Below are 55,956 nucleotides of genomic sequence, written 5' to 3'. Positions count from 1 at the left end.
ACGGTCGAGGCGCCCAAGGCCGAGGCCGGCGAGAAGGCCGCTGCTCCCTCGCTGGAGAGCGAGAAGAAGTAGCCCGACGAAGGGCAACACCCCGGCGTCCGGTGGTGACGCCGGGGTCAACGCCGCGTTCACAACGCGGCGAGTAGTGTCTGCGTACCGCCGCGTAGGCGGCACGAACCCCGCAGCTGACCGTCGAGGAGAACGACCACCGTGGCACCACCGGCCGGGCGGATCCGCCCGGGACGCTATCTCGGCTTCTTCGTCCTGATCGTGGTCGTGCTCTACGCCCTGGTGTTCTTCACCGGCGGCGGGAAGCCCACGCCGAAGCTGGGCATCGACCTGCAGGGCGGCACCCGGGTGACGCTGAGCGCGCGCACCCCGGACGGCTCCGCGCCCTCGCGCGAGTCCCTCAACCAGGCGCGCCAGATCATCGAGACCCGCGTGAACGGGATCGGGGTCAGCGGCACCGAGGTGGTCCTCGACGGCGACAACATCGTGATCACCGTTCCCGGCGAGCAGGGCGACCAGGCCAAGAAGCTCGGCCAGACCGCCCAGCTCGGCTTCCGCAAGGTGATCGACGCGCAGACGGTGACCACCCCGCCGGTCGCGCCGCCGCCGGGACAGGCCGACGACCCGGCCGCGATCCAGCAGGCCAAGGCCACCCGCCAGGCCGCCGACCTGGTCACCGGCACCGGCGACTCGCTCGCCGCCGGGCCGAACGCGTCCGCCGCGCTGACCGCGTTCACCTGCTCCACCCAGGACCCGCTGCGCGGCAACGACGATCCGAACCTGCCGCTGCTCACCTGCGACCAGACCGGCACCGAGAAGTACCTGCTCGGCCCGGTGTTCCTGAAGGGCACTGAGATCGACAACGCGGTGTCCTCGTCGCCGGCGCAGAACAAGCCGCAGTGGACCGTGGACCTCACCTTCAAGTCCGAGGGCCGCCAGGTCTGGGCCGACTTCACCACGGCCAACATCGGCCAGCGCGCCGCGTTCGTGCTCGACACGCAGGTCGTGTCCGCGCCGACCATCCAGAGCGCGATCCTCGACGGCAACACCCAGATCAGCGGCAACTTCACGCAGGCGCAGACCAAGGACCTCGCCGACGTCCTGAAGTACGGCTCGCTGCCGCTGTCGTTCACCTCCTCCGACGCCACCACCGTGTCGGCGACGCTCGGCCTCGCCTCGCTCGAGGCGGGCCTGATCGCCGGCGGCATCGGCCTCGCGCTGGTGTTCGTCTACTGCCTGGTCTACTACCGCCTGCTCGGGGTGCTCACGGTCGTCTCGCTGGCGTTGTCCGGCCTGATCGTCTACGCGGTGCTGGTCCTGCTCGGGCGGTGGATCAACTTCACGCTCGACCTGGCCGGCGTCGCCGGGTTCATCATCGCGATCGGTGTCACCGCGGACTCGTTCGTGGTGTTCTTCGAACGGCTCAAGGACGAGATCCGCGAGGGCGGCCGCAGCTTCCGCTCCGCGGTGCCGCGCGGCTGGGTGCGCGCCCGCCGCACGATCCTGGCCTCGGACGCGGTCATGTTCCTCGCCTCCGCGGTGCTGTACGCCATCGCGGTCGGCGACGTCCAGGGCTTCGCGTTCACCCTCGGCATGTCGACCGTGCTCGACCTGATCGTGGTGTTCCTCGTGACGCACCCGCTGGTCGCGCTGGCGTCGAAGTCGAAGTTCCTGTCCCAGCCGAAGCTCACCGGCCTCGGCGGCGTGCAGACGCTGGCCGCGGAGCGCCGGTCCGCGCGCAAGGTGCCCGCCGGCGCGGGCGCGAAGGAGTCCTGACGTGGCAGACGAGCTGAACACCGAGAGCACGGACGCCGCGCCGGCCACGAAGAAGGCCGGGCGGGAGAGCGTCTTCCACCGCCTCTACGTCGGCACCGGCGCCTTCGACATCGTCGGCAAGCGCAAGCGCTGGTACATCTTCTTCGCGGTCCTGGTCCTGGTGTGCATCGCCTCCATCGGCATCAAGGGCTTCAACCTCGGCATCGAGTTCGAGGGCGGCACCCAGATCCAGATGCCGGCGCGCGGCGCGAATGGCCCGATCACCGCCGACGAGGCCAAGCAGGCGTTCGCCGACGCCATCGGCGAGCAGGCCGACTCGGCGCAGACGGTCGGCGTCGGCGACGCGGCCACCGTCGAGCTGCGGTCGGACACCCTCGACGCCGACCAGGTCGCCAAGGTCAAGCAGACCCTGTTCGACCAGCTCCAGCCGATCGGCGGCAACGGCCAGCCGAGCGTGCAGGCCATCAGCGACAGCGCGGTCAGCGCGTCCTGGGGCCAGGAGATCTCGCAGCAGGCGCTGATCGCGCTCGCCGTGTTCATGGTCCTGGTGACCGTGTTCCTCGCGGTCTACTTCGAGCGCTGGATGGCGGTCACCGCGCTCATCGCGCTGGTGCACGACATCGTCGTCACCGCGGGCATCTACTCGCTCGTCGGGTTCGAGGTCACCCCGGCGACGGTGATCGGCCTGCTGACCATCCTCGGGTTCTCCCTCTACGACACCGTGGTGGTGTTCGACAAGGTCAAGGAGAACACCCGCGGCATCCTCGGCCTGACCCGCCGCACCTACGCCGAGACCGCCAACCTGGCGCTGAACCAGACGCTGATGCGCTCGATCAACACCTCGGTCATCGCGCTGCTGCCGGTGCTGGGCCTGCTGGTCGTCGGCTACATCCTGCTCGGGTCCGGCACGCTGCAGGACCTCGCGCTGGTGCAGCTGAGCGGCATGCTCGCCGGCGTGCTGTCGTCGCTGTTCCTGGCGACCCCGCTGCTAGTGGACTTCAAGATGCGCGACCCGAGGTACAAGCAGCAGGCCGAGCGGGTCCGGGCGCGCCGCGCCAACCAGGCCCGCAAGGCCGCCGAGCGCGAGGCCGACTTCGACGCGAGCGACGACGAGGCGCTGGACGCCGAGCTGCGCAAGGAGAAGGCGTACGCGGCGGCCGCGAGCGTCCCCGCCCGCACCCCGAAGTCGCAGCCGCGGCGCGGGCGGCCGTCGGGCAAGCGGAAGCGCTGACGTGGACCTGGAGCGTGCGCTCGGCCTGATCGCCGAGGTGCCGGACTTCCCGGAGCCCGGTGTGCTGTTCCGGGACCTGTCGCCGCTGTTCGCCGACGCCGACGGGTTCGCGGCGGTGATCGACGCGCTGGCGGCGACGGTCGACCCGGGCACCGACGTGCTGGCCGCGGTCGAGGCGCGCGGGTTCCTGCTCGCCGCGGCCGTCGGCTACGCCCGCGGCATGGGTGTCGTCCTGGTGCGCAAGCCCGGCAAGCTGCCCAGCGTGGCTGGGCGGGTGGACTACGCCCTGGAGTACGGCTCCGCGACCCTGGAGCTGCCGTCCGGCGTGGTGCGGCCGGGGCAGCGGGCGGTGGTGGTCGACGACGTGCTCGCCACCGGCGGCACCGTCGCCGCGGCCTGTGAGCTGCTGGAGCAGGCCGGCGCGACGGTCACCGGCGTGTCCGTGGTGATGGAGCTGGCCGCCCTCGACGGGCGGTCGGCGCTGAGCGGCCGGAAGGTCAGCTCGCTCCTGGTCACCTGACCGTTCGGCGCGCGAGCGCGGCGGTCGGCGCGGCTGGGAACAACGAGGTGGCCCGCCGGGGTTACGCTTGGTGCTCTGAAGGCCGCGCGATCAGCAGGAGGTGGGCTTGAGCCAGGAGCTCGAAAGCCCGGCGCCCGCCCGGGAGACCGCCGACAACCGCGGCACGCAGCCGCAGGGCGTCACCAGGGCACCGTCCGCCACGCGGCGCGTCCGCGCCCGGCTCGCGCGGCGGATCACCGCCCAGCGCGCCGCGCCGGTCAAGCAGGTGCTGGAGCCGCTCGCCGCGATTCACCGCGACCTGCACCCCAACGCCGACCTGAGCCTCCTGCAGCGCGCCTACGACGTCGCCGAGGAGCTGCACCGCCACCAGCGGCGCAAGTCCGGCGACCCGTACATCACGCACCCGCTCGCGGTGGCGACCATCCTCGCCGAGCTGGGCATGGACACCACCACGCTGGTCGCCGCGCTGCTGCACGACACGGTCGAGGACACCGGCTACTCGGTGGAGCAGCTGACCGCCGACTTCGGCGACAAGGTCGCCCAGCTCGTCGACGGCGTCACCAAGCTGGACAAGGTGAAACTCGGCACGGCGGCCGAGGCCGAGACCATCCGCAAGATGGTCATCGCGATGGCCCGCGACCCGCGCGTGCTGGTCATCAAGCTCGCCGACCGGCTGCACAACATGCGCACCATGCGGTTCCTGCCGCCGGAGAAGCAGGTCCGCAAGGCCAAGGAGACCCTGGAGGTGCTGGCCCCGCTGGCGCACCGGCTGGGCATGGCCACCGTCAAGTGGGAGCTGGAGGACCTCGCGTTCGCGATCCTGCAGCCCAAGAAGTACGACGAGATCGTCCGCCTGGTCGCCGACCGGGCCCCGTCCCGGGACATCTACCTGCGCAAGGTGATCGACGAGCTGACCGGCGCGCTCGGCGGCTCCCGCATCACCGCGAAGGTCGAGGGGCGGCCCAAGCACTACTACTCGATCCACCAGAAGATGATCGTCCGCGGCCGGGACCTCGACGACATCCACGACCTGGTGGGCGTGCGGATCCTCGTCGAGGACGTGCGCGACTGCTACGCCGCCATGGGTGTCGTGCACGCGCTGTGGCAGCCGATGCCGGGCCGGTTCAAGGACTACATCGCCCAGCCGCGGTTCGGCGTGTACCAGTCGCTGCACACCACGGTGATCGGCCCCGACGGCAAGCCCCTCGAGGTGCAGATCCGCACCTACGAGATGCACCACACGGCCGAGTACGGCATCGCGGCGCACTGGCGGTACAAGGAAACCAAGGGCACCCACCACGGCACCGCCGTCGACATCGACGAGATGGCGTGGATGCGGCAGCTGCTCGACTGGCAGCGGGAGGCCGCGGACCCCGGCGAGTTCCTCGACTCGCTGCGCTACGAGCTCGCCGCCCGCGAGATCTTCGTGTTCACCCCCAAGGGCGACGTGGTGACGCTGCCCGTCGGCGGCACGCCGGTGGACTTCGCCTACGCCGTGCACACCGAGGTCGGGCACCGGTGCATCGGCGCGCGCGTCAACGGCCGTCTGGTGGCGCTGGAACGCAAGCTGGAGAACGGCGACGTCGTCGAGATCTTCACCTCGAAGGCGGAGAACTCCGGGCCGAGCCGCGACTGGCTGACGTTCGCCAAGTCGCCCAAGGCGCGCGCCAAGATCCGCCAGTGGTTCGCCAAGGAACGCCGCGACGAGGCGATCGACGCCGGCAAGGACGCGATCACCAAGGAGGTCCGCAAGGTCGGCCTCCCGTTGCAGCGCCTGGTGTCCGCGGAGGCGATGGGCGCGCTGGCGGCCGAGCTGCACCACCCGGACATCAGCTCGCTGTACGCGGCGGTAGGTGAGGGCCACGTCAGCGCGAAGCACGTCGTGCAGCGGCTGGTGGCGCTGATCGGTGGCGTCGAGGAGGCCGAGGACGAGCTCGCGGCCCGGTCCACGCCGTCCACGGTCACCCGGCGCCGCGCGGCCAACGACGTGGGTGTCGTGGTCAAGGACGCCACCGACGTGTGGACCAAGCTGGCGCGCTGCTGCACCCCGGTGCCCGGCGACGAGATCCTCGGTTTCGTCACCCGCGGCGGCGGCGTCAGCGTGCACCGCACGGACTGCACGAACGCCGAGGACCTGCGCGCCCAGCCCGAGCGGCTGGTCGAGGTGGAGTGGGCGCCGTCCGCGAACTCGGTCTTCCTGGTGTCCATCCAGGTCGAGGCCCTCGACCGGCACCGGCTGCTGTCCGACGTGACGAAGGTGCTGGCCGACGAGAAGGTGAACATCCTGTCCGCGTCGGTGCAGACGTCGCGCGACCGGGTCGCGGTCAGCCGGTTCACGTTCGAAATGGGCGACCCCAAGCACCTCGGGCACGTGCTCAAGGTGGTGCGCGGCGTGGAGGGCGTCTACGACGTGTACCGCGTGACGTCGGCGTCCTGACGAAGCCCGGCTTGGCGTGCGGCCTGGGGCGGCTGAGTCAAGTTCGGACCTCGTGGCGGTGCTGGTGGGTGCCCCGCGGTGGTGTGGCTCACGGCGCCCGCCTGGGCGTGCCCTCTAGGGTCGGCTCATGGCAGCTGGGCTGGAGTTCGCGCGCGACGGGGAAGTGGGCACCCTCACCTTCGCGCGGCCGGAGAAGAAGAACGCGATTTCCCACGACATGTGGGCGGCCATTCCGGACGTCGTCGCCGAGGTGGAGGGTGATCCGGGGCTCAAGGTGCTCGTCCTGACCGGTGCCGGGCCGGACTTCTCGGCGGGGGCGGACATTTCCGAGTTCGGCAGCCTGCGCTCCACCGCCGACGGCGCCGCCGCCTACGACCAGGTCGTCGAGGGCGCGGTCACCGCGCTGGCCGGGATGACGAAGCCGACCGTGGCGAAGATCCGCGGCAACTGCATCGGCGGCGGCTGCCAGATCTCCGTCGCCTGCGACTTCCGCTTCGCCGACGCCACCGCCCGCTTCGGGATCACCCCGGCGAAACTCGGCATCGTGTACGACTTCCGCTCCACGCGCCAGCTGGTGTCCCTCATCGGGCCGGCCCACGCGCGGTACTTCCTGCTCTCCGGCCAGCTCATCGACGCCGCCCGCGCCCGCGAGATCGGCCTCCTCAACGACGTGTTCACCGACCTCGACGCCGGCGTGTCCGACTTCGCGGCCACCCTCTGCTCCCGGTCGCAGACCTCGGTCCGCGGCATGAACCGGATCATCGGCAAGATCCTCGACGGACAGTCCGAAAGCGACAGCGAGGTCGAGCGGATCCGCTCGGCCGCCATCCACGGCGAGGACTACGCCGAGGGCGTGGCGGCCTTCCTCGGCCGCCGCCCGCCGAAGTTCACCGCCTCCTGACGACGAAGCGGCCTCCGTCCGAACCGGACGGAGGCCGCTCCGCGAGAAGAACTCAGCCGATCGTCACCGCGGTGAACTTGACCTCCATGTTCGGCTTGCCGCCACCCGGGCTCGGGTCGAAGCTGCCGTCGTGGCCGGCGCGCGCCACCTTGTCGAGCACCTCCAGGCCGGCGTCGCCGATCGAGCCGAACACCGTGTAGTCCGGGCTCAGCTCGGCCGGGCCGTACACCATGAAGAACTGGCTGCCGTTGGTGTTCGGGCCCGCGTTGGCCATCGCCAGCAGGCCGCGGCCGTAGGTCAGCTCGGGGAACGTCTCGTCGGCGAACGAGTAGCCGGGACCGCCGCTGCCGGTGCCGCTCGGGTCACCGCACTGCAGCATCATCAGGCTCGCGTCGGTGCCCAGCCGCGCGCACGAGGTGTCGGTGTAGTACCCCTGCTGCGCCAGGCTCAGGAAGCTGTTCACGGTGCACGGCGCGAGCGCGCGGTCCAGCGTCAGCGGGATGTCGCCGGCGGTGGTCTTCAGCGTGACGTTCACCGTCCCGGTCGACGGGATGTCCTTGGTCTGCGGCGGGTTGTTCGGCTTCGCGGCGGGCTCGCTCGGCGTGGCCGGGTACTCGCACTGCACGGGGTTCGCCAGCGGCGTCGGCCGGTGCGGCACCGCGGCGCGCTGCGTCGGGATGTTCAGCTCGCTCGCCGAGGGCGAGGTCGTCGGGGAGGCCGCCGCGTCGCCGCCGTCGCCGCCGCGGGTAGCGAAGAACACCACCAGCCCGGCGACCACGACCACCGCGCCGACGGTCGCGCCGACGCCGACGATCTTGCGCCGTCGCGCCTGCTCCGCCCGGCGGGCCATCTGCCGCTCGAGCTTGCGCTTCGCGGCCTCACGGCGCTGCTGGTTGGTCGCCACCTGCCCTCCAGAATCCACTCGACGTCACCGATCGGGTGGCGGCAGTCTATGGGCACAGCCTGTGAGGACCCTGTACAGCCCCGGTTAGGGTGGGTGCCGGGCATCCCGGGCACGGGTGGACGGGTCGACGCGGAGGTGGGTTTTCGTGCTCGTCGTCGGGTTTCCGGCAGGCGCGTTGCGGGCCAACTGTTACCTGCTCGCGCCCGGCCCGGACACCGCCTGCGTGGTGGTCGACCCGGGCGAGGACTCCGCGGGCCGCGTCGCCGAGGCCCTCGCCGAGCACCGGCTCACTCCGGTGGCCGTGCTGGCCACCCACGGCCACCCCGACCACGTCGGAGACGCTCCGGTGTTGACCGCGGCCCACGACGTTCCGATGTGGATCCACCCTGCCGACCGCGGCCTGCACGAGGGCGCCGAGCCCGCCGACGTCCGCGACCTGACCGGGGCGCCGCTGGAGCTGGCCGGCCTGGCGATCGACGTCGACCTCGTGCCCGGCCACACCGACGGCTCGGTGGTGTTCCGCGTGACCACGCCGGAGGGCGGCAGGCTCGCCCTGACCGGCGACACGCTCTTCGCCGGCTCGGTCGGCCGCGGCGACCAGCGGCGGCTCGGGGAGTCCCTGCGCGACGCGCTGCTGCCGCTGCCCGACGACACGGTGGTGCTGCCCGGGCACGGCCCGGCCACGACGATCGGCCGCGAGCGGGCCGGCAATCCGTTCCTGAGCGGGGCGCGCAGCGTCGTCCCGGTGCGGTGATGGGGGAGAAGTGACCGAGCCGAAGAAGCCGGTGGAACCGCAGCGGCTGCCGCTGCACCAGGAGGACCGGGGGCTGACGCGCCGCAGGCTGATCTCCGGACTGGCGGGCGTGCTGATCATGGCCGCCGCGTTCGGCGGGATCGCGGGCCTGATCGGCGGGCAGGTCGCGGGCCTGGTCGCCGCGGCGGTGGTCGGCCTGCCGCTGCTGTATGTGGTGCTGTGGAACGTGCGGCGCAAGCTGTGGCTGGAGGGCACCGCCGTGCTGGTGCGCACGTGGCGCACCCGCCGGGTGGACCTGGCGCAGGCGCGGCGCATCGACCTGCTGGTGACCGACGTGCGCGGCGCGCGCACGGTCAGCCTGCTGTTCAACTCCGGGCAGCGCGGGCAGGTCGTCAAGATCGACCTGGCCGTCTATGCCGGCACCGGCGGGCGCGAGCTGCCCATCCTCACGCTGCGGCGGCTCGCCGACGCGGTGGCGAACAACATCGAGGCCAACGGGCTGGTCTTTGCCGAGCTGCTGGTCGCGCAGCTGCGTGCCGAAGCGCGGGGCGCGGGCGTGCCGGACCGGCCGCTCTACCAGCTGGCGTCCGCGGCGCCGTCGGGCAAGATCGCCCAGCGGTTCACGATGGAGGCCGTGAGCCGGTTCGTCGCGCAGCTGGGCTGACCTCGCCGTTGCGGCCGCCGAGCCGGTCCTCGATCCGGACCAGCTGCTCGCGGATGCCTTCCAGCTGGTAGACGATCTCCGGCAGCTCCTCCGCCGCGAAGGTCGCGAGCCGCTCCAGGTGCTTGGCCGCGTCGCGCAGCTCGGTGAGGGCGGTGGCGATCCGCGGCAGGCTCGTGAACGTGCCGGCCACGGCTTTCGTCAGGCGCCGCGGCAGTGCGTGAACGACCATGACCCCTCCCCGCCGGACGGGAACTGTGCCCGGCCTTCGTACCCCATGACGGGGGCCGTGACCAGGGCGGGGTGCCCGGCTGTGGCTAGTGGGCGCTGGTGTGGCCGATGTGACTCATGGGTTCCCGGCTGGCGATCACCGCGGCCAGGACGGTGGTGACCGGCACGGCCGCGACGATGCCGACGCTGCCTGCCAGCGTCCGGACGATCTCCTGCGCGATGTCCTGCGAGCCGAGGATCGCGCCGAGCCCGACGCCGGAGATCGACGAGTACAGCATCACCGGCAGCGCGGCGCCCGCGTACGCCATCACCAGTGTGTTCACCGCGGAGCCGACGTGGTCGCGGCCGATGCGCAGCCCGGCGGAGTACAGCTCGCGCCAGCTCAGCGACGGGTTGGCGCGGCGCAGCTCCCACACCGCGCTGGTCTGGGTGACCGTGACGTCGTCGAGCACGCCGAGCGCGCCGATGACGATGCCGGCCAGCAGCAGGCCGCGCGCGTCGATGCCGTGACCGAGCGCGGCGATGAGCGTGGAGGTGCTGTCGTCCAGGCCGGTGAGGGACGCGGCCGCGGAGAAGATCGCCGACAGCGCGCCGATCAGCGCGAGGCTCACCAGCGTGCCCAGCACCGCGACCGACGTGCGGGCGGACACGCCGTGGGTCAGGTACAGGGCGATGAACATGATCAGCCCGGCGCCCACGATCGCGACCAGCAGTGGGTTCTCCCCGGCGAGGATCGCGGGCAGCACGAACGCCACGAGCACGACGAAGCTGAGGACCAGCGCGCCGAGCGCGGCCACGCCGTGCCAGCGCCCGAGCACGACCACGGCGACCGCGAACAGCGCGGCGAGCACCGCGAGCGGGAAGCCGCGCTGGAAGTCGACCAGCTGGTAGGAGGCGGGATCGGTGGCGTCCCCGCCGTTGTAGGCCAGTACGACGTCGTCCCCGGCGGTGAAGCGTGGCGTGCTCGGCTCGATGGGCACGGTCAGCTCGACGCTGTGCCCGCTGCCCGGGCCGTCGGTGAGGGCGATCGTGGCGGCGAGGCAGGGCTTGGCGTCCGGCTGGTCGCCGACCTGCACCTGACCGTCGGCCAGGCAGGGGCCGGAGGTGGCGGTGGTGATGGTGCCGTGGACCGGGGTGCCCTGGGAGATCGCCGAGGTGGGCTTGTCCTGGCCCCAGGGGTAGAGCAGGAGCAGCCCGGCGACGGTGAGGGCCGCGATGGGCGCGAGCAGCCAGATGAGGAGGAGCTTGACGCGCCGGGAGGCCGGGGGCGCGGGGGAGTGGCCGTGCCCGTGGCCGTGCCCGGTGGGTGGGGTGACGGGCGGCGCGGCGGCCCGGCGCCGGCGGGTGGGGGCGGCGGTGCTGCCGGCGACGCCGGTGCGGCCCGCGCTCCGGGGGCGTTCGGCCTGGTCTGCTGCCGGCTCGGCGCTGGGGTGGTGCCCGTCCGCCCCCGCGGCGCGGCGGGTGCCGGCGGCGCGGTGTGCTGCGGCGGGGAGGTCGGTGGGGTTTGGCTCGGGGCTGGTGCGGGGGGTTGCGGTGCGGTCGGCGCCGGGGATGGTTCCGCGCCGGGTGGTGGTGGCGCGGTGTGCTGCGGCGGGGAGGTCGGTGGGGTCTGGCTCGGGGCTGGTGCGGGGGGTTGCGGTGCCGTCGGCGGCGGGGATGGTTCCGCGCCGAGTGCCGGTGGCGCGGTGTGCTGCGGCGGGGAGGTCGGTGGGGTCCGGGTCGGGGCTGGTGCGGGGGGTTGCGGTGCCGTCGGCGCCGGCGCGCCCGCGCCGGGAAGCGCCGGGGTGGTGGCGGCCGCGGGGGTGGCTCTCCTCGGCGGGGCCGGTGGCGTGGTGGCTTCGGCGAGCAGCATTCCCGGTCCCGAGGTCCAGGCGCCCGGCCCGGCGAGCGTCGGCGGGGCGGGGGCCTGCGGCCGGTGCGTCGTCGTCGGCGTAGCCCCGGGCTCGCCGGGCGCGGCGTTGTCCCGGGTCGGCAGCAGGCGGGCCGGGGACGCGGCGGATCGGACCGGTCTCCGCCGCGGGGTCGTCGTCGTGCTGCACCGGTCCATCGTCCCGCCCGCCCGTGTCACTCCAGCGGGTGGGTCGTGAAATTCCTCCGCGAAACGGCGTAACGACGGCGGCGCAGTTCCGTCCTACTGGCGTAGAGCAGCGGGAGGACAGGAGGCCCATCGTGCACGCCGAAACGGTCGAAGAACACCAGTTCGTCAGCCTGGACGGCTACGACATCCCGGTCTTTTCGCGGTGGAGCTACACCACCGCCGACCCCTACGCCGTCACGCTGTCCTTCCGCGCCGACCGCGGCCGGTGGGTCGAGTGGTGCTTCGCGCGCGACCTGCTCGTGGAGGGTCTGAACGGGCCGGCGGGCGAGGGCGACGTGCGGATCCGGCCCGACGTCATGGCCGGCCCGGACCAGCTGATGATGGAGCTGGAGTCGCCGGACGGGTACGCGATCGTCGAGTTCAGCCGCGAGGGCGCGGCCCGCTTCATCGCCTCCACCCACGCGCTCGTGCCGCTCGGCGCGGAGGGCCCCCTGGTCGACGTGGACGGGTTCATCGCGGAGATCACCAAGGTCTGAGCCCCGTTCCCCGCGGCGGCGAACGGCGTTCACCACGCCGTGATCGACTCCGCGGATGAGCCTGCTCACGCGCGCCACGGCGGCGGTGGCCGCCCTCCTGCTCCTCCTCGTCACCGCTCCCGCGGCGGCCGCCGACACCGCGCTCGCCCGCGGCGTCGCCTACCGGACCCTGACCTTGTCCACCGCGCACGGACCGGTCGTCGCGCACCTCGTCACGGCCGACCTGACCGATCCTCGCGTGGACGTCGACCTGCTGCACCCCGCGTCGGTCGCCGGGCGGGCCACCGTCTCCGCCCTGGTCACCACGCAGCACGCGGTCGCGGGGATCAACGGCGACTTCTTCAACCTCAGCGAGACCCACGCCGGGATCACGCCCACCGGGTCCTCGGTCGGGCCGGAGATCGCCGACGGCGACGACCTCAAGTACGCCGTGCCGGACGGGCAGCGGTTCGGGCCCGCGATGCCGTCCGGCGTCACCACCAGCGACGTGTTCGGCTTCGGCGCCGACCACCGGTTGCGCACCGCGCGGCTGGAGTTCGCGGGCACGCTGCGCTCCCGGGCGGGCGAGTTCGACCTGGAAGGGCTCAACCAGTACGCGCTGCCGGTGAACGGCATCGGCGTCTACACCCCGGAGTGGGGCTCGATGTCGCGGGCCCGCGCGGCCTGCGGCACCGACACCAGCCGCTCGGCGCCGTGCACCTCGCAGGTCGAGGAGGTCGTGGTGCGGCACGGGGTCGTGGTCGCCGAGTCCGCGGGCGCGGGCGCGGGGCCGATCGAGCCCGGCAGTGTCGTGCTGCTCGGCCGCGAGCGCGGGGCGGCCGAGCTGGCCGGGCTCGGGGTGGGTGACCGGGTGCTGGTGACCGACCGGCTCGTCGCCCGCGGCGTGCCGCCGTTCGAGTTCGCGGTCGGCGGGTTCCCCATCCTGGACGACGGGGCCGCGCTGCCCAGGCTGGACGCCTCGCTCGCACCGCGCACGGCGGCCGGGGCGAGCGCGGACGGGCGGACCCTGTACCTGCTCGCGGTCGACGGCCGCAGCGCAGCCAGCACCGGGATGGGGGTCGGCGAGGTCGCCGCGCTGCTGGCGTCGCTGGGCGCGAGCGAGGCCGTGAACCTCGACGGTGGCGGGTCGACGACCCTGGTGACGGCCGGCCGCGGCGCCCCCGCGACGGTGCGCAACACCCCCTCGGACGGCGCGGAACGTGCGGTCGCCAACGGGATCGGCGTGTTCGTGCGTTAGCCGGCGCGCCGGCGCAGCATCACGTGGGCGTGGTGCCCGGCGGCGACGAGGACCTGCGCCCCGCAGATGACGACGAGCACCCACCCGGCGCCGAGGTGGCGGACCAGGAACGCCCCGGCCACCGCACCGGCCACGAGGCCGCCCACCGACACCACGCGCCGGGTAGTGGCGCCGCGGCCGCCGGACGGGCCGGCGAGGTCTCCGGCGAGGGCGGCCAGCGTGCGGGTGAGCACGGTCGTCGTCATGTCCGGCACGGCCAGCCGGTTCACCGTGCCGTTGCGGACGCCCATCGCCAGGGCCAGCGCGGCGGCGAGGTAGCGGCGAACGCCCCGGCCGTCGCGACCGTGGTCAGGGCGGCCTCCGCCGCGAGCGCGCCGAGGAACGCCGGTGCGGCGCGGCGATCGAGGACGCCAGCCACGCGGCGCCCGCGGCGCCGGCCACGAACGCGACGAGCGCGGTCCCCGCCGCCGCGACGTCGAACCCGGGCTCCCCGGCCGCCGCGAACCCGAGGAACACCAGGTTGCCGGTCATGTTGGCGGTGAAGACCCGGCCCAGGGCCAGGAAGCTGACCGCGTCGATCACGCCGCTGAGGACGGTCAGCGCCCCGAGCGCCACCGGCACCGGTTCGTGGTTCGCCAGTCCGCGCACCACGTCTCCCCTCATCGTCCACACGGGACGGACAGCCACTCCTGCGGCGGCACGCCCAGCCGGATGCGGTCCAGCTGCTCCAGCAATGTGTCCAGGCGCCCGGGGTCGTCGAGGTACTCCAGCGCCGCCCGGTAGAAGGCGTTCGCCATGGTCGCCGGCATCAGGTCCGACGCGTCGAAGCAGAGCGTGGCGCCCGAGCGGAGCGCCTCGGCGACCTTGCGGGCCGCCGGGTTGCCGTCGTAGGCCCGCAGGTCCATCGAGCGCGTGGCGGAGAACGCGCTCCCGCCGCTGACCCGCGGCCAGATCTCCTGCGCCGCCGGGGAGGCGAGGTACCGGATCAGCGCCCGCGACGCCGGCGTGTCCGTGAACATGCCCGCCAGGTCGGCCGACACCTCGTAGGTCTCCGGGGCCACATCCGGCCCGGCAGGCGGGACGGCCACGAAGTCCAGGCCGCGCCCGGCGTCCGGGTACCGCGCGAGCATGAACGACCCGTTGTGCTCGTACGCGCAGCTCTGCGGCGACGCCAGCATCCCCTTGCCGGCGTCGGCGAAGTCGGTCAGCAGCACCCGCCCCGGGTTGTCCCCGACGGTGCCCGCCATCATCGCGCCCCACGTCTGCCATGCCCGCCGCACCGCGGGCGCCGTCCACGCCAGCTGCCCGGCCGCCCACTGCCGGTACACGTCCGGGCCCGCCTGGTGCAGCAGCACGTCCTCGACCCAGTCCGTGCCCGGCCACCCGGACACCGGCGGCGCGCTCAGCCCGAGGCACCAGGGGAGCGCGCCGGTCGCCGCGGTGAACTCGTCCCAAGTGGACGGCTGCGCCAGGCCGTGCAGGGCCGGGTTGAACCACACGATGCTCTTCAGGTCCACCTTCACCGCGATCCCGTACAGGTGCGCCTGCCCGGCCACCTGTAGCTGGAGCCACTGTGGACCGTAGATCTCCGCGGGCGGCGCGCCGAGCACGTCGTCCAGCGAGTACAGGTTGTGCGAGCGCACGTAGGTGACCAGCTCGCCCGGGTTCGGCACGACCGCGACGTCCGGCGGGTTGCCGTTCTGCACGTCCGAGGCGAGCACCTGCGACACCGCGCGGGTGCCCTGGTACCGCACCCGGATCCCGGTCTGCGCGGTGAACCCGGCCAGCACCTGCTCGAACGCCACGCCCTCGGCGCCGGTCCACGACGCGAGCACGGTGATCGTGCGCGTGCCCGCGCCGGCGCCGCAGCCGGTCAGGCACGCGGCGACCAGGAGCAGCACCCCCACCACGCCCCTCATGAGCGGAACCGGTATTCGTCGAGCCGGGCGTGCAGGCCCCACCCGGCGAGCACGGCGATCGCCAGCGTCACCGCGGGCACCACCAGCGGCAGCTGGTTGCTCGCCGCGGCCGCGTCCAGCCGGTCGTTGACGTCCCGGGTGCCCGCCGCGGTGGTCGCCTCGTCCGGGATGGCCCCCGCCACGCTCGTCGGCGCCGGGCCGGCGGCGGCCACCGTCAGGCCGCAGTCCCCGGCCCGGCAGTGCGCGGTGACCAGCCGGATCAGCTTGTCCTGGCCGTCGGCGTCGGTCAGCGCCATCCGCCGGTCCCACCCGGCCAGCACGCCGGTCAGCCGGTCCTGCGCGGTGGCCAGCCGGTGCGCCGCGACGAGGGTGAACATCATGCTGGCGCACAACCCGAGCAGCAGCAGCGTCGCCGCCAGCAACTGCGGGTTCAGCAGCCGCTGGAAGCGCTTCCCCAGGTACAGCTGCGTGACGCAGAGCAGCCCGAGCAGCAACGCGACCGGCACCGCCCACAGCGCGGGCGTGGCCGGGTGCAGCCAGCCGGTCGTGAGCTGCCGCGCCAGGGCCTGCTCCTGCACCGACCGCAGGTCGTCGAGCTGTTTCAGCACGCCGTCGGGGGAGCGCAGCAGCTGCGACGAGGCGTCCCACAGGTCGGCCGTGCCGACGACTTCGCCGCCGCCCTGCCGGTAGTGCGCGTCGGCCTGCGCGACCGCCGCCCGGTAGGCGGCGAGCAGCCCCTCGACCAGCCGCAGGATCTGGCTGCCCGCGTCCCCGGCCTCGTTGAGCTCGGCGGCGCGGGCGAGGCTCTGGCTCGCCAGCGCGGTCTGCGTGGCGTACTCGGTGCCCGCCCCGGCGAGGCGCACCTCGCCGGAGGAGAAGCTGCGCACCGCCGCCCGGTCCGCGCGGATCAGCGCCGACTTCGCCGCCGCGACCTCGACGACCGCCTGCGCGGTCCGGTCCCGCACGGTCTCCGCCGCCGACTGCACGCCGCGCACCGTGGCGAACCCGGTGACCAGCACGGCCGCGGTGGTCACCAGCAGCGCCAGCCGCAGCCGGACCAGCCTGCGCCGGGTCGTGCTCACCACAGGGACCTCGCCCGCACGGCGTTGGCCCGGTCGATCAGCACGCCGTGCTCGTCCGCGGTGCGGGCCTGGCGGGACAGCTCCCGGTAGGAGCGTTCGAGCCGGTCCCGCAATCCCTTCTCCGACACCGGATCCCCGAGCACCGGGCCCGGCGGCAGCGACCCGTCGCCGTGGTCGAGCACGAACGAGAAAGCGCTCTCCAGCACCGCGGTGGCCAGCCGCAGCCACGACTCCTCGCTGTCCAGCGTGAGGGTGTGCAGCCGGTCCGCGGCCGCGGCGAGGTCGGCTGCGGCCGGGCACCCGCCGCCGGGCAGGTGACCGGCGAGGATCCGGACCGCGGCGACGGCGGCGCCGTGCCGGTGCAGCGAGATCTCCGGCACCTCGTCGAGGATCGCGACCGCGGCGCCGCGCTCCCCGGCCCGCAACCGGATGCGCGCGAGCCCGAACGCGGCGCCGGCGTGGGACCGGTCGCACGCCCACACCGCCTCGTAGAACCGGGCCGCGGTGTCCGGCCGCGACCGGTGTTCGGCGCAGAACCCGAGCGCCAGCTTCGGCGCCGGCTCCCCGGGCACGGACCGGTAGACGTCGTCGAACAGCTCGGCGGCCGCGCCCACCCGGCCCTCGGCCAGTGCGAGGAGCCCGCGGTGCCAGCTCGCCCGCCAGTCGTGGTGTGCCCGCCAGCCCAGCTGCCGCTCCGCCGACCGCAGGCAGTGCCCGGCCGCGGTCAGGTCGCCCGCCTCCAGGTTCGCGCGGGCCCGGTGGAAGTCCACTTCGACCGATGCCGGGACGCTCGCGAGTTTGGTGAGCAGCCGCCGCGGGTCCGGCGCCCGCACCGTGTGCAGCAGCGGGGTCCGCGGATCGGCCGGGTCGGGGAACGGCACGGGCAGGCCGGCCGCCACGTCCGCGGGGGAGGGCCGCCCGTCGGCCAGTGCGCCGCCGCCGTCGCCGGTCCACGCGGTCAGCGGCGGGGCCAGGCTGAGCCCGTCGTCCAGCAGCGCCGCGGATTCGGCGAACACCGCCGAGCGGGCGGGCCGCGGCTTGCCGTCGGCGAGGCAGCGCACCTCGCGCAGCACGCCGCGCACCTGGTTCAGCATCTCCGGCACGTCGGCGAACCGCCGGTCGAAGTCCGCGGTCGCGCGCGCGACCAGGCGGCGGAAGGACTCCGCGCCCGGTTCGCCGGCGTCGCACTCGACGAGCTCGTCGAGCATGACGCCGGCGGCGTGGATGTCGGCCCGCTCGGTCAGCCCGTGCTCGCGGATCTCGGTGTGGCCGACCAGGTACGGCGGGGTGCCCAGGACCGGGCTCTCCCGGTCGCCGGTGCGGCGGATCGCGCCGAAGTCGATCAGCTTCGCCGACCGCCGCGTGCGGATCACGTTGTCCGGCTTCATGTCGCAGTACAGCAGGCCCTTGCCGTGCAGGTAGGCCAGCGCGCCCAGCACGTCGACCGCACACGCGAGCGCGTCGGCGATCCTCATGCCGCCCGCGTCGCGCACACTCCGCAGCGACGGCCCGTCGATGTGGTCCATCACCAGGTACCGCAGTCCGCGGTGGGTGACGACGTTGACGATCCGCACGATGTTGGGGTGTTCGAGCGCGGTGAGCACGCGGCTCTCCTGGGCGGCCAGCTTGATCGCGGCGGTGTCGTGCGGCCGGGTCAGGCCCTTGAGCACCACCTGCTTGCCCTGCAGGTTGCGGTCGCGGGCGAGGTAGACGAAGCCGAACGCGCCGCGGGCGAAGCACCTGTCGACCTCGTACTGCCCGGCGACCAGCTCACCCGGCTCGAGCCCACCGCCGGACGGCGCCTCCTCCGCGAAGCCCACTCACGCGAGGTTACGACACGGCCCCGGTGCGTGGCTAGGCTCCGCAGAGTCGGCACGTCGGGTTGATCAAGGCGAAGACGCCGCTTCCGCGCAGACGGCCAGGCCGGGCTGGCCGATCGAACCAGTCGGCCGCACACCTCGCCCACTCGGGTTTCTGCCGAGGTGGAGCAGGAGGTCCTGCGGCTGCGGCAAGACCGCCGGCTCGGTCCCACGCGGACCGCGGGAATTCTCGGCATGGTTGCCTTGCCGGTGGACCGCATCCTGGTGCGGCACGGCATGCCCACGCCGGCCTGGCCGGACCGCCCCATCTGCGAGCCGATTCGCCATGATGGGCGGGGCGGGCCGGGCGAGCTGGTGCATGTCGATGTGAGTGGCAGCGGGTGGGCGCACGCGCACCGCGCCGGCCGACATCGGGGCCAGCCATCGACAACCACCACCGCGCCCACACCCCCGCAGGGGCCAACCACCATCACCCGCGTCGACAACCTCACTGGGCACTACAGCTACGAGCGGGTCTGCAGGTAGGCCGGATCGGCGGGCGGGATCGGGATGTCCGGGCGGTTGCCCAGGATCTGGCTCATCGCGTGGAAGTACGGCGGCGCGGCCACCGTGCCGCCGAACGCGCCGTGTCCGCACGAGCCCAGGTGCACCGGCGTGCCGGGGCAGATTTCGGCCGGGTGCGGGCCGTCGGCGAAGACCATGGACGACACGGCGTAGTCGTCGACCCCGCCGACGAACGCGACCGACTCGCTCTGCTGCGTCGTGCCGGTCTTGCCGAAGTCCGCGTGGTGCCAGCCGGCCGCGGCGGCCGCCGCCGCGGAGGTGCCCGACACCGTGTCCTGGCTCAGCCCGTTCAGCAGCGAGTCCGCCAGCCCCGGCGGCACCACCTGCTCGCACGCCTGCTGCCGCACCGGCACGTCGTGCCCGTACCGGTCGGTGACCGACAGGACCGGGTTCGGCGGGCACCACGTGCCGCCGCTCATCAGCGTCGCCGACACGTTCGCCATCTCCAGCGGGCTCACCGGGCTGTTGCCGAGCGTGAACGACAGCTTGTCCTGGAAGTACTGCGACTGCGGCAGGCTGTACTGCGGGTTGGCCGACGACGGGTCGGGCTTCGCGCCCGCGTCGTTCGTCGCCAGCGTGTTGCGCAGGCCCAGCCGCCGCGCCATGTCCAGCACGGCAGGCATGCCCACCTGCTGCTCCAGGTTGACGAAGGCGACGTTCGGCGAGGTGGCCAGTCCGTCCCGCAGCGAGATCGGGTCCGGGTAGCCCACCCCGTCGTTCTGCACGCAGTACGGCTGTGTGTACCGGTTCGCGCCGGGCTGGGTGAAGCACTGCCCGGCCTGGTTGGGCAGCGGGGTGTCCAGGCCCGCCTTCCCGCTCTCCAGCGCCGCGGCCGAGGTGAAGATCTTGAACGACGAGCCGGCGCCGAACACGTTGCCGGCGCCCGCGACGATGTTGGTCGACGTCTCGCCTCGCGCCGGGTCGGTGCCGTAGTCGCGGTTGGCGACCATCGCGAGCACCTCGTGGCCTGCCTGACCCGGCCGGACGACCGCGAACGTGTTCGCCACGCCGTCCTGCGTGGTCGGCACGTTGGCGTCCACGGCGTTCTTCGCGATCCGGCTCACCACCGGGTCCAGCGTCGTGCGGATCGTGTAACCGCCGGTCTCCAGCTGGTCGGCGGTGAACCCGGCCTGGATGAGGTAGCTCTCCGCGTACTGGCAGAAGAACCCGGCGTCCGGCGCCGCGCCGAAGCAGGTGCTGGACGGGACGTCCGGGCCGTCCGGCAGCACGCCGAGCGGCGCGGCCTTCGCCGCGGCGCCGTCGGCCGGGGTGAGGGTCTTCGTGCTGACCATCGCGTCGATCACCAGGTTGCGCCGCTGCCGGGCCTGGTCCGGGTGGGTGTAGGGGTTGTAGAGGTTGGGGTTGTTCACCATCCCGGCGAGCAGCGCGGCCTGCGGCACGGTCAGCTTGTCCGGCGTGGTGCCGAAGTAGGCGTGCGCGGCGGCGCCCACCCCGTAGACGTTGCCGGTGAACTCCACGACGTCGAGGTAGCCGGTGAGGATGTCCTCCTTGGACACCGTCTGTCCGAGCTGGACGGCGATCTTGGCTTCGCGCAGCTTGCGGGCGATCGTGTCGGCCTGGTCGGCCAGCTGCGCCGCCCTGTCGTTCCGGTCGACCACGTTGATGAGGTAGTTCTTGACGTACTGCTGGGTGATCGTCGACCCGCCCTGCGTGCTGCCGCCGGAGGAGTCGTGCAGCGCCGCGCGCACCATGCCCTTCACGTCGACACCGCCCTCGTCGTAGAAGCGGCGGTCCTCGATCGACACGATCGCGGCCTTCATCGCGGGCGCGATCTCGTCCGCGGTGACCGGGAGGCGGTACTGGTCGAACAGCGTCGCGATCGGCGTGCCGTCGCGGTCGGTCACCGTGGTCACCAGTGGCTGCTCGCTGTTCGCCAGCGTCGCGGAAATCCCGTCCACCGCGTCGGCGACCTGGTTGGACAGCACACCGGCGCCCAGGGCGACGGGCGCGACGACCCCGGCGACGAGAACCCCCGCGACGGCGCAGAAGGCGAGGAACCGGGGGAGGGCACGAGACGGGCGCACGGGAGGCGAGGGTAACCGGGCCGCCGTGAAGGCCCGGTTGCCGGAATGGTCTTTACCTCGTGTAGAAGGGTTCTTGGGTCAGCGCGCCGGCACGCAGTCGGTCGCGAGCGCGTCCCGGACGCCGGCGGTGCCGCGCGCGGCGAACGCCCACAGCGCGCTCGCGGTGCGCATCCCGGGTTCGCGGCTCAGCGGGGGCGGCGGCGGGTAGCGCACCTGGAGCCCCCGTTCCAGGAACGGGCGTTCCGACAGGTACTTCGCGCCGCCCGGCCCGCACAGGTAGGTGCTCGCGCCGACCGCGGCGGTCAGGTCGGCCAGCCGTTCGGACCGCCCGTCGCGCGCGGGCAGCTCGCTGCTGCGCAGCACGTCGCCCCGCCAGCCGAGGCGGTGCAGCATGGCGCGCACCGACACCTCGGCCACGACCGCCAGGTGCTCGTTCAGCGCCAGCGCGGCGAGCACCTCCTCGACGATCTCGCCGGTCTCCGCCCAGTGCGCGCAGCGGCCGTAGTACTGCCGCACCAGACGGGACATCGTGCGGTGCGTCGCGGACGGGTCGGCGAGGCGCAGTTCACCGATCCGGCTGTCCCGGCCGCGCGGCCGGTGCACCGGCACGGTCAGCCAGCGCTGGGCCTCCGGGTCGGCGGCCGCGGCGAGGCGGGCGCGGTGCTGGTAGTCGCGGGCGTTGAACTGGACGTCGTCGAGCACGACCCACACGTCGGCGCGCGCCAGTTTGGCCAGTGTGGACAGTCGGGGGAAGAGATTCGGTTGATGGACGGCGCAGGAAAGCGTCTCGGGCACGGCCCGTATGGAATCACAGCATGCGGCTGCGGAATCCGGCGGCCACCAGTCGCCGATACGCCGAATACACGATCGGAGGAATTTTCTGCGGAATCGCGAAACCCTTTCGGGGATACTCGATCAGTCGCTGGAAATCCCCGACGATCATGTCGATGAGTTCCGTGCCGTGCTTGGTCCGCAGCGCGTACTCGGTGAGCGACACCGGGGCCGACGCGCACACCGGTTCCACCTCTGGCCACACCTTCCGCGTCGTGGCGAACGCCCGCCGCTCCATGTACGGCATCGAGACCAGCATCAACGACGACACCTCGACCCCCGCGGCGGTGAGAACCTCCCGCGACAGCGCGATGTTCTCGCCGGTGTTGGTCGCGTTCGGCTCCACGAGGATCGCGTCGTCGGGCACCCCGAGTTCCAGCGCCCGCTCCCGGTAGTGCACGCCTTCGCCGCGCGGGAAGGCGCGCGCGGTCTCGCGGCTGTTGCCACCGGTGAACACCACGACCGGGAACAGGCCGCGGTGGTACAGTTCGGCCGCGTGCGCGGCGACGCCGAGGTCGTTGCAGCCCAGCGCGACGGCGGCCGAGCACGGCTTCGGGCGGTGGCGCAGCCGGTGGAACTCCCAGACCAGTTCGGCGTCGGCCCACACCCGGTCGAGCAGCACTTTCCGCATCGGCTTCTTACCGGGACTCGAAACCGCGGCGAATGCCGTCGATGCTGCGCAATTGGTGCATGAGCCCGTAGCGGGTGGAAATGCGCGCGGTCCGCTCCAGAATGGCGAGCCCGGAATCCGCGGTGGCCGTGTCGGAGAGCAGGATGTGCGCGTGCGCGGTGTCCAGCCGAACCTGCTGCAGCGGCGTGTCGTCGACGCGGTTGGACAGTGCCACATCGATGGCCCGGCCCGCGGCGGTGAGATCGCCTGCGCCGCGGTGGGCCAGCGCCAGTTTCTGGTGCGCGATCGACCAGTCCGCCGGCTCCTCCAGCGCTTCGAACTCGCGGATCGCGGGCACGATGTGGTCGGTCGCCGTCTGGTGCAGGCCGCGCTTGCTCAGCGCCGTGCCCACCCACAGCCGCGCGCGCGTCCGGTCGTGCGGGCTGAGCCGCTCGTCGTCGGTCAGGCTCTGGTAGCGGGCCGCGGCCGACTCCAGCCGGCCGGACATCTCGTCGATCACGACCAGCTGCAGTTCCAGCTGGGCCACCCGGCGCGGCGACTCCAGCTCGGTGAACACCCGCAGCGCCTGCCGGTAGACGTGCTCGGCCGACAGCGGCCCGCGCAGTGCGCCCTGGTCCTGCCGCACCTCGCCGAGCAGCCGCAGCGACCGGCCGTAGAGGTACATGCCCTGCCGGTCCGAGCTGTTCGGCTCGAAGCGGCCCAGCCACCGGTCCAGCAGCGTGTGCGCGAGCCGGAACTCCTGGCGTCCCAGGCACGCCACCGTGCGGTCCAGGTCGTCGGTCCAGGCCTCGTAGTCGTAGCGGGGGGCCGGATCCGGCCTGCGGTCCGATTCGCGCGCCTCGGTCACCAGCACTTCGAACCGGGTGCGGGCGCCGTCGTCGGCCCTGGCCAGCGCGGTGTCGAGGATCGCCTGCGTGTCCGGCCGCGGCACCGTGGCGGTCCCGCCGCTCTCCCACTTGGCGACGGTGCGCGCCGCGACGCCGAGGTAGGCCGCGAACCCCCGCACGGACAGGCGGAGGGCGTGCCGCAGCAGCCGCGCCTCCCGCCCCGTCCACTGGTGGGCGGTCGCGGCTCCCGGAGAGTTCGTCCCGGCGGCCACACGATCAGGGTAACCACATCGTGGCCCGGCAAGTACACCGAAAGTGCAACGGTGGTTCGTTTCCGTCACGAGTTCGCTCGTTCAGTCTAGAGCGAGGCACTCGTCGCCGGGATGACTCCTTTGTCCCGGGCCGATCCCCGGCGCCGGGTGCCGCTCCAACCCGCCCCGCCCGCCGGGGCAGGCGCGCTCCACGTGCCCGCGGGACGCGCGCCCGCCCCGGCCTCCCGAGGCGGATCCCGCGCAGCCGCAGGGGAAACCGCACGCGCGGAGGTGTCGTCCCCCGGCGGGCGCACTACGATGGGGTGATGACCGGCATCTCCACGCCTGCCCGGAACACGTTCCGCGAGCAGCAGTGGCGGGAAGCGCACGACCGTTACCTCGAGTGCGCCCGCGAGGTCTTCGCCCGTCTCGGCTACCACGCCGCCACGGTCGCCGACATCGTGGCGGCCGCCAACGGCAGCCGGGCCACCTTCTACGCGCACTTCCGCGACAAGGCCGACATCGCGGCGGCGTTGTTCGAGCGGATCCTGCCGGACACCGCAGCGCTCTACCGCATGCTCGCCCGGTTCCCGGAGCTGACGCGCGACCGCGTGCGCGCCTGGCTGGACGAGCACGTGCTGGCGTTCTGGGCGCGCTACGCGGTGGAGATCGACGTCCTGACACAGGCGGTCGCCGACGACCCGCGCGTCGCGGCGCGGCACTACCAGTGGGGTGTGGACGCCGCCCGCGAGTTGTCGCCGTACCTGGCACAGTGGACCGGCGAGCACGAGCAGGCCGGGCTGACCCGCGCGCTGTTGCTGGTGCTGCAACTGGAACAGGCCTGCTACCACTGGCTGATCCGCGGCGTCGGGCACGACCGCGAGCTGGCGCTGGACGTGCTCGCCGACGTGTGGTGGCGCGAGCTGACCTTCCTGCGCGCCGGCCCGTGACCGTCGTGCTGGACGGTGGCCTGGCCACCGAACTGGAGGCGCGCGGGCACGACCTGTCCGGCGAGCTGTGGTCGGCGCGGCTGCTCGCCGACGACCCGGCCGCGATCGTCGCCGCGCACCGGGCGTTCTTCCGCGCCGGGGCGACGGTCGCCACCACCGCGAGCTACCAGGCGAGCCTGGCCGGGTTCGCCGAACTGGGCCTGGACCGGGACGAGGCCGTGCGGTTGCTGGAGCTGAGCGTCGCGCTCGCCCGTGAGGCGCGCGTGACCGGCGACGAACTGATCGCCGCCTCGATCGGGCCGTACGGCGCCACCCTCGCCGACGGGTCGGAGTACCGCGGCCACTACGGGCTCACCGTCGCGGAACTGGCCGCGTTCCACCGGCCCCGCGCGGAGATCCTCGCCGCGGCCGGGCCGGACCTGCTCGCCTGCGAGACGGTGCCCGATGTGGACGAAGCCGAGGCGATGCTGCTCGCCATCGAAGGACTGGACGTCCCGGCGTGGCTGTCCTACACGGTGGACGGCGAGAGCACCCGCGCCGGGCAGCCCCTGACCGAAGCCTTCGCCGTGGCGCGCGGCAACGACCAGATCGTGGCGGTGGGCGTGAACTGCTGCGACCCCCGCGACGTCGCGGCCGCCGCGGAGATCGCCCGCGAGGCGAGCGGGAAGCCGGTGATCGCCTACCCCAACAGCGGCGAGACCTGGGACGCGCGAGCACGTGGCTGGACCGGCGAGCCGCGGTTCTCGCCGGACCTGGTCCGGGACTGGCTCGCCGCCGGTGTCGCGTACGTGGGCGGGTGCTGCCGGGTGAGCCCGGACGACATCGCCGCGCTCGCCGCGGCGGTCAAGCCAGGAGCGGGATCGCCACGAGGGTGAGGTCGCCCGCCAGCACCACCGGGGTGGCGAGCTTCCGCATGCGCGACAACGATCCGCCAGGGCCGATCAGGGCGATCATCCCGGTGAGGAAAGCGCCTTCCGCGAGCACCCCCGCGACGGCCCAGCCCGGTCCGTACCGCCACCACAACCCGGCGCCCAGCAACGTGAGCCCGGCCGCGACGACGCCGCACGAGACGGCCAGCGTCCGTCGTGGACCGTACCGCGCGCCCGGGGTGCGGACACCCGACCGGGCGTCCGCGGCGTGGTCCGGCGCGGAGAACCAGGCCGTGCGGCCGAACGCGAGCACGCACAGCCCCGCCAGCACCGGCACCATCGACCGCTCCAGCGCCGGACGCACCGCGAAGTACGACGCCAGCCCCGGCACCGCGAGGAAACCGGCCCCGAACACGGCCGGGCCGGCGAACCCGCGCCGCTTCAGCCGCACCGGCTCCAGGTTGTACAGCAGGTGCGCGCACAACGCCGAGGCGATCACCAGCAGCGCCGCCCAGCGGCCCAGCCACACCGCCACGACCGCGGCCAGCGCGAGCGCCCCGGCCGCCTCGGCCACCGCCCAGCCGAAGATCCGCCTGCTGCCCAGGCGCCGCGCCGCGCCCGCCAGGTCCACCTTGTCCCGGTCCTGCTCGTCGGTGCGCAGATCGGCCGCGGTGTTCAGCGCCAGCGCGGCCAGCAGCGCCAGCAGCGTGGCCGCCACGGTCACCAGCACCGGGCCGCTGAGCAGGTGCCGCGGATCCGCGAACGCCGCGCCCCACCACGCGTAGGCCAGGTAGCTCAACGGCAGCGGGAAGCGCAGGCGGTGCACGACGACCACGTCGCGCCACCCGGTCAGTCCCGGCACGCCACCACTTCCAGGCGCAGCCGGGCCGACGGCGCCATCGCGTGCCCGCGCAGCTTCGCCACCCCGGCCCGCGGGTTGACGCACCGCAGGACCCGGCGGCGCAGCACGGCCGCGGTGATCATGCGGATCTCCAGCTGCCCCAGCTGGCTTCCGAGGCAGAACCGGGAGCCACCCCCGAAGGGCAGGTACCCCTCGGGCACGCCGCGGCGGCCCAGGAACCGGCCGGGGTCGAAGGCGTGCGGGGACGGGAAGTACTCGGACCGGTGGTGTGCCAGGTAGATCGCGGGGGTGAGCACCGTCCCGGCGGGCAGCGTGCGGCCGTGCAGGTCCACCGCTTCCGGCAGGGCCCGGTTGCCCGCGACCTCGACCGGCGGGTGCAGCCGCAGCGCCTCGGCGATCACCGCCTGCAGCACGGGGACCTCCGCCGGATCGGAGCCGTCGTCGGTGGTGGCGTCCAGTTCGGACAGCACGGCGTCCCGCAGATCGGCGCGCGTGGTCAGCCAGTACAGGGTCCACGCGGTGGCCGACGCGGTGGTCTCGTGGCCGGCGAACAGCAGCGACACCACCTGGTCGCGCAGCTCGTCGTCCGGCACCGGGCCGAGCGGGCCGTTCCCGGTCAGCAGAGGCGAAACCAGGCTCCGCGGCTCCCGGCCCGACTTCGCGGCGGCGACCAGCCGCGCGTCCAGATCCGCGCCCGAGGAGGGCAGCCCGCCGCGCAGGAGCCGGTAGGCGAGCGTGCGGTGGCGCGACCCCAGCGCGCGGTCCAGCCACACCGTGACGTCCCGCAGCAGCACCGGATCCGCGTCGCCGAGGACGATCCGCGCGACGATGTCCAGTGCCAGCCGCCGCGTCCACGCCGCCAGCCCGAACACCGCGCCCGGGCCCAGCTCGTCGATCGCCGACGCGGTCGCCTGCGCGATGAGACTGTGGTAGGCCGCCAGCCGCCGCCCGCGCAGCGGTTGGCCGAGCAGCTTCCGGTACGCCGCGTGGCGCGCCCCGTCGGCCCACAGCATCGACTTCGGCCCGAGCAGCGGGCCGAGCGAGCGGCTGCCCGGGTGCCGCAGGCGCGAATCCTGCCGGAACAGCGAAGCGAGCGTCTCGTGGTGCCACACCAGGATCTTCGGCGCCGGCCCGCCGCGCACGTCGAGCATCGCGCCGGGGTAGTCCGCGTGCGCATCGAGGAACGGCAGCGGGGCGACGGCGAGCGCCAGTTCGACCCGGTTCATTCAGCCCGTCCGCTCGGCGGGCGCCGGCTCCAGCCGCGTCAGCAATGCCGCGACCCGAGGCCGGGCGCCGGCCAGGTGCAACGCGGCGATCCCCTCCGCGCGCACGATCCGGCCCGGTGTGTAGAGGTCCTTGTCGTGCCACAGCGGGGGGTGCCCGGCGTCCGCCCAGGACAGCAGGAACGCACAGCCGCGAGCGGCGGCCTCGTCCGCCCACGGTTCCCCGGCGCGCGCCAGGACCTGCACGGCGTAGGCGGTTTCCTCGAACGTGCCCTGCCACCGGCCCCACGAACCGTCCGGGTTCTGCGTCCGCGCGATCCACCGCAGCGCCCGCGCGCGGGCGGCGGCGCCGTGCCCGCTGCCTGCCAGCGCCAGGAAGCACCGCGCCGTCGCGTAGTACGGGGAGGCGTGCCACTTGTCGGTCCAGCTGCCGTCCGGGTGCTGCTGGGCCGCGATCCACGCGGCCACCCGTCCGGCCACTTCGGACTGTCCGTGCGCGCACAGCGCCTGCAGCACGTGGGCGTTGGTGGTGACCGACGGGGTGCGCTCGTCCGGGTACGTGCAGAAGTGACCGTCCACGTGGTACTCCCGCAGGCAGTCCAGCGGGTGCGGGCGGCCCTGCGCGGCCAGCGCGTAGAGCGCGGTGGAGGTGTCGTCGGCGTCCGGCGGCAGCCCGGCGCCGCCGGACGCGCCGTGCGGGCCGATCTCCGCGGCCAGCCCGTCCAGCACCTCGCCCGGGACGTCGACGGCCAGGCCGGCGTCGGCGAACGTGGACACCACCCAGGACCGTTCGAACACCGTGAGCGGCGCGGCCACCGGCACCGCTCCGCCGTGGCGTGCCTGGATGTTCTCCAGGTACCGCACGCCGGGGTGGCCGCGGGCGCCGTCCGCGCCGAACCAGGCGGCGGTGGCGGCAGGGGAGCAGCCGAGCCCGTTTTCCCCGGGACGGGCGAAGCCCACCCCGCGCGCGGCCGGGCCCAGCGCCTCCAGCGAGTGCAGGATCTTGTCCGGCAGCGCCTGGCCGTCTTCGACCAGGCGGCGCATCCCGTGCAGCAGCGCCGGGTGGGTGCCCTCGGGGTGCGGCAGGCGGCCGCGGGCCGGCACGATGTCCTCGGCCTCGAGCGCGTCCAGGTGCGCGTTGAGCGCCGACACCAGCGACGGCACCAGGATCTCGACCGCGACCGTGTCCGGCAGCCCGACCCGCAGATCCCGGCCCCACCGCGTGGTCAGCGCCTGCAGCCCGTGCTCCGCGGCGGCCGCGATGGACGGCGCGCCGGTGCGGCGGAACTCCGTCAGCAGCGCCTCCGTGGCGCTGAGCGTCGGGAGCAGGCCGTAGCCGTCCGGCCCGCCCCAGCCGCCGTCGGGCGCCTGCTGGTCCAGCAGGTAGGCGATCCGGTTGGCGTGCCCGGCCAGATCGGGCAGGAGCGCGACGACGCGGGCGGTTTCGTAAACCGACGGGGAGAAGTCCCCGTAGGGGTCGGTGACCATGGCGCGCAGCAGGTGGTGCGCGTGCTCGGCCAGGTCGGTGGTCATGGGGCGGTCCTCGTGGTCCAGCGGCGACGTTGATCACGCTCGGTGTACCGGCCGTGACGGAGAGATCCAACCTAGCACTCCTGAACATTGTTCTTAACCGCTTTCGCCCGAGTGGCGCAGTAACCCGGTGGAAGTAAGCCCTTCGACGGGATGGATCGCGGCCCTCGCTACGTTGAGTGTCGAGGAGAGAGGTGCCCGGAACAGGCTGGAGGCTGTGGTGTTCGATCCGACGGATCTCTACGAGGTGGACTCGGAGCTCCCGGAGTTGAGCGGGGCGGTGCTGTTGCACCAGCTCGACGGCTTCATGGACGCCGGCCAGGCCGGCGCGCTGGTGAGCGAGCACCTCAAGGCGAACTGGGACAACCGGGTGGTGGCCCGATTCGATGTGGACCGGCTGATCGACTACCGCGCGCGGCGGCCGGTGATGACGTTCGACACCGACCACTGGGAGAGCTACGACACACCCGAGCTGGCGGTGCGGCTGTTCCACGACGAGGTCGGCACGCCGTTCCTGTTGCTCAGCGGGCCCGAGCCGGACGGGCTGTGGGAGCGCTACGCGGCCGCGGTGCGGACCCTCGTGGAGCGGTGGGACGTGCGGATGACCGTGTCGTTCCACGGGATCCCGATGGGCGCGCCGCACACGCGCCCGCTCGGGGTGACCGCGCACGCGACCCGGCGCGAGCTGATCGGCGACTACGACCCGGTGCTCAACCGGCTGGAGGTGCCGGGCAGCGCCCTCAACCTGACCGAGTTCCGGCTCGGCGAGGCCGGGCACGACGCCGTCGGGTTCGCCGCGCACGTGCCGCACTACCTCGCCCAGTCCCGCTACCCGGCGGCGGCGCTGACCGTGCTCGGCTCGATCACGCGGCTCGCGGGACTGTCCCTGCCGGACGAGGCGCTGCGCGCGGCCTCCCGCCGCACCGACGCGGAGATCGCCCGGCAGGTGGCCGAATCCGACGAGGTCGCCGACGTGGTGCACGCGCTGGAGCGGCAGTACGACCTGTTCGTCGAGGCGATGGACGAGAAGAAGACGCTGCTGGCCGACGAGACCGCGATGCCGACCGCGGAGGAGCTGGGCGCGGAGTTCGAACGCTTCCTGGCCGAACAGGACCGCCGGGACTGACCCGGTCGGAGATCCAGCTCCGCCTTCCCGGGCCGGAACCCGCCCGCCCCCGCCCCTCGGCTCTGGCGAGTCCCACGTGCGGCGGGGCGAGTTCCGCGCCCGGCCGCTCGTGCCGGGGCCTCAGGGGAGCTCGTGCCTGGTCCTCAGGGGAGGCGGTGCGGCGCCTGCTTCGGCGTGTGCCGCGCCCATCCCGGGGACGGCGTGCCGGTCTTGGCGAACGACAGCCACGCCGCCCTCAGGTCGCGGCCCAGCTCGGTCAGCGCGCTCCACTCGGCGCCGGCCAGCATGGGCGCGTTCCGCCACGCCGGCTCGTCGCCCAGCAGGAACGGCAGGTCCACGCAGTGCCCGGCCCCGTACGGCGAGGACGGCGCGCCCCAGTCGAACACGTAGCTGTACACGCGGCCGCCGCGCGCGGCGAGCTGATCGGCGAACGCCCGCGACGGCGCCGCGAACATCCACCGCGTCACACCGGCCTTCAGCGCGGCCACCCCGCGCGCGGTGACCGGGAACCGTTCCAGCTGCGCGATTCCCGGCTTGCCAGTGAGGAACGAGTTCATCTCCGCCGCCGTGGTGCCGATCAGCACGTCGACGTCCGGGGCGAACCGCGCCCGTTGCGACATCCAGTGGGCGACGCTCGGCAGCGGCGGCGCGTCGGCGACCGGGCAGAACGGCGGCACCGAGTACAGCCCGCCGGGGCCGGCGGCCTTCACGATCGTCTCGTTCTGCGCGCGCAGGACCTCCGTCACCGGGGCCGTCCGCGGATCGGCGCCCAGCGCCGCGGTGAACAACCGCGCGGTGCGCGCGGCGGTCCGGGCGCCCGCCAGCCGCAGGCCCAGCGGCGCGCTCTGCAGAATCGCCCGCCGGAACAGGCCGCGGGACTCCGGCAGCGCCATCAGGCACGCGATCGAGTGCGCGCCCGCGGACTGCCCGAACACGGTGACGTCGTCCGGGTCCCCGCCGAACGCCGCCGCGTTCTCCCGCACCCACCGCAGCGCGGCGAGCTGGTCCAGCAGGCCGAGGTTGCCCGGCGAGACGCCGGGCAGGCGCAGGTAGCCGAGCGCGCCGAGCCGGTAGTTGGGCGCCACGAACACGACGTCGCCCTCGGTGACGAGCCGGTGTCCACCGTAGAACCCGAACGAGTTCGCCCCGGTCACGTAGGCGCCGCCGTGCAGCCACACCATGACCGGCCGCTTGCGGTCGTCGGCGGCGGGGGTGAGGACCGTCAGGTTGAGGCAGTCCTCGTCCTGAGCAGGCACGTCCGCCGGGACGCCCATGACGCCGTCCGGCCGCACCGGCGGCTGCGGGCTGACCGGGCCGTGGCGGGTTGCGTCGCGGATGCCGGTCCACGGTTCGACGGGCTCCGGCGGGGCGAACCGGGCCGCGCGCGCGAACGGGATGCCGCGGAACTCGGCGAGGCCGTCGGCCGTGACGAACCCGCGAAGCTTGCCGCCACCGGCGGCCACCACCGTGTCCACACCACAACTGTAACCGCGGCCCCCCGTGGATGATCGTGGAGCGGATTTCGCCGCGAGCACCTCAGGACGGCTGCTCAGCGGGATCGCGGACGGTCGTCTGCGGCGGGCTGCTCGATGGTGCCACCGGTCCGGGGCATTCGCGCGGCGCGGCGACCGGTGGGGCATGGCTGCCGGATCTGCCCCTTCCGCCCCGCACCGGCATGGCGCCCGGTGGAGCGCCGCGTGGCTACCCGCGCGGGTCCGCTGGACCGCGGACGGTCGCCGCTGGAAGGGTGCCGCGCACCGCCGTTGCGCCCGGCCGGGCGCCGCGTGGCTACCGGCGCGAGCAGTCCGCTGCACAGGGCCCGGCGGGAGCCCACCGGCTCACCACGGAACGTGCCCGGCCGCTTCGTGCACCGCCGTTCGGCTCAGTGAGGCCCTAGGACTCTCGCCGTGGGGCGGTGCCGCCGCTACGGTCGCCGGAGAACTTCGCGGAGGAGGTGCTCCGATGCCGTTCACCGACCGGAGGGACGCCGGTCGTCGCCTCGGGGCGCGGCTGGTCCGGTGGCGAGGCAGTGACGTGGTGGTGCTCGGGCTCCCGCGCGGGGGTGTGCCGGTCGCGGCGGAGGTGGCGCGGGCGCTCGGCGCGCCGCTCGACGTGCTCCTGGTCCGCAAGCTCGGCCTGCCGTTCCAGCCGGAGCTGGCGCTGGGCGCGATCGGCGAGGGCGGGCTGCGCCTGGTGAATCCCGTGCTGCTGGGGCGGTTCGGGATCAGCGAGGCGGAACTGGCCGCGGTCGAGGCCGCGGAACGGTCCGAACTGGACCGCCGCGCCGCCCGCTTCCGCTCCGGGCGGACGCGGACACCGTTGGCGGGCCGCACCGCGATCGTCGTCGACGACGGGGTGGCCACCGGCTCGACCGCGCGGGTCGCGGTGTCGGCCGCGCGGGCGGCGGGCGCGGCGTGGGTCGTGGTCGCGGTGCCGGTCGGGGCCCGGCAGGCGGTGGAGGCCCTGCGCGAGGACGCCGACGACGTGGTGTGCCTGGAGTGCCCGGCGGCGTTCACCGCGGTGGGGCAGTGGTACGAGGACTTCACGCAGACCCCGGACGAGGAGGTCGCGCGGCTGCTGGCAGGCGAAACCGGGGAACCGGATCCGGTGACGGGCGACGAGGAGGTCACGGTCTTCGTCGGGGCGGTGCCGCTCGGCGGACGGCTGACGGTGCCGGAGCGGGCGGCCGGGATCGTCGTGTTCGCGCACGGCAGCGGCAGCGGCCGGTACAGCCCGCGGGCGCGCACGGCCGCGGAACGCCTGCACCGCGCGGGGATCGCGACCCTGCTGGTCGACCTGCTGACCCCGAGCGAGGAGTCGGACCGCGCGCGGGTGTTCGCCGTCGAGCTGCTGGCCAGCAGGCTGGTGGAGGTGACGCGATGGGTGCGCGCGCGGACCGGGCTGCCGGTCGGCTACTTCGGCACGGGCACCGGCGCCGCGGCGGCGCTGCTGGCGGCCACCGACTACCGGGTCGAGGTGACGGCGGTCGTCGCGCGTGGCGGGCGGCCCGACCTCGCCGCGAAGCGGCTCGGCTGGGTCCGGACCCCGACCATGCTCATCGCGGGCGCCTTCGACACCGGCGTGCTGGAGCTGCACCGGAAGGCGCGCGCCCAGCTCCGCGGCGAGGCGCACCTCGCGGTCGTGCCCGGCGCCACGCACCTGTTCGAGGAGCCCGGCGCCCTGGAGGAGGCCGCCACCCTGGCCACGGACTGGTTCCGGCGGCACCTCACGCCGGTCACCGTCGACGGCGGCTGACGGTCCACGCGCGGCGTTTCCGGCCCGGCCGAGCGGGTAGTAACGCGCTGTTCCCGATTCCGCACGCTAGGTGGTGGCCGGTGGCGCTCGACCACACCGTCCTGCTCGGCTCGGTCATCGAGTCCACGATCGCCCCGCAGGCCGACCAGGTGGACCGCGCCGGGCGGTTCCCGCGGTCCGGGGTGACCGCGCTCGGCGAGATCGGGCTGCTGGGACTGGCCAGCGCGACCGCGGTCGGCGGCGGGGGAGCGGGTCTCGCGGAGACCGCGCGTGTGGTCGAGCGGCTGGCCGGCGTATGCGGCTCGACCGCCATGGTCCTGCTGACGCACTACGCGGCCACGGCCGTCGTGGAGGCGCACGGCCCGCCGTCGGTGCGTGGCGCCATCGCCCGCGGCGAACACCTCGCGACGCTCGCGCTCGGCGAGCCAGGCGACCGGTGCGCGCTGACGACCACCGACGGCAGCGTCGTGCTGGACGGGGCCAGGAGCTGGGTCACGGCGGCGGGCGAGGCGGACAGCTACGTGTGGTGCTGCGGCTCGGCAGCCGCGCTGGTCGCCGGCGACGCGCCGGGCCTGCGGGTCAGCGCCCCGTTCGACGGTCTCGGCCTGCGGGGCTGCGCGGCCACGCCGGTGACCGCGGACCGCGTCGAGGTCCCCGCCGACGCCGTGGCAGCCGAGGGCCTGGACCACGCGCTCCCGGTTTTCCTCGCGCTCGGCGCCGTGTTCTCGCTCGGCCTGACCGAGGCGATGCTCGCCGACACCGCCGGGCGCGTGGCGGAGCGCCGGGAGTTCGCCGCGCTGCGGGCCAGGACGGACCTGTTGCGCGTGTTCTGCGACGACACCGTCGCGGCGGTCGCCGGGGGCCGGGCGGACGCGCGGGTGCGCGCGGCGCAGGCGAGGCTCGCCGGGGCGGAGACCGCCACCGAGGTCGGCGACCGGCTGCTCCGGCTGTGCGGCTTCGCCGCGGCGCGCAAGGAGCTGGCCCTCGAGCGGCACTACCGCGACGCCCTCACCGCCAGGGTGATGACCCCCACGGGTGAGTCTCTGCGGGAGTTCGCCGGGCGCGATGCCGTTGGCCAGCCACTATTCCGCTGATGCCACTGTCCGCAATGGACGATCGAATTTTCCGGCCCGCTCCCCGGCGTGTCGGCTTGCGCGCACTCGAACAGGTGTTCTAGTGTTCGACGCGGCCGGTCGGGGAGTGACGGGCCGCACCAGGACGACAGGGGCAGGGGAGTAGCGATGGCCTACAAGATCACGCACGTGTCACGCGCACAGGAGATCCGGTTCCCGACCCAGGCCGCGGCGGAGCACTACGCCGACCGGCTCGGCGGCGGGCTGGACAAGTGGCAGGTCCGCGAGGCAGGCGCCGAGGCGCCGGGCCCGGTGAGCGTCGTGGAGCCCGCGAACCGGAACTGAGGCACATCCGGTGGGGGCCGAGCAGCCCCCACCGGACGCCGGTCAACCCGGCGCCAGCGACCGGATCCGCTTGCCCAGCTCACGCTGGAAGAACTCCAGGAACCCGTCCGGATCGGGCCCCGCGTTCTGCATCACCAGGTGGTCGAACCCGGCGTCGGCGAACGGCTGCGCCACCTCCACGTACCGGTCCACGTCGGAACCGCACGCGAACTTGCCCAGCACGTCCTCCTCGCGCACGGTCGCCGAGGCGGCCGCGAAGTTCACCGGGTTCGGCAGCTCGCTCATCACCTTCCACCCGGTCAGCGCCCACCGCGACGTCTCCAGCGCCGCTTGCGCGGCCGGGTGCGGGTCCTCCGCCCACGCCATCGGCACCTCCGCGTACCGCGGGCCGTCGCCGCCCGCCGCGGTGTAGTGCGAGACGACGTGCGCCTTCGGCTCGGTCGCGAACAGCCCGTCACCCAGCTCGCCCGCCAGCTCGGCCGACGCCTTGCCGCTCGCGGCGACCGCGATCGGCGGCAGGTCGTCCGGCAGGTCGAACACCCGCGCGTCGGCCAGCGTGAGGTGCTTGCCCTCGTAGGACTGGTAGCCGCCGCGCCACAGCAGCCGGATGATCTCCAGCGCCTCCCGCAGCCGCTCGTGGCGCCCGGGCACCGTTTCCGGGAAACCCGGTCCCACCACGTGCTCGTTGAGCCGCTCGCCGGCGCCGACGCCGAGCGTGAACCGGCCGTCGGACACCAGCGCGAGCGTCGCCGCGGCCTGCGCGATGATCGCCGGGTGGTAGCGCACCGTCGGGCAGGTCACCCCGGTGGCCAGGCCGATCCGCTCGGTCTTCGCCGCGATCGTGCCCAGCACCGTCCACGCGAACGGCGAGTGCCCCTGGTTGTCCAGCCACGGGTGGAAGTGGTCGCTGATCTCCACGAAGTCGAAGCCCGCCTGCTCCGCGGCCACCGCCTGCCGGACCAGCTCCTTGGGCCCGAACGCCTCGGCGGCCAGCTTGTACCCGATCCGCACGTCGATCTCCCTCCGTCCCCCGCGGCGTACCCGGCCGCGGCGCGCGGAAACGGGACGTCACCGCCAGGCGAACACGGGTTGCTCGAAGTGGGCGACGCGCGTGGTGCGGCCGTGCAGCGCGGCCTCCCGGAACTGGTAGAGCACCGCGGCCGTTGGGGCGTGCACGAGGTGCCCGGCCAGCGGAAGCTGGATCACCGGCCGGTCCGACTCGGGGATCGTCAGGAACCGCGGCTCGACCGCGAGGTCCGGCACGGGGATCACGTGCACGTGCGCCACCTCGTCCGGGTTCGGCCGCAGCGGCACCTCGCCGGACAGCCGCACGACCACCGGCGTGATCACGTAACCCGAGCGGGTCGGGTAGTCGTCGAGCAGGCCCACGCAGGCCGCGCGGGTCGCGGTGACGCCGAGTTCCTCCTCCAGCTCCCGCAGCGCCGCGCCGATCGCGTCCTCGCCCGGGTCGACCCGGCCGCCCGGCAGCGCGAACTGGCCGGGGTGGGCGCGCATCCCGGTCGCGCGCCGCGTCAGCCAGATCACCGGTTCCTCGCCCGACACGACGATCGCGACCGCCGCCGCGCGCCGCCCGTCCAGCGGCACGGCCACCCGCGGGAAGGTCTCGATCACGTCGGTCCGCATCCTGCCGACCCTAGCCGGAGCCGGGAACGGCCATGGGTAACCTCGGTCTCGCCCGGGACGCCGAGTGAGGAAAGGTGCCGATGACCCCGCCCCACCCGCGCACCCGGTCCGTCCCCGAGAAGCGGTATCGCCCCGAGATCGAAGGCCTGCGCGCGCTCGCCTGCGTCCTCGTGGTCGTCTACCACGTGTGGCTGGGCCGGATCTCCGGCGGCGTCGACGTGTTCTTCTTCCTGACCGGCTTCCTGATCACCGGCCAGCTGTTCCGCGCCGGGCAGCGCGGCCGCATCGACGTCCGCGCGCTGTGGGGCCGCACGATCACGCGGCTGTTCCCGGCCGCGCTCACCGTGCTGCTCGTGGTGATCGCCGCCGCCGCGCTGGTGCTGCCGCAGGCCCGCTGGTTCGCCACCGTCCGCGAGGTCGTCGCCGCCACGCTGTACCTGGAGAACTGGCAGCTCGCCGCGAACTCGGCCGACTACTTCGCCCGGCACAGCGACGCCAGCGTGGTGCAGCACTTCTGGTCGCTGTCCATCCAGGGCCAGTTCTACCTCATGTGGCCGCTGCTGGTGGCCGCGCTCGCCTACGCCGCGCGGGGACGCCTGCGCACCGCCCTGACCGGCACGCTGCTGGTCCTGACCGCCGCGTCGCTGGCGTACTCGGTGTGGCTGACCGCGGCGAACCAGCCGCTGGCCTACTTCTCCGCGCTCACCAGGATCTGGGAGTTCGCGCTCGGCGGGCTGCTCGCGCTGGTCATCGACGCGGTCACGCTGCCCCGCGCGCTGCGGATCGCGCTCGGCTGGCTCGGTGTCGCCGGGCTCGTCGCCTGCGGGCTCGTGCTGCAGGTCGGCACCGTGTTCCCGGGCTTCGCCGCGCTGTGGCCGGTCGCCTCGGCGGCGTTCGTGCTGCTCGCCGGCGCCACCGGCAGCCCCGCCGGCGCGGACCGGCTGCTGACGGCCCGCCCGCTGACCTGGCTCGGCAGGCTCAGCTTCCCGCTCTACCTGTGGCACTGGCCGGTGCTGGTGCTCTACCTGGTGTACCGCGGGCGGACCGAGGTCGGCCTGCTCGGCGGCGCGTTCGTCATCGCTCTGTCGCTCGCGCTCGCGGTGGCGACCCACCACCTGGTCGAGACGCCGGTGCGCCGGTCGCAGCTGGCCGTCCGCGGCGCCTACCGGTTCGCCGTGCTGGCGATGATCCCCGTGCTGGCCGCCGCGGGCGCCTGGCAGATCGCCGGGCTCGCCCGGTCCGGGACGCCCGCCGCCGGTGGCCTGGACCACCCCGGCGCGCTGGCCCGCACGCCCGGGTTCGTCTACCGCGGCGCCGCCGACGTCGCGCCGGTGCCGTCGCCGGTCGAGCTGCCCGGCGACTGGGCCTGGATCGACGACTGCACCGAATCGCCGCGCGGCAGCGAACTGCTGGTGTGTGCCACGACGCCGGACGGCCCGCCGGAGAAGACCCTGGTCATCGTCGGTGACTCGCACCCCACCCAGTTCATCGCGGCGCTGGAGCCGGTGGCGCAGCGGCGGAACTGGCAGCTGGTGGTGATGTCGCGGGGCGGGTGCCCGTTCTCCACCGAGTCCGAGATCGACCCGGACGACCAGGCCTGCCGGGAGTGGAACGCCGCGGCCGCCGACGAGATCCTGGACCTGCGGCCGGACGCCGTGTTCACCACCGCCACCCGGGACGTGCGGGCCGGCCTGACCGAGTGGACGCCGCCCGGGTTCGTCGCGCAGTGGCGGAAGATCGAGGCCGCCGGGATCCCGGTGCTCGCGGTGCGGGACAACCCGCGCTACGACTACGCGCCGTCGGAGTGCGTGGAGCTGCGCGGCGCGGACGCCCCCGAGTGCAACCCGCCGCGCGCCGACTTCTACGCCGACGAGCCGCCCTGGCTGTTCCTGGACGACGTTCCCCCGAACGTGTCGTTCCTGGACTTCAGCGACTACTACTGCGACGAGGCCGTCTGCCCGCCGGTGATCGGCAACGTGCTGGTCTACCTCGACGACAACCATGTCGGCGCGACCTACCTCGGCACCATGGACACGATCGTGGAACAGGCCATCGACGACGCCCTCGGACCGCCCGACCCGGAGCCGCCCGCGCCGGCCTGACACCCACCGTTCGTAGAGCCCCGATCCGCCGACCGGGTGGCCGAGTGCGCCCGTCCGTGTGGTGCGCGCGGCCCTGCCGCGTGATTTCATTCGTCCAAGGTTTGATGAATCCGCGCGTGGGTAGCGACGGCGGCCGTTGACGAGACAGCGGAGGTGTCCGGGTCCTTGACCGACTCACTGGACGAGCGCACGCCGGTCACGGCGGTGCGCCTCGACGGCCCGGAGGGGCTGGCGCCGCTGCGCAGGCGAGTGCGCGCGATGCTCGCGGACTGCCTGTCGCCGGTCGTGATCGACGTGGTGCTCCTCGTCGACGAGCTGGCCGCGTCGGCGTGCGCCACCGGGTTCCCACCGTTCGAGGTCCGGCTGAGCCGCGCCGGGGACGTGCTGCGGGTGGAGGTCGACGGTGTGGGCGGGGCGCCGGAGCCGGGCATCGGCACCGGGGTGCTCGACGCGATCAGCACCCGGTGGGGCACCGGGCCGCGCGGAGTGCTGTGGGCCGAGCGCGAACTGCGCGCCCGCACGCGGTTCAGCAGCCGGTGAGCGCCTCGTCGCGAGTGGTGTAGACCGGCAGCCGCTGGTCCAGACCGGTGATCGCCAGCGGCCGGGCGGTCTGCCGCGTCGGGGCCACCACGCGGATATCGGCGTGTTCACTCGCCTGGGCGAGCGCGGCCAGGCCGGCGGAGCCGAGGAAGTCCACCCCGCCGAGGTCGACCACCACGACGCGCGGCCGGTGCGCGGTCAGTTCGTCCAGCGCGCGGTCGAGCGGGGCGGCGGTGGCCACGTCGATGTCGCCGGCGACCTTCAGCACGGCGATCCCCGGCAGGGGCCAGAACACCTGCAGCCGCAGGGCTCCGGGCGCGGCCCGTTGCGCGGGGACACGGGCCCCGCTGCGAACGGCCGTGCTCACGGCACCGGTGGAGTTGCGCGCCGGGTGGCTCATGACTCTCCTCCCCGTCAGCCCTGTCTGGCCTGGCTTCTTCTCGTAGGGTAATCACGCCCGCACGACGAGCACCAGTTCAGAGACGGTCACGCGGCTGGGCGAAATGTCGCGTCCCGGGCGCCAGCGCGGCCGCCGCGGGCGCGAGCAGGCACACCAGCGCGCACGCGCCGAGCACCGGTCCGGCGCCGAATTCCGCCATCGCGGGCGCGATGAGCGCGAGCCCGGCCGGCGCCAGTCCGTAGGACAGCAGGAAGTCCAAAGCGGACACCCGGGCGAGCTTGCCGGGCTCGACCTCGCGCTGGATCGCGGTGAACCACGGGACGTTGAACAGTTCGATGCCCACGCCGGCGACCGCGTACGCGGCGACGACCACCGCCGGGTGCACGGGCAGCAGCAGGCTCAGCGGGGCGACGGCGTAGGCGGCCAGTCCCGCCAGCGCCGTCCGGCCCGCCGCCCGGGGCGTCCACCGCGCGAGCAGCAGCGCGCCGGCCAGCGCGCCGACCGTGTAGGCGGTCGTGGCGGCGGCGAGCACGGCTTCCGAGCCGTACCGGTCACGGCTGACCAACGGCAGCGCGACCCCGGTGGCCGAGTAGCCGGTCGCGATCACCGCGGTGAGCGCGAACAGCCCGGCGACGAACCAGGGGTGGCGGCGGGCTTCGCGGAGCCCGTCGGCGAACTCGGCGGCGAACGACGCGCGGGCCGCGGGCAGGGCCGTGAGCGGGCGCCCGGCGGGCGGGACGAGCGCCGCGGCCAGCCACAGCAGCCCGGTGCCCCACAGCAGGGCCGGAACGGGCAGCACCGTCGCCAGCAGCGCGGTCAGGCTCGGTGCGACCAGGGTGGTCACGCGCACCGACAGTGTGATCGCGGCGTTGGCGCGCTGCCGCCCGGCCTCGGCGACCACTTCGGCGGTGAGCGCCTGGAAGGCCGGGCGGCACGCGCCCTGCCCGGCTCCCGCGACGGCGGCCGCCACGACGGCCACGGCGAGGGAACCGTGCAGCCCGGCCCCGATGACCGGGCTCGCCACGGCCGCCGCCGCTCCGGCGACGGCGACCACCCGGCGTCGCGGGAACCGGTCCGCCAGTACACCGCCGACCGGCACGGCCGCGAGGAACCCGATCGTGCGCGCGGCGAGGAGCACGCCCAGTCCGGCCGGGGTGAGCGAGGAGTCCAGGACGGCCAGGCCGAGGACGAACGGCAGCGCCCAGGTCGCCAGCCCGGAGGCCGTGGTGCCGCACCACAGGCGCAGGAACGCGGGGTCACGCAGGACGGGAGTGGTCACGGCGGGGGAGTTCCTCCTCGGTCGCGGTGGATGTCCGGCATCGGACTCTAGACGAAAATGATTATCGTTTGTACTATCGGGTCCGGTTCACGGAGAGTCAGCTGGCCGGGCCTCCGTCCTTCGCCAGTGGTAACGACAAGGGGGTACTCGTGACGGTGACCGTGACCGGTTCGCCACCGGCCCGAGCCGTGACGGGTGCGCTCGCGGTGCCCGTGCTCGTCGCCGTGCTGGTGGTGTCCGTCGTGGCCGGAGTCGCGTTCGGACCGACCGTGGTGCCGCTGCCGGACACGCTGCGGTACCTCGCGGCGGCGCTGACCGGGGGCGAGATCGGCGCGGACGAGGTCACCGGCTACTCGATCGTGTGGCAGGTGCGCACGCCGCGCGTGCTGCTGGCCGCCGTCGTCGGGGCCGGGCTGTCCGTGATCGGGGTCGCGGTGCAGGCGATGGTCCGCAACGCGCTCGCCGATCCGTTCGTGCTGGGCGTTTCCTCGGGCGCGTCGGTCGGCGCCAGCGCGGTGGTGTCCTTCGGGTTGTTCGGGGCGCTCGGCGTGTACGCGTTGTCGGCGGCCGCGTTCCTCGGCGCGCTCGCCGCGTCGGTCCTGGTGTACGTGGCCGCCCGCGGCCGCGCCGGGCTCACCCCGCTGCGGCTCGTGCTCACCGGTGTCGCGCTCGCCTACGGGTTCCAGGCGGTGATGAGCGTGATCGTGTTCTTCGCGCCGTTCGGCGAGGCCGCCCGCTCGGTGCTGTTCTGGCTGCTCGGCAGCCTCGGGGGCGCCACCTGGGGCGCGTTGCCGGTCGCGGTGGCCGCGGTCGCGGTGGCCGTGGTGGTGCTGCTGCGGCGCAGCCGGGCGCTCGACGTGCTGACGCTGGGCGACGAGTCCGCCGCGAGCCTCGGGCTCGACGCCGACGCCCTGCGGCGGGAGCTGTTCCTGCTCACCGCCGTCGTGACCGGCGCGCTGGTCGCGGTCAGCGGCGCGGTCGGCTTCGTCGGCCTGGTCCTGCCGCACCTGGTGCGGATGGTGGCCGGACCGGGGCACCGGCGGGTGCTCGTGCTCGCGCCGCCGGCCGGGGCGATCTTCCTGATCTGGGTCGACCTCGCCTCCCGCACCCTGTTCGCGCCGCGCGAGCTGCCGCTCGGGGTGATCACCGCGCTGATCGGGGTGCCGGTGTTCGTCGGCCTGCTGCGCGGCCGCGGCTACCTGTTCGGGGGCCGCTGATGGACCTCGCCCTCGATGCGGTCACCGTCGAGGCCGCCGGACGCAAGCTGGTCGACGCGCTCAGCCTCAAGGTGGGCGACGGCGAGGTGGTCGGGCTGGTCGGCCCGAACGGCAGCGGCAAGTCCACGGCGCTGCGCTGCGTCTACCGGGCGCTGACCCCCAGCGCCGGGGCCGTCCTCGCCGGCGGGACCGACCTGAGTGGACTGTCCAACCGGGACAGCGCCCGGCTGGTCGCCGCGGTCACCCAGGAGGCGGGCGCCGATCTGGACTTCACCGTCGCCGACGTGGTCGCGATGGGCCGGTTCCCGCACCACCCCGGCAACCGGGCGCTGAGCGAGCGCGAACGCGACCTCGTCCATCGCTGCCTGGAGCGGACCGGCGTCGCGCACCTGGCCGGGCGCGGCATCCTGTCGCTGTCCGGCGGCGAACGGCAGCGCGTGCTCATCGCCCGCGCCCTCGCGCAGGAGCCGCGGATCCTCGTCCTCGACGAGCCGACCAACCACCTCGACGTGCGGCACCAGGTCGAACTGCTGTCGTTCCTGCGTTCCTGCGGGCTGACCGTGCTGGTCGCCCTGCACGACCTCAACCTCGCCGCAGCCACCTGCGACCGCGTGGCGGTGCTGCACGACGGGCGGCTCGCGGCCGCGGGCCCGCCCGGCGAGGTGCTCACCCCGGACCTCGTGCGCCGGGTCTTCGGCGTGACCCCGGTCGTGGTGACCCACCCGGTCACCGGGGCCCCGCAACTGCTCTGGACGTTCACCGATCGAGGAGGAAGCCCGTGAGAGGGCGTTGGACAGCCGTGCTCGTGACAGTCGCGCTGGGTCTCACCGCGTGCGGCGCCGAGGTGCGGCCCGGCGGTGACACCGGCCCGACGCCGGTGACCGTCGAGAACTGCGGGCACGCGATCACCTACCCGCTGCCGCGGCGCGCGGTCGCCTACGACATGAGCAGCACCGAGAAGATGTTCGCGCTCGGGCTGGCCGGCCGGGTGCGCGGCATCGTCATGCCGCGCACGGCCGAACCCGCCGTGGCGCGCTCGCCGTACGTCGCCGACTACCGCTCGGTGGAGACGCTGAGCACCGACGTGCTCAGCTTCGAAACCGTCGTCGGCGCGCAGGCCGACTGGGTTCTGGCGGGCTGGAACTCCGGCTTCAGCGAGGCTCGCGGCATCACACCGGCCAAACTGGACGGTGTGGGCATCCGCAGCTACCAGCACACCGAGAGCTGCTTCAACTACGGCGACCGGCCGGTCAAGGTGCCGCCGCTGGAGGCGCTCTACACCGACCTGCGGCAGATCGGGCAGATCTTCCACGTCCCCGACCGGGCCGAAGCGCTCGTCGCGGACCTGCAGGCCCGCGCCGCGGCGCTGCGGGCGAACGCGCCGGCGGGGGAGCCCGCGCGGGTGTTCGTCTACGACTCCGGCACCGATCAGCCGTTCACCTCCGGCAACCAGGCCGCGCCGGACACCATCGTGTCGCTGGCGGGCGGCCGCAACATCGCCGGCAACCTGGACGCCCGCTGGACCACGATCGGCTGGGAACCGGTCGTGCGGGCCCAGCCCGAGGTGATCGCCGTCGTCGACTACGGCGACCGGCCGGTCGCCGACAAGATCGCGTTCCTGAAGTCCTTCCCACCGCTCGCGGACAGCCCCGCGGTGCGGGAGAACCGCTTCCACGTGCTGGACTACGGCGAGGCCGTCAGCGGCCCGCGCAACCTCGACGCCGCCGAGAAACTGGCCGGCTACCTGCGATCGCTCGGACGCTGACGGAGACCGGAATGGACACTGTGGACAACGCCCTGATCGACCGGCTCCCGCCGCCCCTGCCCGCCGACCGGATCATCGCGCTCAACCAGCCGAAGGGCGACCTGCGCACCACCCGCCCCTACACCTGGCGCGGATGGGAGTTCACCGCGCCGCCGGGTGTGTTCCTGCCCGGCGCGACCAGCCGGATGATTCACGAACGGGTCCTGGACGGGACCATCGAGGTGCGCGACCGCGTCTACGCCGCGATGGGCAGCGGGCTCGGCGTCGAAGCCGTCGCCGCCGGGCTGCGCGGGGCACGCGAGATCCACGCGATCGACGTGCACCCGGACAGCGTCGAAACCACGCGGCGGCACTACGAACGCATCGTGGGCGCCCGGCCGGGCACCCGGTTCGTGCCGGTGGTCGCCGACCTCTTCGACGGGTTCCCGGACGGCGTGCGGCTGGACGTGATCACCTTCAATCCGCCCGCGGTGAGCCAGATGGTGAGCGACGACCCGGACGTCGTGCGCAACGTGTGCGTGGGCGCCCCGCTGCTGGAGCGGTTCTTCGCGCAGCTGGCCGGACGGAACCTGCTCGCGCCCGGCGGCGAGGTGTTCCTCATCGTGTCCAACACCGCGGACCTGCGCACGATCGTGCGGGACGCCGCCGGGCACGGGTTCGCCGCCGACGTGGCCCACCGCCACGACTGGGGCGACGGCGTGCTCACCTACCTGTTCCGGCTGGAGGCGGCGTGACCACCGTCGCCGACCTGACCGCCGAAGTCCTCGCCGGGAAGCACGGCCCGGATCCGGCGGAGCTGACCGCCACCAGCGTCTTCTGGCTGCACCACGGCACCCGGCTGGCCGGCGGGGACGTGACCTACCGCAACTCCTACGTCCTGGTGCGGCTGGGCGCCGCGTTCGGCGCGTGCGCCTTCGAGACCGGGCAGCTGACGCCGGAGGTGTGTGCCGAGTTCTCCGGGGCGCCGCTGGAGGAGTTGCTGCGTCAGGACTCCGTGCCGCTGCGGATCGCCGCGCTGGACGCCTACCTGTCGGCGGCCGCGCCGCACGAGGCGCAGCCCGCGGCGGAGCCGGTCGTCCTGCCCGCCGGCACCCCCGAGGCCCGGGCACACGCCAGGGACGCGGCGATCGCCGGGCTGCTGGAAATCGCCCCGGGCGCGCGGGTCGCCCTCATCGGCGTGGTGAACCCGCTCGTCGCGGCGATCCGCGACCGTGGCGGGACCTGCCTGCCGTGCGACCTCAACCTGCGCCGCACCCAGTGGGGCGATCCGGTGACGCCGGAGATGGGGGAGGTGCTCGGCGTGGCGGACGCGGTCGTGGCGACCGGGATGACTCTGGGCAACGGGACCTTCGACGAGATCGTCCGCCGGTGCCGGGAGCGGTCCGTGCCGCTGGTCGTCTACGCGCAGACCGGCAGCGCGGTGGCCCGCGCGTTCCTCGGCGACGGGGTCACCGCGCTGTCCGCGGAGCCGTTCCCGTTCTCGCAGTTCAGCGCGGCGCCCACCGCGCTGTACCGGTACCGGGCGGCGGCGTGACCGGTGTGGGGCACGCGCCAGGGCACCACGGCGAGATCCTGCAGGGCGTCTTCCGCGACCGCGGCCGCCGGTGCCGCGGGCTGGTCACGCTGCCGGTGCCCGGCGCGGCGACGCGTGCCGAGTTCGTGCCGGGGCCGGGTCCGCTGACGGTGACCCCGCCGGACCGCGCGAAGGCGCGGCGCGCCGCCGAACTGGCCGCCGCCGCGTGCGGCCGCCCGGCGGGCGGATCGCTCCGGCTGGACAGCGGTCTGCCGGTCGGGCTCGGGCTGGGATCGTCCACCAGCGACATCCTGGCGACCGTGCACGCCGTGTCGGCCGCGTTCGGCGTGGTGCTCGCGCCGGAGGCCGTAGCGCGGATCGCGGTGCGGGCCGAGCGCGCCTGCGACCCCATCATGCTCGGCGGCGGCGCGGTGCTCTTCGCGCAGCGGGAAGGCCGGGTGCTGGAACGGCTCGGCCCGCGGCTCCCGCCCGTCGTCGTGATCGGGTGCGTGACCGGCGGCGGGGCGCCGGTGGACACGCTCGCGCTGGGCGCCGTCGCCGACGTGGCCGCCTTCGAGCGGCTGCGGCGGATGCTGCGGCTGGCGATCGTGACCGGTGACGTCGCGCTGCTCGGCCGCGTGAGCACCGAAAGCGCCCGGCTGAACCAGCGCGTGCTCGCCAAGGACGAACTGCCGGAACTGGAACGGATCGCGGCCGTCACCGGCGCGGCCGGCGTGCAGGTCGCGCACAGCGGCAACGTGGCCGGCCTGCTGTTCGACCTCGGCGGCGACCCCGATCGCGTGCGCCGGTGCGTCCGCGCGCTGCGGGCCGCCGGACTGCCCGCGACCCGCCTGTTCACCACGGAAGGGACGGATGCACGACCACATCGCGGAGGCGATCGCGCGGCCGGACCTGGTCCGGACCGGCGACCGGCTGGTCTGCCTGCGGTTTGAGACGATGAAGGTGGTCTCCGCGCTGGAGGCCGTGCGGCACCTGCTGCGCACCGGCGTGATCGCCCCCGGCGACACCCTGGTGGACAGCTCCAGCGGGATCTACGCCTACGCGCTCGCGCTGGCGTGCCACCGGTTCGGCCTGCGCTGCCACATCGTCGGTTCGACCACAGTGGACCACACGCTGCGCACACAGCTGGCGGTGCTGGGCGCGACGCTCGAGCAGATGCCGCCGGAGGCCGACCTCAAGCTCGACCAGAACCGGCGGGTGCGGCGGATCGGGGAGATCCTGCGCGCGCACCCGGACTGGCACTGGATGCGGCAGTACCACGACCGCGTCCACTACCTCGGGTACCGGGCGGTGGCCCGGCAGATCACGCGGGAGCTGGACCCGTCCCGGCTGATCGTGGTGGGCGGCGTCGGATCGGGCGCCTCCACCGGGGCGCTCGCGACGTGGCTGCGGTCCACCGCGCCCGGGGTCGGGCTGGTCGGGGTGCAGCCGTTCGGCAGCGTCACCTTCGGCAGCGAGCACGTCGCCGATCCGGACATCATCATCGCCGGGATCGGCAGCTCCATCCCGTTCGGCAACGTCGCGCACGAGCTGTACGACACGGTCCACTGGGTCGGGTTCGGCGCGGCGCTGTCCGGCAGCGTCGACCTGCTGCGCAGGCACGCGATCTTCGCCGGGCTGTCCACCGGAGCCGCCTACCTCGCCGCGCGCTGGGAACGGGACCGGTCCGACCGCACCGTGCTGTTCATCGCCGCGGACACCGGGCACCGGTACGTGGACACGGTGTTCGCGCGCCACGGCGAAGCGGTCCCGGTGACGTCCCTGGCGCCCGTCGAGCCGGCGACCCGCGCGGGCCTGGCCTTGCCGTGGTCCCGGATGCCGTGGCCGGCGCCCTGAGATCAGGCGGGCACCCGCACCCCGACGAAGTCGATCTCGCGGCGCAGCCGGAAACCCAGTGCGGTGTAGAGGCGGATGGCGCTGGTGTTGTCCGCCGCCGCGTGCAGGAACGGCGTTTCGCCGCGCTCGCGGATCCCGTGCGCCACCGCGAGCACCAGCCGCGTGCCCAGCCCCTGCCCGCGGAACTCCGCGTCCGTGCAGACCGCGCTGATCTCGGTGTACCCGGGCGGGTGCATGCGCTCCCCGGCCATCGCGACCAGCCGCCCCTCGTGGCGGAACCCGAGGTAGGTGCCCAGTTCGACGGTGCGCGGCAGGAACGGGCCCGGCCGGGTCCGCTCGGCCAGCGCGAGCATCTCGGGCACGTCGGCCGCGGTCAGCCGCACCGCCTCCGGATCCGGTGCCGTGTCTGCCGATTCGGCGACCATCTGCACGCCCGGCACGCCGAACTCCACGGCCCAGTCCGCGGGCGGCGGCAGCGGCGGCCCCGGCAGCGCCAGCACCCCGCCCGGCCCGGCCAGCTCCGCCAGGTCCTTCCACGCCGTTTCGTCCGCATCGTCCGGCATGCCCGCCCACGGCGAGACCTCCGGGTCGTACCGCACGGCGGTCCCGTGCGACTCGGCGAACCGGGCGTGCGGACCGGTCAGCGACGCGAAGGCCGGGTTGTCCAGAACAGAACTCACGACCCGACGTTACCGGTCAGGCGCCCGTCACCGGATCCACACGTGAGCGGGGACGCACCGGGAAGCCGGCGGCGCGGTAGCACTCGTCGATCAACGCCATCGTCGCGACCGCGTCGGCGAGGTCGTTGCGCAGCGGCGCGCCGTCGCGGACGTGCGCCGCGAAGGCCTCCAGCTGGTAGGAGTACGACGGGCGGCGGCCGAGGTGCTCGACCCGGTCGCCGATCAGGACCCGGTCGTCGGTGTCCGGGCGCACGAAGTTCACCGCGGTCGCCTCGCCGCGCGTGCCGGTCAGCCGCAGGCGGAAGCCGACCTCCGCGGCGGCCATGTCGCACCGCACCACCCCGGTCGCGCCGCCGGGGAACGCCAGCCGCGCGTCGACCGCCTGATCCACCCCGGGCCGCCGCGCCGTCCCGGTCGCCGACTCCAGCACCGGCGCGCCGCCCGCCCACGGCGCGAGACCACGCAGCGCGTGCAACCCGTAGCAGCCCACGTCCATCAGCGCCCCGCCCGCCAGCTCGAACGACCACCGGGGATCGCTGTCCGCGGGCGCGGGGATGAGCAGTTCGGCCTCGGCGGCGCGCAGCTCGCCCAGCTCGCCGGAGTCCAGGATTTCGTGCAGCCGCAGCAGGACCGGGTGGTAGAGGTAGTGGAAGGCCTCCATGACCCGCACCCCGGCCGCCTCCGCCGCGGCGGCCACCTCGCGGGCCTCCTCGGCGTTGGCGGCGAACGGTTTCTCGCTCAGCACGTGCTTCCCGGCGCGCACCGCGGCGAGGTTCCACGGCCCGTGCAGCCCGTTCGGCAGCGGGTTGTACACCACGTCGATCTCGTCGTCGGCCAGCAGCTCGGCGTAGCCGTCGGCAACCCGTTCCACCCCGTGCTCGGCGGCGAACGCCTCGGCGCGGCCGCGGTCCCGCGCGGCGACGGCGACCAGCCGGTGCCCGGTCTCGCGGGCGGGCGCGGCGATGGCGGTCCCGGCGATGCGGGCCGCGCCCAGGATGCCGATGCGAAGTGGTTCCACCGGGAAATGCCCCCAGATCCTCTGCTGCGCGGACGTCCGCCGCACAGCCTAGCGTTGGGGCATGGCCCGTACCCGCGTGTACCGCCACGGAGTTCTCGAAGCCGAGAACTTCCCGGCGGCCGAACTGTCCGACCACCTGCAGGACCCGGCGGCGGTGGTGTGGCTCGACTTCGTCAAGCCCACCGAAGCCGACCTCGCGACGATCAGCGAGGAGCTCGGCCTGCACCGGCTCGCCGTCGAGGACGCGGTGCACGAGCACCAGCGGCCCAAGCTCGACCGGTACGAAAGCCACGCGTTCCTCACCGCCTACGCCGTGCGGCTGGACACCGCGACCGGCGTGCTGTCCGACAGCGAGCTGGCGGCGTTCCTCACCGACCGCGCGCTGGTGACGGTCCGCAAGGACGAGCACTTCGACATCGAGGCGGTGGTGCAGCGCTGGGACGCCTCCGCCGACCTCGCCAAGGGCGGGACCGGCTACCTCGTGCACGGCCTGCTCGACTACATCGTGGACACCCACTTCGACGCGGTGCAGGCGATGGACGACCAGATCGAGTCGCTGGAGGACGGGGTGTTCGCCGATCACGTCGACCACACCGACATGCAGCGCCGGTCGCTGCGGCTGCGCAAGAGCCTGGTGGCGCTGCGCCGGGTCGTGCTGCCGATGCGTGAGGTGGTGAACTCGCTGATGCGCCGCGACCACCACCTGGTCGACGAGACGCTGATGCCGTACTTCCAGGACGTCTACGACCACGTGCTGCGCGCGTCGGAGTGGACGGAGTCGTTGCGGGACCTCGTCACCACCATCCGCGAGACCCAGCTGAGCCTGCAGGGCAACCGGCTCAACCTGATCATGAAGAAGGTGACCGGCTGGGCGGCGATCATCGCGGTGCCGACGGCGATCACCGGCTTCTACGGGCAGAACGTGCCCTACCCGGGATTCGAGCGGCCGTGGGGGTTCTGGCTCTCCACCGCGGTGATCGTGGCGCTGTCCGGCGCGCTGTACGCCATGTTCAAGCGGCGCGACTGGCTGTGATCCTCACGCCTGGCGCAGCGCCTGCGCGAGGGTGGGGTAGAGGTCGAGCACGTCGACGAGCCTGGTGAGGCGCAACGGTTTGACGGTGCTGTGCGCGTCCGCGACGACGCGCACTTCGGTGTCCCCGGCGAGGTTCTGGATCTCCAGCAGCAGGTGCATCCCCGCCGAGCCGAGGAAGGTCACGCCGGTCAGGTCGACGACCAGCACCGCGGGCGCGCCGCTCAGGACGCCACGCATGATCGCCCGCAGCCGCGGCACGGTGGAGGCGTCGAGCTCGCCGGAGGTGTGCACGACGACGGCGGCCTCCCGCTCCTGCACCGTGACGGCGAAGGGAGCGCCGGGGCCGGGCTGGGGGCTGCCGCGGGACTGCATCACCTTCATGGTGGCACGGCCGCACCGGGAAATCGATCCGGTCGTTTCAGAACACGGCGATCTCGGCGCCCACCGGCAGGGCGTCGTAGAAGAGGGCGGCGTCCCTGGCCGACAGGTGGACGCAGCCGTGCGACGGGGCGTCGAGACTGCCCTCGTGCAGGGCGATCCCGCCCGGGGCGAAGAACACCGAGTGGTTCATCGGGTCGCCGAACTCGGCGCTGGTGTGCTCGGCGTCCTTCCACTCCACGCGGAAGACGCCGTGCGGGGTGGCGACGGAGTCCGGGGCGTCCGCGGCGCCGGGCATGACCGGGACGGGGCCGTGGGTGATCTCGCCGTCGTGCTGGAGCCAGCTCACGCGCCGTTCCTCGTCGACGCACGCGCGGGCGGTGTCCGGGCAGAGTTCGGTGCGCGGGGCGGGCGCGGCGGCGCTGGACAGCGGCATCGGCGGCGGAACCGGGCGGGGCGCGGGCGCGGCGGCCGTCTCGGCAGGCGCGGCTTCCAGAACGGCCCACCCGGCGACGAGGGCGAGCGCGGCGAGGGCGGTCCAGCAGGCCTGGCGCGGAAGACCGGAGGAAGTGGAGCGGAGCGGTGCCACGGCCGCACCCTAGCGGTGCTGAACCGGTCCGGTCGCCCGGTTCCGGCCGGTTTCCACGACTTCGGGTGAATGATCGCCGGGGAAGGTTTGACGCGGCGAGGAGGGTGGCCGCATGGGGCTCGACCTGGTGGCGGGCTGCCGCGAGCTCGGGCTGGCCGAGGGGACGGCGGTGATCGTGCACGCGTCGCTGTCCAGCCTGGGGCCGGTCACCGGCGGCGCCGGCGCCGTGGTCGCGAGCCTGGTGGCCGCGGCCGGGCCGGCGGGAACGGTGGCCGCTCCGGCATTCACACCGCGGATCGCCGACCCGGACCCGGACCACCGCGGGGCGCCGGAAGCCGCGGTCCGCGCCCGGCGTGACGCGGTGCCGTTGTTCGACGCGGGGACGCCGTCGGAGATGGGGGCGATCGCGGAGGCGGTGCGGCAGTGGCCCGGCGCGGTGCGCGGCCGGCATCCGCAGGCTTCGGCGGCGGCGATCGGCGCGCACGCCCGCGAGGTCGTCGCCGCGCAGCCGCTGGGTTTCGCCCTCGCCGCGGGCTCGCCGTTCGCGAGCGGATCTGGTGCGAAACGCTGGACGTGGCCAACGACAACGGCACGCTGTTCCCGGTGGTGGGGCGCGAGTTCGAGCGCGTGCACGGGGTGCGGGAGGCGGAGGTGGGACGGGCGCGGTGCCGTCTCCTCGCGGCGCGGCCGTTGGTGGACTTCGCCGTGCGACGGCTGGACGAGCTGCTGCGGCCGTGACGGTCACACTGACCGGCGGCGGTCCGTCAGGGAATCATGACCACACGGATGAAGAACCCGGCGTACGTGCTGCCGGAGGCGATGAAGGGCATCGGCGGGCTGATCAAGGCCATCGAGGCGAGCGGGCTGCCCGCGGGCGTGCGGGAGTTCGCCGGGCTGCGGGTCAGCCAGATCAACGGCTGCGCGGCGTGCGTGCACGGGCACGTCGAGGAGGCGCGGAAGTCGGGGGAGAGCGACGAGCGCATCCACAACGTCGCGGCCTGGCGGGAAGCCCCGTTCTACAGCGACGCCGAGCGGGCCGCCCTGGCACTGGCCGAAACCGCGACGCGCCTGGCGGACCGCACCGGCGACGGCGTCCCGGATCCCGTCTGGGACGACGCCGCCGACCACTTCGACGAGCGGCAGCTGTCCGGTCTGATCCTGACGATCGCGCTGACCAACCTGTTCAACCGCATCAACGTGACGATCCGGGAGCCGGCCGGCACGCGGTGGTGAGGCGGCGCGGGCCCGGCACCGCGCGCGGTGCCGGGCCTCCGGCTCGTCTTGCTCCTGACGAGGCGTCGCGATGGGGAGCCGGTCCTGGGCCAGGTGCGCGCCGCTACTCGGTGTCGCCGGTCAGGTCGGGTGCGAACTGCGCCATCGAGATCTGCGCGGCGCCCGCGATTTCCTCCGCGGTGGCCGTGCCGGAGTCCTCGACCACCGTGCTCCACTCGGTCACCGAACCGGCGCAGAACTCCTGCACCTCGCGGGAATTCGCGGCCGCCACCGGGTCCTCGGCGATCTCCCCGGCGAAGTACTGCGCCAGGGCCATCAGCGCGCTGTCCCAGCCGGGGCCCACGAACAGCGCGCCCGCGCCGCTCTGCGCGATCTCGATCGGCACCGTGTGCTCCAGCTCGAGCTCGGTGCTGTCGCCGTCGCCGGCCAGGCGCACCTGCACCACGCTGGTGGGCCCGCCGAAGGTCACCTTCAGCAACCGGGGCGGGTCGCAGGTGAGGATGTCGCCACCGGCGTTGCCCTCCAGCTGGAACGAGCCGCCCTCGCGCAGGTCGCCGGACAGCGGCAGGAACCAGCGGCGCACCCGCGCCGGGTCGGTGACCGCGTCCCACACGTCCTCGGCTGTGGCGTCGTAGCGCCGCCGCACCAGGACCGTGACCGTCTCGCCCCCGGTCGTCGTGCCGCGGCGGACCTCACGGTGGATCGCCTTCAGGTGGTTCGCGATGTCGAGCATTGTCCTTCTCCTGCCTGGGTCGTCGGTCCCGCTTGCCGCGGGCCAGTTCGGTGGCGAGCGCGTCGAGGGGCTGGTCCCAGATGTGGCGGAACCGCTCCAGCCACTCCCCGGCCTCCCGCAGCGGCTCGGAGTTCACCGCGTAGAGCCGGCGCGTCCCTGCCACACGCACGGTGGTGAAACCGGTTTCCCGCAACACGCGCAGGTGCTGGGAGACGCCCGGCTGGGAGATGCCGAACTCCTCCCGGATGACCGCGGCGATCGCCCCCGACGGCTGTTCCCCGTCGGCCAGCAGCTCCAGGATCCGCCGGCGAACCGGGTCGCCGAGCACATCGAACGCGTGCACGTGGCCAGTCTGTCAGTCGCAGCTTATATAAGTCAAGTCTTAAACTCACCGCGGCTTCACGCGGCTGGTACGACAGAACGGACAAAATGCCCGGAGACGGCACAGCACCACGGAGGAGGTCCGCGGATGAGACGCGTCTGCACACTGGTCCTGTCCCTGCTGGTGATCGGCGCCCTGTCGGTGGCGCCGGCGACGGCCCGGCCCGGGGCGTTCCCGGCCGAACTGGCCCTGCCCGCCGGGTTCCAGCCGGAGGGCATCGCGATCGGCGCCTGGCCCACCGCCTACGTCGGCTCCCGCGTGGACGGCCGCATCCACCAGGTCGACCTCCGCACCGGCCGGGGAAGCGTCCTGTCGCCAGGGCCGGGCACGCCCTCGCTGGGCATCAAGGTCGATTCGCGGCACGGGCGGCTCTTCGTCGCGGGCGGCACGGGCGGCGATGCCCGGGTGATCGACGCCCGCAGCGGCGCGGTGCTCGCGAGCTACCGGTTCCAGACCACCGACACGTTCGTCAACGACCTGGTGATCACCAAGGATGCCGTGTGGTTCACCGACTCCCGCCGCGCGGTTCTCTACAAGCTGCCGCTGGGCCGCGACGGCGAACTGCCCGCCGAAGCGGTCCACGTCCCGCTCACCGGGGACCTCACGGTCGTGCCCGGCGAGACCAACCTCAACGGCATCGTCACCACACCCGACCGCGCCGCGCTGATCGCCGGGCAGTCCAACACCGGGCTGCTGTTCCGCATCGACCCGGCCACCGGCGTCACCACCCGGGTCGACGCGGCCGCCCTGCCCAACAACGACGGCCTGCTGCGCGCGGGCCGCACCCTGTACGCGGTGCAGAACCGCCTGAACCTGCTGGCCAAGCTGGAACTGTCCGCCGACGGCACCAGCGCGCGCCCGGCCGAACAGCGGAGCGACCCGCGCTTCGACGTCCCGGCCACCGTCGCCGAGTGGGGCCGGCGCTTCTACCTCGTCAACGCCCGCTTCACCACCCCGCCGACGCCGGAGACCACCTACAACGCCGTGGCGGTCGAAAAGTTCTGACTCCCGGCGCGGGCGGGTGCTTCCCGGCAACGCGCCCGCCCGCGCCCCGCCCTGGCTACGATCGGCTGGTCCGCCGATCTTGCCCGGGAGCGCCATGTCCGCCGAGACCTTCGGCCCGTACCGCATCGAGGATCTGCTCGGCCGGGGCGGGATGGGCGAGGTGCACCGCGCCTACGACACGGCCCACGACCGCGTCGTCGCGCTGAAACGGCTCAGCGAACCGTTCGTGGGCGACGAGGCCTACCGCGCGCGGTTCCGCCGCGAGTCGCAGATCGTGGCGCGATTGCGGGAGCCGCACGTCATCCCGATCCACGCGTTCGGCGAGATCGACGGCCGCCTCTACCTCGACATGCGGCTGGTGGAGGGCGCCGACCTGAAGGACCTGCTGGCCGCGGGCCCGATGCCGCCCGTTCGCGCGCTGGCGTTGCTCGCCCAGGTGGCAGGCGCGCTCGACGCGGCGCACGCCGACGGGCTTGTGCACCGCGACGTCAAACCGTCCAACATCCTGGTGACGCCCGCCGATTTCGTGTACCTGGTGGACTTCGGCATCGCCCGCGGCGCGGGTCCGGACGCCACCGCGATCACGCAGTCCGGCGCCGTGATCGGCACGCTCGACTACATGGCGCCGGAACGGTTCGGGGACGCGCCCGTCGACGGGCGGGCCGACGTGTACGCGCTGGCGTGCGTGCTGTTCGAGTGCCTCACCGGGCGGCGGCCGTTTCCCGCGGCCGAGCCGCTCGCCCAGGTGCGGGCCCACCTGCAGGACCCGCCGCCGCGCGCCTCCGCGCTCGCGAACCTGCCGCCCGCGCTGGACGACGTGCTGCTGCGCGGCATGGCCAAGGACGCGGCGCACCGGTTCGCCACGGCCGGGCAGCTGATCGCCGCCGCCCGTCAGGCGCTCGCCGCGCCCGGCTGGGCCGCACCCCCGACACCGCCCGCCGGGCCGCCGCTGGGGACGCCACCCGCTGGAACGACGCAGGCCGCGTGGAGCGCGCACCCGTCGCCACCGGCGGCCGCGTCCGTCCACACCGGACGCCCGCACCGGGCGGTGTGGATCACCGCGGTCGCGGCGGTCCTGGTGGTCGCGGCCGTGGTCACCGTCGTGCTGCTCAACCGCGGCGGTGGCGGCCAGGCCGGCGCGGGCACCACCACGACCCAAGCCGGCACCACCCAGCCCACCACAACCGAGCCGACCACATCGAGCAGCGAACCCACGAGCGCAACTCGCACCGCGACCGACCCGGAAACCGCGCTGCTCGCCGCGATCCCCACCGCCTACCGCGGCAACGCCAGCTGCCGCACCGGCGCCGAATACCGGCAGGAGGGCGCGCTCGCCACGGTGATGTGCACCGAGTCCAACACCTGGAATCCGCGCTGGGGGCCGCCCGCGGAGGCCTACTTCCACTCCTTCGCCGACCGCGCCGCGCAGGACGCCTTCTTCCAGCAGCTCGTCACCACGTTCCAGCTGCGCCGCGACGACGGGCACGGCGGCTGCGACCCGCTGAGCCGCTCGAACATCTACGGCCTCTACTACCGCGACACCAGCGGCCCGCTCGACGGCGAGTTCCTCACCTGCTTCACCACGCAGGGCGCCGGCCAGCTGTGGTGGGTGGACACGCGCACGCTGATCGTGGGCAACCTGTCCTCGCCGGACGCCGTCACCCCGGAGCGGCTGGAGCACCTCTACTACTGGTGGAACGAGCAGATCCTCGGCACGATGAGCTGATCACTCCTTGACCGCGCCCATGGTGAACCCGGCGACGAAGCGGTCCAGGAACCAGTTGAAGACGAACGCGATCGGCACCGCCACGAGCACGGTCGCGGCCTGCAGGGACTGCCAGAAGAACACGTCGCCGCGGATGAGCTGCGTCGGCACGCCCGTGCTGACCGGCATCTGACCCGTCGGCGCGACGAACGCCAGCGCGTAGATGAACTCGCTCGCGGTCAGGGTGAACGCGAACACCACGACCGCGACGATGCCGGGGAAGGCCAGCGGCACCACCGCGCGCAGGAACGCGCCCACCCGGCTGTACCCGTCCACCATCGCCTGTTCCTCGATGTCCTTCGGGATCGTCTTGAGGAACCCCATGAGCAGCCAGGTCGACACCGGGATCGTGATCGTCGGGTAGACCAGCACCAGCGACCACGTC

56 protein-coding genes and 2 pseudogenes (2 of these 58 running past the window's edge) are annotated in these 55,956 nt (G+C 73.8%); 31 read left to right on the top strand and 27 right to left on the bottom strand.

Features of this window, described 5'->3' with window-relative positions; translation table 11 throughout:
• The 6 genes from yajC to AMYTH_RS0111610 all read left to right on the top strand — a co-directional run.
• Positions 1–72, top strand: partial view of a preprotein translocase subunit YajC gene (yajC, locus tag AMYTH_RS0111635; protein WP_027930471.1) — the 3' portion only. It extends 321 nt beyond the left edge of the window; only the last 72 of its 393 coding nucleotides appear in the window; the start codon falls outside the window, past its left edge; its stop codon occupies positions 70–72.
• 138 nt (positions 73–210) lie between these two features.
• A complete protein-coding gene (gene secD / locus AMYTH_RS0111630; RefSeq protein ID WP_027930470.1) occupies positions 211–1,785 on the top strand; it encodes a protein translocase subunit SecD in 1,575 nt (524 codons plus the stop codon).
• A gap of 1 nt (position 1,786) precedes the next feature.
• Positions 1,787–3,016, top strand: a complete 1,230-nt coding sequence (secF, locus tag AMYTH_RS0111625) for a protein translocase subunit SecF (protein ID WP_027930469.1) — start codon at positions 1,787–1,789, stop codon at positions 3,014–3,016.
• Position 3,017: 1 nt separating this feature from the next.
• Positions 3,018–3,536, top strand: a complete 519-nt coding sequence (locus tag AMYTH_RS0111620) for an adenine phosphoribosyltransferase (RefSeq protein WP_027930468.1) — start codon at positions 3,018–3,020, stop codon at positions 3,534–3,536.
• Positions 3,537–3,642: 106 nt separating this feature from the next.
• On the top strand, positions 3,643–5,973 hold the full coding sequence (locus AMYTH_RS0111615) for a RelA/SpoT family protein (RefSeq protein ID WP_020420701.1): 2,331 nt from the start codon (positions 3,643–3,645) through the stop codon (positions 5,971–5,973).
• Between the two features lie 127 nt (positions 5,974–6,100).
• On the top strand, positions 6,101–6,874 hold the full coding sequence (locus tag AMYTH_RS0111610) for an enoyl-CoA hydratase-related protein (RefSeq protein ID WP_027930467.1): 774 nt from the start codon (positions 6,101–6,103) through the stop codon (positions 6,872–6,874).
• 52 nt (positions 6,875–6,926) lie between these two features.
• Here AMYTH_RS0111610 and AMYTH_RS0111605 read toward each other — a convergent pair whose 3' ends face one another.
• The gene (locus AMYTH_RS0111605; protein ID WP_027930466.1) at positions 6,927–7,778 is read right to left on the bottom strand and encodes a peptidylprolyl isomerase; all 852 of its coding nucleotides are present in this window, start codon (positions 7,776–7,778) and stop codon (positions 6,927–6,929) included.
• A gap of 145 nt (positions 7,779–7,923) precedes the next feature.
• Here AMYTH_RS0111605 and AMYTH_RS0111600 point away from each other — a divergent pair, with 145 nt between their 5' ends.
• Together AMYTH_RS0111600 and AMYTH_RS0111595 are read left to right on the top strand one after the other, a co-directional pair.
• A complete protein-coding gene (locus AMYTH_RS0111600; protein WP_027930465.1) occupies positions 7,924–8,532 on the top strand; it encodes an MBL fold metallo-hydrolase in 609 nt (202 codons plus the stop codon).
• A 10-nt stretch (positions 8,533–8,542) separates the two neighbouring features.
• Positions 8,543–9,196 carry a hypothetical protein gene (locus AMYTH_RS0111595; RefSeq protein ID WP_027930464.1) on the top strand — a complete coding sequence of 218 codons (654 nt, stop codon included), beginning with the start codon at positions 8,543–8,545 and terminating at the stop codon, positions 9,194–9,196.
• Here the strand turns inward: AMYTH_RS0111595 and AMYTH_RS0111590 are convergent.
• Complete coding sequence (locus tag AMYTH_RS0111590) at positions 9,153–9,425, bottom strand: hypothetical protein (protein ID WP_027930463.1); 273 nt, start codon at positions 9,423–9,425, stop codon at positions 9,153–9,155. The two genes, AMYTH_RS0111595 and AMYTH_RS0111590, sit on opposite strands and share 44 nt — an antisense overlap.
• An 85-nt stretch (positions 9,426–9,510) precedes the next feature.
• On the bottom strand, positions 9,511–11,463 hold the full coding sequence (locus AMYTH_RS44660) for a YibE/F family protein (protein WP_228684721.1): 1,953 nt from the start codon (positions 11,461–11,463) through the stop codon (positions 9,511–9,513).
• Between the two features lie 130 nt (positions 11,464–11,593).
• Here AMYTH_RS44660 and AMYTH_RS0111580 point away from each other — a divergent pair, with 130 nt between their 5' ends.
• Together AMYTH_RS0111580 and AMYTH_RS0111575 are read left to right on the top strand one after the other, a co-directional pair.
• On the top strand, positions 11,594–11,998 hold the full coding sequence (locus AMYTH_RS0111580; protein WP_027930462.1) for an SsgA family sporulation/cell division regulator: 405 nt from the start codon (positions 11,594–11,596) through the stop codon (positions 11,996–11,998).
• A gap of 55 nt (positions 11,999–12,053) precedes the next feature.
• Positions 12,054–13,235, top strand: a complete 1,182-nt coding sequence (locus AMYTH_RS0111575) for a phosphodiester glycosidase family protein (protein WP_027930461.1) — start codon at positions 12,054–12,056, stop codon at positions 13,233–13,235.
• Here AMYTH_RS0111575 and AMYTH_RS50865 read toward each other — a convergent pair.
• From AMYTH_RS50865 to AMYTH_RS44645, 5 genes and pseudogenes are all read right to left on the bottom strand, one after another.
• A pseudogene (locus AMYTH_RS50865) lies at positions 13,232–13,540 on the bottom strand (DUF1275 family protein); the annotation flags it as partial. The gene AMYTH_RS0111575 and the pseudogene AMYTH_RS50865 overlap by 4 nt on opposite strands.
• Positions 13,541–13,583: 43 nt before the next feature.
• Complete coding sequence (locus AMYTH_RS50860) at positions 13,584–13,898, bottom strand: DUF1275 family protein (protein ID WP_209440762.1); 315 nt, start codon at positions 13,896–13,898, stop codon at positions 13,584–13,586.
• A complete protein-coding gene (locus AMYTH_RS0111565; RefSeq protein WP_027930460.1) occupies positions 13,895–15,154 on the bottom strand; it encodes an ABC transporter substrate-binding protein in 1,260 nt (419 codons plus the stop codon). The genes AMYTH_RS50860 and AMYTH_RS0111565 overlap by 4 nt, the downstream gene beginning before the upstream one ends.
• Complete coding sequence (locus tag AMYTH_RS0111560) at positions 15,151–16,236, bottom strand: hypothetical protein (RefSeq protein WP_027930459.1); 1,086 nt, start codon at positions 16,234–16,236, stop codon at positions 15,151–15,153. The genes AMYTH_RS0111565 and AMYTH_RS0111560 overlap by 4 nt, the downstream gene beginning before the upstream one ends.
• On the bottom strand, positions 16,233–18,056 hold the full coding sequence (locus AMYTH_RS44645; protein ID WP_051362644.1) for a serine/threonine protein kinase: 1,824 nt from the start codon (positions 18,054–18,056) through the stop codon (positions 16,233–16,235). Before AMYTH_RS44645 ends, AMYTH_RS0111560 begins: the two co-directional genes overlap by 4 nt.
• An 81-nt stretch (positions 18,057–18,137) precedes the next feature.
• Here AMYTH_RS44645 and AMYTH_RS51195 point away from each other — a divergent pair.
• A pseudogene (locus AMYTH_RS51195) lies at positions 18,138–18,581 on the top strand (hypothetical protein); the annotation flags it as partial.
• Here the strand turns inward: AMYTH_RS51195 and AMYTH_RS0111545 are convergent.
• From AMYTH_RS0111545 to AMYTH_RS0111530, 4 genes are all read right to left on the bottom strand, one after another.
• Positions 18,560–20,665: a transglycosylase domain-containing protein gene (locus AMYTH_RS0111545; protein WP_027930457.1), complete on the bottom strand. Its 2,106-nt coding sequence runs from the start codon at positions 20,663–20,665 to the stop codon at positions 18,560–18,562. The pseudogene AMYTH_RS51195 and the gene AMYTH_RS0111545 overlap by 22 nt on opposite strands.
• Positions 20,666–20,743: 78 nt before the next feature.
• Positions 20,744–21,460: a WbqC family protein gene (locus AMYTH_RS0111540; RefSeq protein WP_084022570.1), complete on the bottom strand. Its 717-nt coding sequence runs from the start codon at positions 21,458–21,460 to the stop codon at positions 20,744–20,746.
• Between the two features lie 13 nt (positions 21,461–21,473).
• Entirely contained in the window at positions 21,474–22,127 is a 654-nt protein-coding gene (locus tag AMYTH_RS0111535) for a YdcF family protein (RefSeq protein ID WP_027930455.1), read from the bottom strand.
• A 7-nt stretch (positions 22,128–22,134) separates the two neighbouring features.
• Positions 22,135–23,226: a helix-turn-helix domain-containing protein gene (locus AMYTH_RS0111530; protein WP_027930454.1), complete on the bottom strand. Its 1,092-nt coding sequence runs from the start codon at positions 23,224–23,226 to the stop codon at positions 22,135–22,137.
• Between the two features lie 305 nt (positions 23,227–23,531).
• Between AMYTH_RS0111530 and AMYTH_RS0111525 the strand changes: the two genes are divergently transcribed.
• Positions 23,532–24,155, top strand: a complete 624-nt coding sequence (locus tag AMYTH_RS0111525; RefSeq protein ID WP_020420682.1) for a TetR/AcrR family transcriptional regulator — start codon at positions 23,532–23,534, stop codon at positions 24,153–24,155.
• Positions 24,152–25,030: a homocysteine S-methyltransferase gene (gene mmuM, locus AMYTH_RS0111520; RefSeq protein WP_027930453.1), complete on the top strand. Its 879-nt coding sequence runs from the start codon at positions 24,152–24,154 to the stop codon at positions 25,028–25,030. Before AMYTH_RS0111525 ends, mmuM begins: the two co-directional genes overlap by 4 nt.
• Here mmuM and AMYTH_RS0111515 read toward each other — a convergent pair.
• From AMYTH_RS0111515 to AMYTH_RS44635, 3 genes are read right to left on the bottom strand one after another with little or no spacing between them, the layout of a single operon-like run.
• Positions 24,999–25,886: a UbiA family prenyltransferase gene (locus AMYTH_RS0111515; protein WP_027930452.1), complete on the bottom strand. Its 888-nt coding sequence runs from the start codon at positions 25,884–25,886 to the stop codon at positions 24,999–25,001. The two genes, mmuM and AMYTH_RS0111515, sit on opposite strands and share 32 nt — an antisense overlap.
• Positions 25,874–27,112, bottom strand: coding sequence for a cytochrome P450 (locus AMYTH_RS0111510; RefSeq protein WP_027930451.1), 1,239 nt, complete (start codon positions 27,110–27,112; stop codon positions 25,874–25,876). Before AMYTH_RS0111510 ends, AMYTH_RS0111515 begins: the two co-directional genes overlap by 13 nt.
• Positions 27,113–28,642 (bottom strand): prenyltransferase/squalene oxidase repeat-containing protein, encoded by a 1,530-nt coding sequence (locus AMYTH_RS44635; protein WP_037322503.1) that lies wholly within the window; start codon positions 28,640–28,642, stop codon positions 27,113–27,115. It abuts the gene before it with no gap.
• 214 nt (positions 28,643–28,856) lie between these two features.
• Here AMYTH_RS44635 and AMYTH_RS0111500 point away from each other — a divergent pair, with 214 nt between their 5' ends.
• A complete protein-coding gene (locus tag AMYTH_RS0111500) occupies positions 28,857–29,765 on the top strand; it encodes a proteasome assembly chaperone family protein (RefSeq protein WP_017987986.1) in 909 nt (302 codons plus the stop codon).
• Between the two features lie 143 nt (positions 29,766–29,908).
• Here the strand turns inward: AMYTH_RS0111500 and AMYTH_RS0111495 are convergent, their stop codons facing one another.
• Entirely contained in the window at positions 29,909–31,240 is a 1,332-nt protein-coding gene (locus AMYTH_RS0111495) for a carboxylesterase/lipase family protein (RefSeq protein WP_027930450.1), read from the bottom strand.
• A 487-nt stretch (positions 31,241–31,727) separates the two neighbouring features.
• Between AMYTH_RS0111495 and AMYTH_RS0111490 the strand changes: the two genes are divergently transcribed.
• From AMYTH_RS0111490 to AMYTH_RS49505, 3 genes are all read left to right on the top strand, one after another.
• Complete coding sequence (locus tag AMYTH_RS0111490; RefSeq protein WP_027930449.1) at positions 31,728–33,020, top strand: phosphoribosyltransferase family protein; 1,293 nt, start codon at positions 31,728–31,730, stop codon at positions 33,018–33,020.
• Positions 33,021–33,100: 80 nt separating this feature from the next.
• Complete coding sequence (locus tag AMYTH_RS0111485; protein WP_027930448.1) at positions 33,101–34,114, top strand: acyl-CoA dehydrogenase family protein; 1,014 nt, start codon at positions 33,101–33,103, stop codon at positions 34,112–34,114.
• Positions 34,115–34,261: 147 nt separating this feature from the next.
• On the top strand, positions 34,262–34,438 hold the full coding sequence (locus AMYTH_RS49505; RefSeq protein ID WP_167344581.1) for a hypothetical protein: 177 nt from the start codon (positions 34,262–34,264) through the stop codon (positions 34,436–34,438).
• A 42-nt stretch (positions 34,439–34,480) separates the two neighbouring features.
• Here the strand turns inward: AMYTH_RS49505 and AMYTH_RS0111475 are convergent, their stop codons facing one another.
• Positions 34,481–35,449: a TIGR03557 family F420-dependent LLM class oxidoreductase gene (locus tag AMYTH_RS0111475; protein WP_027930447.1), complete on the bottom strand. Its 969-nt coding sequence runs from the start codon at positions 35,447–35,449 to the stop codon at positions 34,481–34,483.
• A gap of 57 nt (positions 35,450–35,506) precedes the next feature.
• Positions 35,507–36,082: an NUDIX hydrolase gene (locus AMYTH_RS0111470; protein WP_027930446.1), complete on the bottom strand. Its 576-nt coding sequence runs from the start codon at positions 36,080–36,082 to the stop codon at positions 35,507–35,509.
• 80 nt (positions 36,083–36,162) lie between these two features.
• Between AMYTH_RS0111470 and AMYTH_RS0111465 the strand changes: the two genes are divergently transcribed.
• Complete coding sequence (locus AMYTH_RS0111465) at positions 36,163–38,184, top strand: acyltransferase family protein (RefSeq protein ID WP_027930445.1); 2,022 nt, start codon at positions 36,163–36,165, stop codon at positions 38,182–38,184.
• A gap of 165 nt (positions 38,185–38,349) precedes the next feature.
• Complete coding sequence (locus tag AMYTH_RS0111460; protein ID WP_228684719.1) at positions 38,350–38,724, top strand: hypothetical protein; 375 nt, start codon at positions 38,350–38,352, stop codon at positions 38,722–38,724.
• On the opposite strand, the gene AMYTH_RS0111455 is transcribed toward AMYTH_RS0111460, so the two are convergent.
• Together AMYTH_RS0111455 and AMYTH_RS0111450 are read right to left on the bottom strand one after the other, a co-directional pair.
• Complete coding sequence (locus tag AMYTH_RS0111455) at positions 38,711–39,124, bottom strand: STAS domain-containing protein (RefSeq protein ID WP_027930443.1); 414 nt, start codon at positions 39,122–39,124, stop codon at positions 38,711–38,713. The genes AMYTH_RS0111460 and AMYTH_RS0111455 overlap by 14 nt on opposite strands.
• Before the next feature lie 76 nt (positions 39,125–39,200).
• Positions 39,201–40,403, bottom strand: coding sequence for an MFS transporter (locus AMYTH_RS0111450; protein WP_027930442.1), 1,203 nt, complete (start codon positions 40,401–40,403; stop codon positions 39,201–39,203).
• Positions 40,404–40,552: 149 nt separating this feature from the next.
• Here AMYTH_RS0111450 and AMYTH_RS0111445 point away from each other — a divergent pair, with 149 nt between their 5' ends.
• The 7 genes from AMYTH_RS0111445 to AMYTH_RS0111415 are packed head-to-tail and all read left to right on the top strand — an operon-like array spanning position 40,553 to position 46,755.
• Complete coding sequence (locus AMYTH_RS0111445; protein ID WP_027930441.1) at positions 40,553–41,620, top strand: FecCD family ABC transporter permease; 1,068 nt, start codon at positions 40,553–40,555, stop codon at positions 41,618–41,620.
• Positions 41,620–42,402 carry an ABC transporter ATP-binding protein gene (locus AMYTH_RS0111440; RefSeq protein ID WP_027930440.1) on the top strand — a complete coding sequence of 261 codons (783 nt, stop codon included), beginning with the start codon at positions 41,620–41,622 and terminating at the stop codon, positions 42,400–42,402. The genes AMYTH_RS0111445 and AMYTH_RS0111440 overlap by 1 nt, the downstream gene beginning before the upstream one ends.
• Positions 42,399–43,385, top strand: coding sequence for an ABC transporter substrate-binding protein (locus tag AMYTH_RS0111435; protein ID WP_458645634.1), 987 nt, complete (start codon positions 42,399–42,401; stop codon positions 43,383–43,385). Before AMYTH_RS0111440 ends, AMYTH_RS0111435 begins: the two co-directional genes overlap by 4 nt.
• Before the next feature lie 11 nt (positions 43,386–43,396).
• Positions 43,397–44,119, top strand: coding sequence for a class I SAM-dependent methyltransferase (locus tag AMYTH_RS0111430; RefSeq protein WP_037322502.1), 723 nt, complete (start codon positions 43,397–43,399; stop codon positions 44,117–44,119).
• A complete protein-coding gene (locus tag AMYTH_RS0111425; protein ID WP_027930437.1) occupies positions 44,116–44,919 on the top strand; it encodes a Rossmann-like domain-containing protein in 804 nt (267 codons plus the stop codon). Before AMYTH_RS0111430 ends, AMYTH_RS0111425 begins: the two co-directional genes overlap by 4 nt.
• Positions 44,916–45,851, top strand: coding sequence for a GHMP family kinase ATP-binding protein (locus tag AMYTH_RS0111420; protein ID WP_027930436.1), 936 nt, complete (start codon positions 44,916–44,918; stop codon positions 45,849–45,851). The genes AMYTH_RS0111425 and AMYTH_RS0111420 overlap by 4 nt, the downstream gene beginning before the upstream one ends.
• Positions 45,772–46,755: a pyridoxal-phosphate dependent enzyme gene (locus AMYTH_RS0111415; RefSeq protein WP_027930435.1), complete on the top strand. Its 984-nt coding sequence runs from the start codon at positions 45,772–45,774 to the stop codon at positions 46,753–46,755. The genes AMYTH_RS0111420 and AMYTH_RS0111415 overlap by 80 nt, the downstream gene beginning before the upstream one ends.
• Positions 46,756–46,757: 2 nt before the next feature.
• Here the strand turns inward: AMYTH_RS0111415 and AMYTH_RS0111410 are convergent, their stop codons facing one another.
• On the bottom strand, positions 46,758–47,435 hold the full coding sequence (locus AMYTH_RS0111410; protein ID WP_027930434.1) for a GNAT family N-acetyltransferase: 678 nt from the start codon (positions 47,433–47,435) through the stop codon (positions 46,758–46,760).
• A 16-nt stretch (positions 47,436–47,451) separates the two neighbouring features.
• A complete protein-coding gene (locus AMYTH_RS0111405; protein WP_027930433.1) occupies positions 47,452–48,453 on the bottom strand; it encodes a Gfo/Idh/MocA family protein in 1,002 nt (333 codons plus the stop codon).
• A gap of 61 nt (positions 48,454–48,514) precedes the next feature.
• Here AMYTH_RS0111405 and corA point away from each other — a divergent pair, with 61 nt between their 5' ends.
• Positions 48,515–49,486, top strand: coding sequence for a magnesium/cobalt transporter CorA (corA, locus tag AMYTH_RS0111400; protein ID WP_157360581.1), 972 nt, complete (start codon positions 48,515–48,517; stop codon positions 49,484–49,486).
• Between the two features lie 3 nt (positions 49,487–49,489).
• Here the strand turns inward: corA and AMYTH_RS0111395 are convergent, their stop codons facing one another.
• Together AMYTH_RS0111395 and AMYTH_RS0111390 are read right to left on the bottom strand one after the other, a co-directional pair.
• On the bottom strand, positions 49,490–49,867 hold the full coding sequence (locus tag AMYTH_RS0111395; protein WP_027930431.1) for an STAS domain-containing protein: 378 nt from the start codon (positions 49,865–49,867) through the stop codon (positions 49,490–49,492).
• A 37-nt stretch (positions 49,868–49,904) separates the two neighbouring features.
• Positions 49,905–50,453, bottom strand: a complete 549-nt coding sequence (locus AMYTH_RS0111390; RefSeq protein ID WP_051362643.1) for a L,D-transpeptidase — start codon at positions 50,451–50,453, stop codon at positions 49,905–49,907.
• A gap of 112 nt (positions 50,454–50,565) precedes the next feature.
• Between AMYTH_RS0111390 and AMYTH_RS46990 the strand changes: the two genes are divergently transcribed.
• Positions 50,566–51,231 (top strand): AAC(3) family N-acetyltransferase, encoded by a 666-nt coding sequence (locus tag AMYTH_RS46990; RefSeq protein ID WP_051362642.1) that lies wholly within the window; start codon positions 50,566–50,568, stop codon positions 51,229–51,231.
• On the top strand, positions 51,228–51,686 hold the full coding sequence (locus AMYTH_RS0111380; protein ID WP_027930429.1) for a carboxymuconolactone decarboxylase family protein: 459 nt from the start codon (positions 51,228–51,230) through the stop codon (positions 51,684–51,686). The genes AMYTH_RS46990 and AMYTH_RS0111380 overlap by 4 nt, the downstream gene beginning before the upstream one ends.
• 103 nt (positions 51,687–51,789) lie before the next feature.
• Here the strand turns inward: AMYTH_RS0111380 and AMYTH_RS0111375 are convergent, their stop codons facing one another.
• The gene (locus AMYTH_RS0111375) at positions 51,790–52,419 is read right to left on the bottom strand and encodes an SRPBCC family protein (RefSeq protein WP_027930428.1); all 630 of its coding nucleotides are present in this window, start codon (positions 52,417–52,419) and stop codon (positions 51,790–51,792) included.
• Entirely contained in the window at positions 52,379–52,762 is a 384-nt protein-coding gene (locus AMYTH_RS44625) for an ArsR/SmtB family transcription factor (RefSeq protein WP_037323637.1), read from the bottom strand. Before AMYTH_RS44625 ends, AMYTH_RS0111375 begins: the two co-directional genes overlap by 41 nt.
• A 126-nt stretch (positions 52,763–52,888) precedes the next feature.
• Between AMYTH_RS44625 and AMYTH_RS0111365 the strand changes: the two genes are divergently transcribed.
• Together AMYTH_RS0111365 and AMYTH_RS50855 are read left to right on the top strand one after the other, a co-directional pair.
• Positions 52,889–53,806, top strand: coding sequence for an NHL repeat-containing protein (locus AMYTH_RS0111365; RefSeq protein WP_027930427.1), 918 nt, complete (start codon positions 52,889–52,891; stop codon positions 53,804–53,806).
• A 94-nt stretch (positions 53,807–53,900) separates the two neighbouring features.
• On the top strand, positions 53,901–55,532 hold the full coding sequence (locus tag AMYTH_RS50855; RefSeq protein ID WP_027930426.1) for a serine/threonine-protein kinase: 1,632 nt from the start codon (positions 53,901–53,903) through the stop codon (positions 55,530–55,532).
• On the opposite strand, the gene AMYTH_RS0111355 is transcribed toward AMYTH_RS50855, so the two are convergent.
• Positions 55,533–55,956, bottom strand: the 3' portion of a protein-coding gene (locus AMYTH_RS0111355; protein ID WP_027930425.1) for a carbohydrate ABC transporter permease. Its footprint extends 458 nt past the window's final position; only the last 424 of its 882 coding nucleotides appear in the window; its start codon lies beyond the right edge, outside the window — the gene reads right to left on this strand; the stop codon is at positions 55,533–55,535. It lies immediately after the preceding gene.

The sequence above is a fragment of the Amycolatopsis thermoflava N1165 genome (genome assembly GCF_000473265.1).
GTDB classification, from domain to species: Bacteria; Actinomycetota; Actinomycetes; order Mycobacteriales; family Pseudonocardiaceae; genus Amycolatopsis_E; species Amycolatopsis_E thermoflava.
Note: the sequence above shows the minus strand (reverse complement) of the source record. Positions and strands in the feature narration are given on the sequence as shown.

Coding starts and splice junctions, on each gene's coding strand:
- AMYTH_RS0111395 (WP_027930431.1), bottom strand. CDS start 49,867: ATGAAGGTGATGCAGTCCCGCGGCAGCCCCCAGCCCGGCCCCGGCGCT.
- AMYTH_RS0111430 (WP_037322502.1), top strand. CDS start 43,397: ATGGACACTGTGGACAACGCCCTGATCGACCGGCTCCCGCCGCCCCTG.
- AMYTH_RS0111365 (WP_027930427.1), top strand. CDS start 52,889: ATGAGACGCGTCTGCACACTGGTCCTGTCCCTGCTGGTGATCGGCGCC.
- AMYTH_RS0111440 (WP_027930440.1), top strand. CDS start 41,620: ATGGACCTCGCCCTCGATGCGGTCACCGTCGAGGCCGCCGGACGCAAG.
- AMYTH_RS0111535 (WP_027930455.1), bottom strand. CDS start 22,127: ATGCGGAAAGTGCTGCTCGACCGGGTGTGGGCCGACGCCGAACTGGTC.
- AMYTH_RS0111565 (WP_027930460.1), bottom strand. CDS start 15,154: ATGAGGGGCGTGGTGGGGGTGCTGCTCCTGGTCGCCGCGTGCCTGACC.
- AMYTH_RS0111375 (WP_027930428.1), bottom strand. CDS start 52,419: ATGCTCGACATCGCGAACCACCTGAAGGCGATCCACCGTGAGGTCCGC.
- AMYTH_RS0111455 (WP_027930443.1), bottom strand. CDS start 39,124: ATGAGCCACCCGGCGCGCAACTCCACCGGTGCCGTGAGCACGGCCGTT.
- AMYTH_RS0111415 (WP_027930435.1), top strand. CDS start 45,772: ATGCACGACCACATCGCGGAGGCGATCGCGCGGCCGGACCTGGTCCGG.
- AMYTH_RS50860 (WP_209440762.1), bottom strand. CDS start 13,898: ATGAGGGGAGACGTGGTGCGCGGACTGGCGAACCACGAACCGGTGCCG.
- AMYTH_RS0111490 (WP_027930449.1), top strand. CDS start 31,728: ATGCCGTTCACCGACCGGAGGGACGCCGGTCGTCGCCTCGGGGCGCGG.
- AMYTH_RS49505 (WP_167344581.1), top strand. CDS start 34,262: ATGGCCTACAAGATCACGCACGTGTCACGCGCACAGGAGATCCGGTTC.
- corA (WP_157360581.1), top strand. CDS start 48,515: ATGGCCCGTACCCGCGTGTACCGCCACGGAGTTCTCGAAGCCGAGAAC.
- AMYTH_RS0111465 (WP_027930445.1), top strand. CDS start 36,163: ATGACCCCGCCCCACCCGCGCACCCGGTCCGTCCCCGAGAAGCGGTAT.
- AMYTH_RS0111380 (WP_027930429.1), top strand. CDS start 51,228: ATGACCACACGGATGAAGAACCCGGCGTACGTGCTGCCGGAGGCGATG.
- AMYTH_RS44635 (WP_037322503.1), bottom strand. CDS start 28,642: ATGACCACCGACCTGGCCGAGCACGCGCACCACCTGCTGCGCGCCATG.
- AMYTH_RS0111470 (WP_027930446.1), bottom strand. CDS start 36,082: ATGCGGACCGACGTGATCGAGACCTTCCCGCGGGTGGCCGTGCCGCTG.
- AMYTH_RS0111525 (WP_020420682.1), top strand. CDS start 23,532: ATGACCGGCATCTCCACGCCTGCCCGGAACACGTTCCGCGAGCAGCAG.
- AMYTH_RS0111610 (WP_027930467.1), top strand. CDS start 6,101: ATGGCAGCTGGGCTGGAGTTCGCGCGCGACGGGGAAGTGGGCACCCTC.
- AMYTH_RS0111575 (WP_027930461.1), top strand. CDS start 12,054: ATGAGCCTGCTCACGCGCGCCACGGCGGCGGTGGCCGCCCTCCTGCTC.
- AMYTH_RS50855 (WP_027930426.1), top strand. CDS start 53,901: ATGTCCGCCGAGACCTTCGGCCCGTACCGCATCGAGGATCTGCTCGGC.
- AMYTH_RS0111590 (WP_027930463.1), bottom strand. CDS start 9,425: ATGGTCGTTCACGCACTGCCGCGGCGCCTGACGAAAGCCGTGGCCGGC.
- AMYTH_RS46990 (WP_051362642.1), top strand. CDS start 50,566: ATGGGGCTCGACCTGGTGGCGGGCTGCCGCGAGCTCGGGCTGGCCGAG.
- AMYTH_RS0111510 (WP_027930451.1), bottom strand. CDS start 27,112: ATGAACCGGGTCGAACTGGCGCTCGCCGTCGCCCCGCTGCCGTTCCTC.